This is a genomic window from Enterobacter cloacae complex sp. GF14B (assembly GCF_004136805.1).
In the GTDB taxonomy this organism is placed as follows: domain Bacteria; phylum Pseudomonadota; class Gammaproteobacteria; order Enterobacterales; family Enterobacteriaceae; genus Enterobacter; species Enterobacter hormaechei_C.
On the sequence record NZ_QFRV01000021.1, the window covers coordinates 1 to 57,671 of the forward strand.

Below are 57,671 nucleotides of genomic sequence, written 5' to 3' on the forward strand. Positions count from 1 at the left end.
CTATGGCCCTGGTACGAGCGCTGAACAAAATGACGAAAGCAGGTATGCCTGAAAGCGTGCGTATTGCCTGAAAACACAACCCGCTACGGGGGAGACTTACCCGAAATCTGATTTATTCAACAAAGCCCAGGTGCATCCAAAATTTCAAAAGAAAAGTCCATTTCCTCTGTGGTGCCAGTGCTAGAAAAAGTATCGGATGAAAATCAAACCGCCTCCATAAGCATAAAATCTAAAGCTAAGGCAAACAAGCGACTAGCGACTTTGGCAAGATAGGTGAGAGACAGTACAATCGACTTCTGAGTTCAACTTGTCTTACCAGGAAAGCCAGCATACTTGCTGGCCTTTTTTTTGTTATAATAAACTCAGGCTTCAGCTGAATCTGTAAAATTACTGTTAATGAAACGGTATTTTAGGTTAATTTGGATGCTGTTACAGGAAGTGCGGATTTTTCCTAAATTTGTAAAAAACCTAAGAATTATCTTAATAAATCTGGTACTTAATTATTATTTTACGTAAAAAGTCTTTGTGGTTTAATGGTTATGTAAGGATTTTTTGATACCCTTATACCCGATGGACCTAAGGTCACTGACAACGATGTTCATGTAGAATCTTCGTTTCTGTAATCCCTTTTGTCCTTGTCCCAAATGATTGATTATTATAATAAAGGCTGATCGAATGCTATCTCGCAACTCACTAATACATGGTTTACGCCGAGACCAGTTAATCGGAGTTCTGACTATTTCAGAGTTTCCGGTAGTTATGGTAGAAAGCCACTTCATTCAGTCTGAGGTTATGGGAATAAAACCCGTAATTTTTAATATTGATGAGCTTCTTGTTTCTATATCCCCAATTTCCTCTCTTAAGTTCGATTGGGAGTGGGCCCCAGTTGATACAATACTCATTGAAGTTATCATTCCACCTGTAGAGTCAGACCTTGTAAGTGCAGAAAATGACTTCCTCCGTGATTCTGGTATTGGCCATATCCAGTGCGAGCCTGGCGGAGCATCAATACGACGTACAGTTACCTTCGTTGGTGGAATAACCGCTGATAACTTACTGTATCAGTTGAGGCTTATGTGCGTAAGCGCGTTAAAACTTTTAGGAGAGGAACTGGGGGATGAAGTCTAAGATTAGATATGTTTTATCTGGTTTTGTTGTGTTATGTGCATTTGCTGGAGTTTATAAAATCCTAAACAATGTTCCGGTTAAACCTGACCTTTTGGACTTCACTGGAAACACATTTAAAAAGACATCACTCTTCCTGCCATGTGATAAAAGCTCGCCTTCTTTAAACATTAAAATTGCTGATAACGAGAAAATCGTGATCAACGGCATCGCTTCAAAAGTAACTTTTGTTGAAAAGGCTGACCCCGTCAAAAGCCCTGGTTTTTGTGATGATCTTGATCTAAACAATTCTCGCCTTGTACATACGGCATCTTACAGCCTGGTGATTTCTGAAACCAAAACAGGATTTACACTATCAAATTTCAAGCATCTTGCCGATGATGAATCATTAGGCGGTATGTGGTTTTATCAAAAGTGACTTTTTATATGGCAACTTCAGACTTCGCTCTTAAAAACCATAATGTTAAAGCATTTGGTCAGGATGCAGCCCTTGTCATTGAGATGAACAATGAAGATGTTAGCTCATCAAAACCTTCACCTTTTTCAAATGAGATTGATAATTATTATCTTACATTGCACGTCGCTCCAAGGAACGCAAAAAAAGATTATGACTGGGGCTCAAACCGTTCTGTACTTCTAAAATTGTCGACGAATGAAGTTATGCAGATGGCATCTGTATTTCTTAGAATCATGCATACTTTAAAGATTGATAAGAGGAAAACCTCACATCATGGCCACGTCGTATACAAAAATATAAGCGTTACCCCAAACGAGAGGGGCGGTTTGTTGTTATCCGCAGGGATAGTTCCAGTCGATAAAGATGGCTTAAAACCCTTCATGCACATGGTCCCTGTCTCACAAATGGATTGCGTTAAAATTGGCCTCTACATACTTGGATATCTTGCTCAAAAAACGCCCTGGGTAAGCTCCGAGTCTATAATTACCGCGCTTCGCTTATCTGAAGCCAAGAATTCAAAATAGCGCATTAACATACGGAATATACGGAAAAATACAGGTTTTTTTAAATGTTATACGAACGGATATTTCTGTTTTTCATCGTAAAGTGAGTTTAATTTTGCTCAGAAAAACAGGTATTCGTCATGAGAAAATCAGGTTTAGGTTTAGCCCTGTTGTTTTCTTTAATTGCTCCGATTAAAGCGGTCTATGCTGAAGCGATTATGATTTCAGGAAAGCTACAGGCTGATTTGCCAGCCGTATCCTTTGACCCGGGGCCGGGCGACTTTGTTGCATACGTTAATTCTAACACTATCACTGCCTCAGGTGCAGGCACAGCCTGTAATGTAACGGTTGATGATCGAGCGACTTCCTCTGTTGATAACCTCGTTTGTTTTTTTGAGTGGTTACCCAATACCTTGGGATTAACTTCTAACGGCTTCACTCTTTCAGGCGTTCCCAACACCACCGGTGATTTAAAACTACCTTACAAGATTTCTTACTTCTCTGGTTCTGAACGGAAAAAAGTTGAAATAGTAAAAGGTGAATATTCAATCAAAAGTGTGGCACCGGTAAAACCAACTATCACCGGTCTTAAATCATCCCTGAACGGATTAGTCTATGACGGCTTTTCTTTCAAATCGTATTTAAAGGATGAAGCGATCAAAGATATCGCTGTTTCTGTTGAACCCCGCAATTATATTCAATACATCTCAATAGGTTCAGGCTCCGCCTGTGAAGTACCTATTGGCGGAACTTCCTGTACCATTGAAGTTGGAAGCATTAAGGCCAGTGATACAGATGAACTTTTGGGTTCACGTGATATCACAATTACAGCAAACTCTAAGAATAATTATTTCGCACCTCCTGAATCCAAAAAGCTTGTTGTTAACTGGGATTATCGGCCTCCTGTAGTAGACCATACACTTTGGAATTTTACCGATGAGGCTAAAACAATCAAAGTAGGTGGCCAGGACATCTATACCGGAGCCAAAACCGTTGCTGTGGCCGTTAAGGTACCCCAGCAAGAAACAGAAGGTGAATGGTGGCTCCCAACAGCTATGTCGCTCACTATGACTCCGGATGGCGTGTTTAAGCCGACGACTAAAGTGACTTTAGATGATGGCACTGAGATTGATTTCAAACAGTCCTGGGCAACCCCTTTACGTAGAACTTTACAGCCGGTAAGTGGACCTCAAAAAGTCGGTGATGAGTACCTCTATATCTTTGACTTAACGGATCTTATAAACGGGTCCTACGCAGCGACTTTTACAGTAGAAAATACGAGCAAAAACTCTTCTACGTACACTGAGCCTGAAAGCAAACTGATGCTGTCTGATAACCCAACGCTTATGGTTCTCAAAGATGGGCAGGTATTAACTAAACGAGCACCCGTATACTTCCTGAACGAGATTATCGTTGCAGCTTTCCAGGGGCAGGCTGGGGTTGCTGACATAAAATCAGTAACAATAGACAACAAAGTAGTTTCGTTAACACCTACAAATTATAAAGGTATTTACTACCTGCCGGTTGGAGACGATTTAGCAGTTAATTCGGATCACGAGATTACTGTGGTGGCTGAAAACCTTTATGGAAAAAATGTAAATTTCAGTACCGTGTTCACTTATCAACCTACTGGATTCACTCTTAAGAATCTGGAAAAAAACGTAACTCTTTACTCGCGCGTACGTCAGTATACGGACCTGCTTAGTCAAACAGCTGGTGATAAATGCACTCTGTTTACCACAGAGGAAAATGCGAATGCTTACCTCGCCTGGTATGGGGAAAAATCAGATGTTACAGCATGCTACCCTCAGTGGAACAATGTCCCTGATGGGTTGGAGTTCTATTTTAAAGGACGTACCCCGGGTCTAACTGGATTCTTTAATAAAACAGGTGAGAATCTGCTCGACTATCAAGTCTATATGATTAACGGGAAGGGCTCTAAAGCGGTTTCCGCAAGGAATCGCCGTACTCTGACCACACAATTACCATACAACCCGATCATCTCTTACAAAAAGAATAAAGTCATAGCAGGCATCAATCCGAACACTGCTCTGGCTTATACGACCGGGGGGGAGGCCGCTCGAATATTAGCGAAGGTGGTACCAGCTGACGTTACGATGATCGTCTCTCAAAACGGCTCTGAGGCTGTCAAAACGTCATTTAAAAATCGTTCCTCAAACAACGATGCAACGACCTTTGTACAAAGGGTCAAGGTTGCTGCTGCACCATTGTGGACAAAGAACGTCTTTGACATAGCTGTAGAATACTCAAAGGATCCAGAATTAAGAACTACAGACACCCTCAACGTATATACGGTGCCTGATTTCAATATTCGAGCATCGATGGAAGTGGATGACAAAAAAACAGCCACATCTCTTGAAGTGCCCTTAAAGGTAACAGTGGGGCGTTATAACAACTCCACACGTAAAAGTGCATTTGACCGTAAAACAATGGGAGAATGGGACGTCACGATATACTCTCAAAAAAGTGTATACGGCAAAGATCCAGAAACAGGCCGTTATAAAACTACATACGAAAGAACTGCGCTGACTGAAGCATTGCCGGTCAATGATGCGGGCATTGTCGAAACCAAGATTAAAATTGAAAATATGGATCTGGGTAATATGCGTCTGGTTGGTGTGGCTAAGGTCAGATCGCCATTCTCTGATTTTGAAATGAAACGTGAGACCAGTGCTGTAGGCATTCGAATCTATAAAGGTGAGGAACTGGAGGGTAACCTGTCGAAAAGCCTTATTATCGGAAGGATCCCACTTAGTACTCTGGTAAGCTTCAAATCTGCCAGTACGGCTAACTCTGATGCACTCGCCCCCACCGAATGGCAGCAGTCCTCTGATAATGGTCAAACCTGGACCATGCTTTCCGACATGACCGGAAAGAGAAGTGTAAGTATCAAAAAGACAGAAGTAGGAAAGTGGCTTTATAGGGCAAAAATGACTAATAAATTCACATCCAAGATTTCCTACACAGATGCCTTAACGGTAGTTACCTACAAGCAGCCTAAGCTCAGTATAGATGTTACAGACATTCTTCAGGGCTCAGATATACCTGTAACCCTGCTTGATAACGATGAACCTATACCAGCAGGCACCGCTGAGGTTCTCTGGTCAGAGGATAAAGTCAACTGGGTGCAGGGAGATACAACTTACACTGTGGCTTCAGCTGATACCCTACCGTCTACGATTTATGCCCGGATGCGTTACCTTGATTCCGATGAACTGGCAGAGGAGTCTTCATGGAAGGAAACGTCTGCTCGGTTGGCAGCCGCAAAACCCAAGCGCCTTTCTGTCTCGGTAACGGGGGTTTCAAAGGTAGAGGTTGGTCAAAAAGTTACTTTGGAAGGTAAGTTCACGAACCCTAACAGTAAGTACCAGAATGGTAATAACGTAGTTGAAGAATGGAAAACACCGGATGGCCAGACATTTAAGGGCTCTTCACTGTCTGTTACCCTTACTGAGCAAATGTTGGATAAACAGGGATATGCTGCTTTTGAATACAGTGCATGGTTAGCGGACAATAAGGAGAATACGGTTTCTACCCGTAGAGTTTCTGTCAAATCGTGGGTTTATAAATTTCCCGAGATGAAAATAAGCTCCAAACTTAAATACGACATGGCACCGACCACCCTACGCGTTGCGTTGAGCGGTATTAAGGATGGAGACTATCCTGGTGTTACTTATTCCCGTGAATGGATCTACGACAAAGAGAATCTGGTAATCACTAAAGATGAAGGTGACACCAAAGAATTTACAATTGAAAATCCTGGCAAATATACATTGATGGTTGTTTTCAAAGATAACCGAAACAATGAACAGCGTATCGAAAATACCTTTGTTGTCGATGAACAAACGCCAATGAACGTTGAGATGACACCCAAGTTCTCTAACAAATATATGAGAGCTCCACTCGATGTAACCTTAAGGTCAAACATCAAGCTATCTCATTCGGCGGACTCGATAGATACGGTCACATACAAGGTGAACGGTGAAGTAATACCCAGCGGCAAAAATTATTGGGCTCAACTGATCTCGGGTTTAAAAGAAAAGAAATACGAGATTACAATTGATGTTGTTAGTAAACTTGGACAGAGAGGTTCAGCATCTGTTGAGTTTGATGTCGTTAAAAACGCAGTGCCTAATTGTACATTGAGCTACACGGAAACCAACCTAAGCTGGAGCTTTACCAATAAATGTGATGATACTGATGGAAAAATGGTTAGATATGAATGGTTCATCAACGGCGAATTAAGGAACGTTTTCGGTAGTACGGCTACACTTTCTAAAAACCTTAACCGTGGTAAGCAGGACATAAAAGTAATTGCTTATGATGATAGTGGAGACTTTGCAACACAGCACGTGACAGTTTTCGGACCGGCTGAAGAGGCAAGTAAGTCTGAAAACACTGTATCAATACCAAGCAGTGAGTAGTTAATTTTTAAATATAAAGCCGGGACATTATGTCCCGGCTTTTTTATACCCAATAATTGGACCTTTGAAAAATTAATGTCGGAAAGTAACTTTGCTCCAAAGGCATCTTTCATGGCCGCTAACAAAGCTGCGTATACATGCTGAGGAATTAACATTCTTATAGGTGAATATTAGGTTAGTTTGCAGACTTCCGAGCGTTGAAAAACATGGATAATAGTTACTTGGATAGAGGTGCATCTGCCTAGTAAAAATATTCTTCAGTGCCAGTGAGAAAAATATGAGCGACTACATACCTAAAAAGAGAGGGCTGCTTATACTGGATTGGTATGTCCCCCTTAATATTTTATTGCTGATTCTCGTTATGTGTGTCTTTTTCACCCGTTATACATTTGGATACGGTTTATTGAATGGGTGCCTGCCTGCTGATTTTTATATGATTGATCATTCGGATAAAAGTATTAAAACTGGTGAACTCATAGCATTTAACATGCCGAAATCGGTACGTTTTATCCCAGAAAATGAACGAGTCATAAAAATTGTTGCCGGTGTGGGCGGTGACAAACTTAAAGTAACAATGGATGGGGTTTATAACGGGGACAAATTTTTTGAAGCTAATGCACGTCGTATTTCGAAGAAATACAATATTCCGTCCATTTTGATTGAAAAAGAATTGATAATTCCTGAAGGCGAAGTTTTCCTAATTGGGCAAACCGATCACTCATGGGATTCCCGTTTTTGGGGAACAGTAAAGCTGAATTCAGTAATTGGGAAAACATATGCGATCTTTTAATGTAAATAAAAAATATTTACCAATACTTCCTGGACTTGCGTTATGTGCAGTTTTAAGTAATACAAATGCAAGCACTGAGTATCAACATGATGCTGACCTAATCGCTCAGCAAGCAAAAGGGCTTGGGGCACAGGCTAAAGGTGCACAGCAGCCAGATGGGGCTCTTAGCCTTGATGCTACGCTAAAATCACCAGATGTGCAGAAGTACATAGCGCAAGCTGAAGCACTCCAAAAAAACCAGGACCTGAGCAAGCAAATAAACCGTGGTTACGTCCCCGGTATGAATGCGGATAGTGTTCAAGCAGTTATAGACCATACCCAGGCTATCAGGGCCCAAAGTAATAACTCTGAAGCTGTCAACGATATAATTAGAAGACGTGATGAAATTCAAGAAAACGCCAGCCTTAATGAAGCGGCTCTGAAAGCTGCGGAAAATAAGCCGGAAGTCATGCGAGGACAATCTAAAAATATCGAAAAATTGTTTGGTTCCTCGGGCATCACAGCTGCTGACTTCGAAAGAAAAATGGATAGCACACGTGAAGAAGCACTATCAACTGAAAATGGAATAACGATCTTTGCTTCATTTAGCTTGCCGGATTATGTACTGGAAGACCTTCTACGTACGGCCTCAGAGCATAAAGCTCGTGTAGTTTTCAATGGTCTAAAGAAAGGAACTACTCGGCTACCAGAGACACAGGCAGCAATAAACCAAATGATTGTCAAAGGAAAATTTGAATCTCCTTTGATTACAATTGATCCTGATAGCTTCAGTCAGTATCAAGTAACTCAAGTACCGACAATTATTTCTAGGGAGCAAGCTCGTTTTGCAAAAATGGTAGGCTCCTTCAACGTTGAGTTTTTTCAGCGAGAACTTGCTAAAAAACCCGATCAGGATATTTTCCCGGTTGCTGGTACCACTTATCCCGTTGAAGAAAAGAGCATCATTAAAGAACTGGAAGAACGTGCACAAAAATATGACTGGGAAGGTGCAAAAAAAAGGGCCGTTTCTGACACATGGAAAAATCAATGGATGGTCGACCTCCCTCCTGCCCAGGAACACAAAGAATTTTTAATTGACCCTACAGTGAGGGTCACTCAGGACGTAAAAGATAAGCAGGGCCGTGTAATAGCTTCCGCCGGTGAGTTGATTAATCCACTTTCGAGATTTCCTCAAAACCTGACGATGATAATTTTCGATCCACTCAATCCGGGCCAGCTGGTATGGGCTGAGCAGCAGTATCGACAACGTCTGGGTAGTGGAAAAGTAATGCCAATGTTTACCCGTATCCAAAAAGATAATGGATGGGATCACCTAAATGATTTACGTGAAAAATTTAACGGTAAGGTGTTTAAAGTTAACGAACAGATCATCTCACGCTTTCAGATTAAAAACACACCTGCGCTTATAACTACTGACCAAGATAAATTCCGGATCACCCTGTTTAGCGAGGCAGAAGTCCGTGGTATCGGAGCCCCAAATCTTTCAGAGGAAAAATAAGATGAAACTCGGATTTATTATAGGCGCTCTCTTTGCAACATGGCTGACGCTAAATTATCCGGACCAGATGAGAAGTTATTTTACCAAAGCCGTCGACTATATCGAAAGTGTTGCAACATTTATTACATCCAAGTGAGCATGATGGTGAAAAAATTCAAAAAGTTACTTTTAGAGTTCATTGTAGCAGTTATGCTTTCGCTTTCTATACCGGGTATGGCTATGGCAGCAGATGCTGGAGTCCCTGGGGCTATGTGTCAGTCAGCTGGAGTGTGGCAGGGCTTGATTAAGAATATCTGTTGGAGCTGCATTTTTCCCATGAGGATAATGGGCATAGGGGCAGCTCCAGAAGGCGCTGCTCCTTCACGTCCGGGTTGCTACTGCACAGATCAGAACGGCGTACCGGAAATAGGTTGGCAATTGAGCTTCTTTCAGCCGGTGAAGATTGTTGAAGTTGTAAAGAGCCCCTGGTGCAGCCCCTTTCTTGAAGGCACGATGCTTCAAAAATCGCAGTTTGATATTGGTAAAAGCAACACAAATCAGCCAATGACAGCAACTGAAGCCGGATTTTACGATGTTCATCTTTGGGAGTTCCCAATCATGACAATGCTCAAATTACTGATTATTGGCGAGTGCACTGCTGAACCCTATATAGATGCCAGCCTGACCTATATAAGCGAAGTGGACCCTATGTGGGAAAGTGATCTGCTTACACTCGTCCTGAATCCAGAGGCAGTAGTTTTTGCAAACCCAATTGCCTCAATGGTGTGCGCTGCTGACTGTGTAGCAGTAACAGCAGGAAAGGATAATCTCGCTGCATACTTTTGTGCCGGATGCGATGGCAACCTTTATCCATTAACCGGCCACATTTACGCAAATGATGACGCTGTAAGGACGAGTTCACTGATAACCCAGCGTCTTCTGACTAAACTACATCGCCAGGGAATGCTGATGCGAACGATGGGAGCAGACGCAATGTGTGAGAAAACGTGGGAATACTTTACACCTCGTTCCCAGTATCGGCTTTCAATGCTTTTCCCAACTCCTGAGGCGAAAGGGCCGGATTGCTGTCATCGTCTTGGTGATTCGGTACATGACTGGTCAACCCTTAAAGGTGGGCGCAAAAAAATAGGCAATGATAATTATGTCTATATGTTGTGGCGTTACAATGACTGTTGCGTCAGATATATACCAGGCGCTTGATTTCTAAGGGTAAAAATAATGAAACTTAGAAAAACGATAGCTTCAACTATTATTGCATCAATGATTGCCAATACTATGAGTTGGGCTTTTTATATCTCTCTCATAAATATGGTAATGACTCCTCGTATTTATGCGGCAGACGCTATATTTGACCAGCTCGAAAGTAACTTTAATCTTGCTAATCCTAACGCAAATCGCAATGCGACAACCAGTGCTCAGGACATTGTTGAGAAGTACAAGAATGCGGATTCAGGCGAGAATGTCAGTGGGAAGATCACCGAGAAATACGTGGGTAAAGCCGAATCCGCTAATCTTAATCTCGGAAAGTATGGGGCAGGGAACTCAAATGAAAGTGTCATGAAAAATGCCGCATCCGATGGAAAGTCCATTGGTAGCGCCGTACAACTGCCGAGTATGTCTGGAGGGACAATCAATTCAAACTATACCAAGGAAGGGGCAAAGCTGCTCTCTCGGGATGCTAATGGCAACATTGGTATAAGCAGTAATCCCAATACTACTCCTGGAACCAAAACAAATACCGGAGAGATTTTCAGCTCAGAGCAAAAGCACAGCGATATTAAGTTCAATGCCGCAGATCGTTATGGGGATGAGGATGGCTTTGTAAACGATATAAAGAATCGGAAAAGCCAGTTATTTGATGCTCAAAGTTATGATGGCGTTGCCTACCGCACCCTCGTAAATGCTAACAAGGACAACCCGGCATCATCTATAAAGCCTAACGATCCCATGTTTACTGCGGGGAGAAATGAGATAACAAATGCTGTTGCTGGTACTGGAAACTGGCTTCAGAACTGTAATGTTGAGACCTCTAAAAAAACAGTAACCACACACTATCCTGATTACAAAGAGTTCTACTGTAACTCGCCTAAGCAAGATAACTTCAGCAGCTGCACGATAACCCGTGATTTTTCAGTCCCTGTTTACATTTCAGGCGGAAACGGAGACATGTCGATGTGCGGCGATAATTGTGTGCGTATATGGTTTGGTCGCCGTGATGACAACTACTGGAGTGACGGGGTATATGATAACGAACTGACATTAAAATTCCATCCGGATGCAAAATTGGCCTCAGCAAAGATTGTTAACGCGGAGTGGGATGACCACATGCGGGTAACACTTGATGGCACGCAGATTTTTGCTCACATAGATGGTGCATATCGAGAAAGTGACTATCCGGCTCCTAAGGGATCTTGGGAGTTAAAAAAATCGTGGAAACTCGACAAGGTTTACGATGTGACTGATAAGGTCAGAAAATCGGTGTATGAGGAGCCTGATCGAGAAGTGACAATGGCATCCAGAGTATGGGTTGGTGGGAAGGGTGAAGGGTATTTTGAGGTTGAGCTGACTTTTGAAAATATGAAGCTCGAAGATAAGCACGTCCAGGAACCAGCTGGTTGTTACGATGCTGTACAAGCTCCGAATACATTCTGCCGTTTCGATCGGTTTAAAGATATGGATGTTGGCACAAAACGGCTTCCGGAAAGCGTGCTTTCATTGGCAAAGCCTCTGTATGAAGGTGATAAAGGATTTCTTACCTGGAAGACAAACCTTGAAGGCTACTTTTGTGATCCATTGGCCAAAGACAAAATTTGCTCTTATGACGCTAGTGGAAAAATTATGAAAGACGCTAATGGAAAGGACCTCTGTTACAACTATGAAGAAATAAAGAGTATGCCTGATGCATGTAGTGCTTATAAAAATGATGCAGCATGTGTACTCGATAAACAAACATGTGCAGAGGGTTGGTTCGATGAGGGCACTAACAGTTGCTACATGTATGAACAGAAATACACCTGTGACAGAGGGAAGGATGTAGTTCGGGAGGTTGAATCTTCTACAAATGCCTGTGTTGGCATGATCCCATGTTCAGGTGGAACATGCGAAACTGGGCCAAAGGAAGAGAACAACGATTTTGGAAAAGTTGCGGCTTATTCAAACATGGTTCAGTACATGCAGGGCGAAGCCAAATGCGAAGACCCTAACGATGCCAATTCATGTTCCGTCTTTGAAGGAAAACCTGAATGGTGTGGTCGTTCAGTAGGCTTTGTAAATGGCCTGGCAAAGACGGACTGCTGCGAAGCACCACAGGGAACCGCAGGAGCACTTGAAGGTATCATGCTTGCCGGATCTATGATCAGAAACACAAACTGGACCAGAGTTAATGCTCAGCTAATAAAATGGACCGGCGGTGATACAGGTACATGGGCTTCTATGTCTAATGCGGTCGGAGAGTGGACTGCATCAGCTGGTAAAACAGTAGGGCAAATGTGGAACAACGTCACGAGCTCCTTAACGAGCGTATATGAAAACGTCGCTGGTAATCTAAGCAGGGCAGTTGGGTCTTCCGCAACTTCTGGAGGGGCAGGAGGTGCTGGCCAGTTGGCACAGGAAACAATGTCCAGCTTCGGTATAGGTCAGCTTAAGCAGATGGCAATGAAGAAAGCCTACGAATTGCTACCAGATACAGTTCGTGACTTTGTCTTTAAGAACGTTGCTACTACCGGAGGAGAGGTTGTCTTCTCGGCTGCGGTTCAAAACTTTATGCTTGCATTAAACGTGATCGGTTGGATTTATACAGCCTATCAGGTCACTAAAATGCTTTTAGAAATGTTGGTAGCATGCGACCAGAAAGAGATGGAAGCTTCTATTCATAAGAATCAAAAATCCTGTTTTACATTAGATACGGAACGATGCGTCAAATATCTGAATGTTGGTTTCACAAAGAAATGCGTTAAAAAAGCAACAGACATGTGCTGTTATAATTCCATGTTGTCACGCGTTATTATGCAACAAGCTTATCCGCAATTAGGAATAGACCCTGTCGCCTCTAATTGCGTGGGGCTATCAATAAAGCAAATACAGCAACTGGATTTCGATAAAATTGATCTGACGGAGTGGATTAATGATGCAGTTCAGGTAGGAGAAGTTCCTGATCAATATTCAAAATTCTCCGAAGAATCAATTGTGGAAAACTTACCATTCCAGAATGAGAACTATCAACTTCCATCAGAACGTACCAAGGAAGCAATGGGCGGTGAAGAAAATATGATAAAGGCCAGACAAGAAAATGCTCAGGCTATAAAAGAGGAAAATGTAGATTGTAGCTATTTACCTCGACCGGCCATATGTGAGGTAGGTTCAACTACGCTGGATCCGGTTACGGGCAAGCAGTTGCCGAAATATTGAAGAAGGGGCCGTTAGGCCCCTTTTTTAATTACTTGGCTTTCAATGTTTTTTCTGGGAAGCCTTTTTTACCGTATTCACCGGTAAAGAGGTAATAATCTTTTCCGTTGATGGAGGCTGCAACACCCCCTGGAGTTGTTGTATTTGGGCTATCAGAACGGAAAATGATACCCGAAAAATCAGCGCTTGTTTCGTTTCCTTTAAATGGGATGAACACATAACGAATTACAGCGTAATCACCAGCGGGAAGGTTTAGCTCAGGAATTTCGGTTCCTGTTGCGGGGCGAATCGCCTGAAAGCTGTACATTGAATCTGTAGGGAAAACATCAGCATCAGGCTTAGAGGGCAGATCACAGGTACTCCATTTATTGACGACTGCCATATCAATTTTACATGTGGCCAGAGCTGCTTTCTGTTTTTCAGGGTTGTATCCAAATGAGGCCTGAGTTGCTTTTGTATGCTCAAAAACATACTTAGCTCCCTCACGTACCAAACTTTCATCATTGTAAGGCAATTTTTTTGGATTGGGGACGAACACTAGGTATTGATTGACCTGGATGTATTCGGCGTCAGAAGAACTGTACAAAGAGCTGAGGCTCATGATCCCAAAACCTTTTAGACCGCCTGTTACGTAGCCCATCGAACTATTGATGAGATACTTAGAAAGAAAGTTGTCGGCATCCCCTCCAGGAGTAACCTCTTGCTCCTTAAAATTAACGTCGAAACCAGCAAACGAATAGGCATTCTTGGCGACAGAATCATTTGCATTAGCATGCCAGTACTGGCCGTGACTGTACGCATTCAGAGCGGTGCCTGGCGTAGTGCCGGTGTCACCGGCACAACCCGATAGGGAAAAACCAATGACGACAGAAGAGACCAGAGATACTAAACGTAAAAGTTTCATTTAAAGCCCTTTTTGTAATGTCTTTTGGAGATGGAACCATTATTCCATAGTCACGCGTTTCACAAACAACCTGATTGCATAAAAAAGGAAAAAAAGTGATTTCCAGTAGAACCAGCAGTACACAAGAAAAGCGCTTTTATAAAAATGTATAATTATTAAAACGAAGTAATGAGGTTGAAATGGGTAAGCCAACAGAAGAGCAAAGACCTGTTATCGAGAATGCTAGCGCAAACAATATGGTGATAGCAGCGCCTGGATCAGGCAAATCGTTCACCATGATAGAAGCGGTTATATCGATTCTCAAAAAGTATCCATATGCAAGAATCGGGATGGTGACCTTTACTCGCGCTGCAACAAACGCACTTGCAGCAAAGTTACAAAAGCGATTGAGCAAGAAGGATCTTGACCGGGTGCTGGTGGATACTTTTCACGGACTCGTTAAGAAGCAACTGGACATGATTCGCTGGCCGGGAAAGATGTTGATAGGGCCAGCACAGAGATCTGTCATTCACCGGGCTTTGAAAGAATCCGGTGTAACGATGAAGTTTGCTGAAGCTGAATTCGTTATTGATGCTATCGGCAGAGAAATGGATACGGATGTGATTTCAGTTCGGCATAACAGACAACAGATCCATTTGTTTAATACCTATCAGGCGTTATGCCAGAAAGACCATGTGGCGGACCTCAATGCTCTTTCAAAATTTGTTGTCGGTCAAATGCATTCGGGAAAAATGCGCACGTTAGATTTGACACATTTGATAGTAGACGAAGTTCAGGATACTGACTCTATACAATTCTCATGGATAGCATTGCATACAAGAGCTGGAGTCTATACGAGTATAGTTGGAGACGATGATCAGGCCATCTACTCCTTCAGATCCTCAGGAGGAGTCAAAATATTTCAACAGTTTGAAAAACACTTCAGACCTAACATATTTTACTTAAACACATGCTTTAGGTGTGAACCTGAAATTTTAGAGGTGGCCGGAGCACTGATAGGAAAGAATGTTTACCGTTATGCCAAAGAGTTACGCTCGGCAAAAAAGGGAGGGGGAAAGGTCACTTTTCGTTCATATGTAGATATGGAGGAACAGATACAGGGTATTTTAAGCCTTATAAATCAGGATCCACATGGATGGGCAATTCTAAGCCGCAATAATGCTCACTTGGATGAGCTAGAAAGTTTGATCGAACAGCCAGTAATTCGTTACGGAGGTAAATCATTCTGGGATGAAAAAGAAACAAGCGATGTGTTAAGCCTTATGGCCTTTTTCCGACAATCAAATGATCCTCGCTTAATGAAGAGAGTATTGGCATTGTTTGGAGAACAGGAATCAGTTTTGGATGAAGTGGCATTGAGTATGAGAGGAAGAAAAGTTACTTTTGGCGACCTTGCCATCCCGGAGGACAGTTCTCTCGAAACAAAAACATTACATTCAAACTTCGTGCGCTTTACCCAGGAAAGTTCTGATAAAGTTGAGATAGCAAAACGTTTCGCCAACCTTACGAAATGGATGGAATCGTCGTCAATCAAGATGAGGAGTAATAAAGGTACAGCAACCTTAACAAAAATTGCTTTAGACACTTGTAAACAGTGGGCAGAAAAGACTGGTTGGATGAATATGATAAATCGTGCTGCTGCAATGTCATTAGGCCCTAGGAAGAAGGACGAGGAATACAGCCCAGAGAAAGTAGTCCTATCAACCTTGCATGGTTCAAAGGGTCTTGAGTGGAATAAAGTAATAATAATGAGTTGTAATGCGGATCAGATACCAAGTAAAAGATCAGTTGGGGAGGAGGCAATAGAAGAAGAAAGACGTTTGCTTTATGTTGGATTTACGCGTGCAGAAAAGCAACTTTTTGTAATGTGGTATGGTGATCCTTCTTTCTTTTTAAGAGAATGCAGTGAAGAAAAGATAAAAGAAGCAGCTAATATTCGAATTTCTCCACTTTATACAGAATAATTCGATATGGGCATTTACTTATGCTTAAAGCTATAGTATAAAAACAATGAGCTTAAATATCAGCTCCCAAATTTGAGTAACTTTGCTTAAAGTTACTTTCGCGTTAAGCGTTGATTTAGCCGTGAAAAGCGGCCAGCTTAAACAAGCTGTAAGACACCACCGGCAAAATGTCACCTTTGTCGCTGGTGCACTTCCCATGCCTGCAAAAGGCAATCTGAATTTACCAAACCGTAACTAATTTAGCTCCTCCTGGGGCTATTTTTGTTGCGTACTTCTAATGCCAGATAGTATAAATCAGGCGGTTCATAGCTTACGGGAGATGAATGACAGGCTTTGCCTTCGTGTTGAAACAAAAATTTGTTTCTTCCTTCTTACTATATATAGGTGACCCCAAATGTCTAAAAATAAAGCTCGCAGTAAAGCCCTTCATCAAACCTTTAGTGAAATTATTCCAGAGATGGATAAGGCGCTAAACAAATAGCTCTTAGAAGTTCTGATGAAATATACAGAACGTGATAATGAACTGATTGTTATTTTGAATGAGGACGGCCCAAATATCATTGAACTTAAGTCTCTTAAGCCTGTGTCTTTGTTGGCCGAAAAGCTTTCTGCTTATTCAAGCTATTATCATGTGGATGTTGTGGAGCTCGTGGTCAAGAAAATTGATTTCGAAGGAGCTTATAAGCTTCTTAAAGCTTCCCCAGATGTACCACTTTTTAAAAGCTTAACTGAACTGGATAAATATCTTGTTGAGGAGTTTGAAAAATACGGATTAAATTCATTTCTTGACGTGGATAATCTGGATTACTCACTTGAAAAAGCCAGTGAACTCAAAAATGAGCAGTTAATAAATTGGGTTTCGGACATCATTTGCAAACGTGAAAAATTAACTTTACGTAAGCGTTTTGATGTCGCAGTAAAGGCCCACTACGAAAATGTAGAAAAAATGTATGATACCATTCGTCCGTTAATGAAAAAACTGGGTTTCCCAGAAGATCTCATGACGCACACCTTTAGTGAGTTAAGCGTTTTTGAAACTAAAGGATGGGACCATGCAATAAAATCGAAAATTGAGACTCTCGCTAAGCGTGAAACTCAATATTTAGATGATGCGGCTAAAGCAGAGAATCGACGTCTTGTAACAGAGAAGTTGGAGAACTCTTTAGCGATTGCACCAACTAAACCAACAAGAAATTGGTTACATATTGCCGGAATTGCCTGTTTGGTAGTCTGCACGTTCATGTATGTAACTAATAAATTTATTTAATCCTGTTAAGGGGGAACCCTAACGGGGCTTCTCTTTGAACAAATCGAGGAGCGGAAAATGTCATATCTTGAATATATCAATGAAGTAAAAGTGTCCGGGATAGTTATCAGTGCTGTGGAGAAAAAAATGACTGACCAGAGTATAGGTTTGTTAATAAAGCTCAAAAATAGGATGAAGACAGAAGTTGATGGTGAAATCACTGAGAGAGAATTTTCAGTTCAAATCAAGGTGTCGCCTGAAATGTATTCAACCTGTTTCACTGGTATAAATCAGGGTGATGAGTTGATGGTCTCCGGTTATATTGTTGTCGATACTATTATGATTGAAGGGAGAGAACATCCTCTTGACTACATGAGAGTGGTAGCAACAAGTAAGTTGGCTCACATACCTAAACCTCTAAAAGGTTTTGGACAAAGTAGCTTTAATCAGATCTGACATTAAACCCACCCTAAAGGGGAGAAATCCCTTCATGGGATTTCTCCTTTTGGAGTCCCCATGAAACAAAAATTTAGGGCTACTGCAATAAGTAGTAATCAACTTAGTTTTTTTTCTATATTCGATATAGATGAAGATGAAATAACGCAAATAGTTGATTCACCCAAAGAGCATTTAAATGATGCATACACGTCCGGATTAAACTTTAAATCAGATGAAAGTAACATTTCTGAGATAAATTATGATTCTGAAAGGCGTGAAAATCACCTTTATGAAAAATCCAAATTACTTAAAAATCAGATTTTGCATACAATTAATTTTGCAGCAGAAACAGATTATCTATATTCGGTTGAAGAATATAACCCAGATTTGGGTGGTCTGGTAATAGAATGGACCCCTGAGGATGTGTATGTTGTTTTTCTATCCGCTATGGAAGAGTCTTTGGAAATCATTAAAGAACTAGTGTTGAGGAGAAAGTTATTCTTCAAAGATGACAATGGTAATATCACAGTGAATCCACTTTTAGAAGCTGAAACACGGTGGTATATGTCAAAATCATTTGAATACACTTGTTTATCTCATGGACTTGATGCATGTGAATTTAGAGCGGAATTAAAATCATGGCTCTATTATCATTCGCATCGTTCGATTAGTGAAAACACGAAATTAGCTGAATGCAGGAATGATGATGAAATCATTTTGCATGATTGCAATGACGATATGGGCTGGGACATCTTCTTTGATCAGGATTATTTAATGTCAGAAAAAAAACTGGCTGTTAAATGGACTGACAGGGAAATTATGGATGTTTACATAAAAGCTTTTAAATCCACATTAGAGTTGTTTGACGAGCTTGTTTCATGTGATCTGTTAACTAAACGAAACGCTTTTGGCAAGTTAGAAATAAATCCAATATTCGAAAATCATTTTGAATGGATCATGTCTGAAGCTTTTGAAATAGTGGGAAATCATCTTGGTTATAATGTGCCTCAAATCAGGAAACTGATGGCAACTATTTGCCAAATGAATCTCAAATAAAATGCCACTGGCAAACATCTGCCAGAGGGCGGTGTTTGCATTTTACCGGAGTTAAAAATGTCTAATGCCGCTATGAAGTTAAATGAAACATCTTCTGATGCTTATGAAAAATTAGAAGCTCTTCTTTCCCCGGATGTTATAAAGTTAAAACATTATGTGGATAAAGGTGAGTATCTTTTAGTTCTAGCAAAGGACCTTTTTGGTATTCCAGAAATGGATCCAAAGATGGCTGTGCCTGTTTTCAAAACTAAAACCTCGTATCGAGCTCCGCTGAACAAAGACTACATACCAAATCCCCGAATACTTGAACAAGTGGTTAAACTGCTTATCAGTCCGGATATAGATTTAAGTGTGTGTCTTAAAGGTGAGTCCGGTTCTGGCAAGACTGAAATGGTAATGTACATTAGCCACATGATGAATTGGCCGCTGACAATTAAGCAGATCAACAGCAATATTCGAGTTGATGAGCTTGAAGGTGAGCGCAGTCTTAATGGTGGTAATACAGGTTTTGTACACAGCGATTTGGTAACGGGATTTCGTAATGGTCACCTCATTCTTCTGGATGAAGTGGACAAAATCGATCCTGATACGGCAGCAAAACTTCACATGCCCATTGAACGTAAGCCCTGGTCACTCAGTGCTAATGGTGGTGAGGTTATAACTGCTAATGGCTACACGCGATTTATTGGTACTGCAAACACAAACATGAGTGGAGGCGCTCGCCGGTTCGTTTCTTCTCAACGTCAAGATGCAGCTTTTATAAAGCGGTTCTTGATAGTTGAAATGGAGAAGCCCGACAAAGTTGCTTTAACCAATGTGCTTACTAAACGATATAGCTCTTTGCCTTTTCAGGTCATTGAGAAGTTCGTAAGAGTAGCGATTGCAGTAAATGACTCTGGTACAGAAGACAGTGTGATGGATATTCGTCAATTAGTAGCTTGGGTTGGCACGTCGATGACGTTAAAAACCTTTAGTCTTCTTGACACTTTCAAAATAGCTTTTGCTTCTGCTTTACCTTTACATGTGGTCGATCTTGTTCTTCAAGCTATAGATCTTTCTCTTGGCGAAGACAAGGATAAATCGCTGGAGTATTTCACAGCAAAAAAGTCGAGTTAGATGGGATTTGTTATGAAACCTCTGATATTTGTATCTCAGAGTTATCCCATCTTGAATTTAGTGCGTTTTTAAGTACGGATGGTGCTGCTACCATTGCTATAGCAAAAAACGGAACTAATTTTACTGGACTTATGCAACTGAATAACGACTATTCTTTATTGTTTTATCATGATGGTAAAATAAATATGGAAGGTCTAATTAAAGAAATGGAATTAAAAGGTTATATGTATCAGGGAGCAATGGGCAATGATGATGTTGCCGCTGAGTTTCCCGGTATTCTTTTAATTGCACCAGAGAAGCTTTAATATCAACCCTATCGGGAAATCTTTCCCGTTGGGGAGGGTTTCCCCTTTTTTTTGGAGAAACCCATGACTTTAAATACTTCAATGCTTAACAAAGTATCTGCAAAACAAATCTCTGAGAATTTTGCAAAATCATATCCAGATTTACTGGAAGGTGCAGTTATAACAAAAATTGAAATAAGTGGCTGTCAAGGATCGCGTCGAACCGATAAAATCGATTTGTCTTATGATGGAGATGATATTACGGATCAAAAAAGCGTATCTAAAAGCGAAGTACGTTGGATTGACATAAAAGCCCTTAGCTTCAAAAGTACGATTACCAGCAGAATATCAACCCTTTGCTCACGCTTGTGCATCCGCTATAGCAATATGTGGATTTTACCAGTTTCCAGTATGGAAGAGTTTCTGGAAGGGGCCCAAGAGATTGAACGAGAGTTTCAGGCAGGTATTCAAAACGTTGTAGACAATTATGAGATGCATATTGAGGCTGAAAAAAATAGAAGCCCAAGAATGTCTTCTTTGATTGATCAGTTGAAATTAACTAAAGATGATTTCATAAAATCCTTTAGATTTAATATTGCTCACTTTATTCCTTTTACGCCTATTAGCGTTGAAGGTGATGAAACCCAGGACTACTATCAGGAACAATTGATAACAGATCTGGCAGAAGAAGCAATGAGGGTTTATGAAAAAATTAGTAAAAATAATAATTTGCGCTCAAGTACTATTGACCGACTGAAGCAAATGCAAAATAAGATCATTAGCTTCATGTTTATACATAAAGAGGCGGCAGTACTTGCAGAAGCTATAAAACACATAATGAATAATTTACCTAAAGGTGCCATTTCTGAACCTCGCGACGTTGCGGTGTTACAGCAGTGGTTTTATTTCATGAGTGATGCTTCAATGTTAAAGCGTATTATTTCAGGAGAGCAAAAGGTTACTGACTGGTTGGAATCTATTACCAGATCATTTAATCAAAGCTCACAAACAGAACCGAACGCGCTACAGAACACAGGTATTGAAGCTATTTTAGATTCAACAAATGTGTTTCAGGTTGAACCTGTCGTAGAGAACGATATAAAAAACAGCACGTTTTCAAACACTGATTCTGTAGCTGAACCTGAGAAATCAGTTTCGCAACAGGAAGACAATGCTGAAAATGGTTTTGATATCGAGCTCAAAGGCTGGTAACTGTTTGCTTTATTAAAAACCCCAGATGGGTACTTCACCATCTGGGTGAGTACCCCTTTTTTATAAAGAGGTATTCTATGAAATTAGATCTTAAATCATCGCCGCGCCATATTAAGCGTTTACAGAATATAGCAAAAGTCATTAGCGGCTTAGGCGATGTAAGAGTTGTAATAGACGACAATACCAAAGGACCGTATTTTGATCCTGTCAATAAAGTTTGTGTTTTACCAAACGGCGATTATAGCGATGATGACTTTGTCAGTCTGATTGAAGGTTTTACCTGTCATGAAGCTGGTCATGGTCGCTATACCGTCAGTGAGGTTTACAGTGACGCCTTTAATAGTGTTCTCATGTCATCTGAAGGGTTTACACGCTTCGATGACGGAATGAATGCAGAGTTTGAGAGCCTCGCTGAGAAACGTAAAGCTTATAGCAGGGCAAAACGTCTTACCGGGCTTATAAATCTGTTCGATGATGTACAGATGGAAGAGAAGGTTGGTAACGATTATCCGGATGCAAAGCGGCGGCTTGCAGCCACTTACGCACTGATGGTTAAAGCCGGAAGGATGACTCCTGATATATCTTCTCGTCCGGAAAATCCTGTCCTATTTATTGAGTGGTATCTGCTTAACTCATTGCGAGTAAAAGTCCTTCAGCAGGTAGGTCACAAAGAAACCCTCGATCCGTTTTTTGACTATGCCCAAAAGATACTTTCTCCAGTAATTTCTGATGTTGAGGAAATTTTTCATGATGCTCTTGGTTGTGAAAATACTCAGGGCTGTGAATCCCTTGCTCGTAAGACCCTGGCTCTTTTAGAGAGACTGCGGGATGAGGCAAAGGAACAACAGCAGCAGACAGAGCAGGAGGAGCAGGAGGCATATGATGAATCCGAGACCGATACCGATACCGAATCAGAAGATAAATCGCTTACGTCGACTGATAGTCGTGAGGATGATTCTGAGGACGATAGTGAAGGTCAGGCAGATACTTCCGATAACGCTGATCTTGCTCAAGAGGGATGTTCTGAGCCTTCAGAACTTGCTGAAGATAACGAGGGAAATAATGAACCCACCGGTGGCAATCCCACGGGTGATAACATTATTGAAGACGATACTGATGCGATTAACCCTTCCGAGAGTGAATCAGATGAAGCCAGTTCGACTAACGTTGAAGATGAAAGTAACTTTTCATCGGCTCAATGGGAGATACTGGCAGATTTGTTGGATGCCTTTCTTAGCAGTGATGAGGATAGCGAAGATTATCACGATGCTTTGGCTAAAGAGATTGAAGGTATTGCATCAAAAGTATCCGATGACGTGAAAGCCGAATTCGGTGCTTCTGAATGGGATATCCCTGATCTCCTTATCGATTTGAATGTTTACAATGAGGCTTTGTCTCTGAGTCATTCAATCGGTAGCGACTTGTCTGTTTTACAGCAGGTTAAAATGCGTGGCCGAAACAAAACTCATGAGCGTGGAATTACCTTCGATGGAAATCGATTAATTCTGTCACAAATGGGAGTTCGTGATGTCTTCAGAGCTCAAAGCGAATCTAAAAATAGAGGGCATGTTGGCCTCGTATTAGTTCGTGATATTTCAGCGTCAATGGCTAATGATGAAAGATATATTCATGCCATTAAGTCAGATCTTGCTTTATCGATGGCCGCTGAAAGTTTGTCAAAAATGCATGTCTCCAATATAGTTTTTCCCTTCAAGGAAAGTGAATTTGAGATTATCAAAACGTTTGATCAAAGCGTTGAGGAATCTCTATCGAAATTCACTCTTGGATGTAAGGGTTATTATACCCCTACGGGATCTGCTTTAATGGCAGCTGTTGATCTGTTACTTGACAGCCAATTCGATAGGAAAATAATTTTTCTTATAACTGATGGTTATCCGAATAAATCGGAATTTACTATCGTCGAAGTTATGGAAAAGGCTAAATGTAATGGAATAGAAATCGTTGGTGTTGGTATTAAGACTGATGAAATAATTGGTTTTGAAACGGACACTTTCGTAACAGTTGATGATACTTCTTTATTGTCTATTGAAGTCAGTAAGCTAGTTCATCAAATACTTTCTTAATAAACTCTACCCAATCGGGGCAAAAAGGCCCCGGTGGGTCTTTTTGCTCCATGAAGGAATAAGGAGCAAAATATGACTCAGATAAAAACTTACCGTGTAGAACATGAAAAAGTCGGTGCGATGCATAAAGTCCGTATTTTCGGACGTGTTGGTGAAGTTATAAGCAATGATAGCCCTCAGGAAAGAATCTTCCGCGAAGTCACTATAGCGGAGGGTAATAGCCAGCAGGCTGCGTTACTTGTAGATAACTACATACAGCGTCTTGAGAATAATGGCTTCACGACTGAAGCATAAATGTTGAGGGCCCCCGGGCCCTCTTTCTTAAATTCTGCGTTGTGGGTTTCTCCCTGTCTTCTGCACCGCAGAAGGCATTGAGAAACTCACAATGCCAGATAAGAGAGATCATCATGACTTATGCATCCCCGGCTCTTCGTCGTAAACCACAGGAAGTATCTGAACACTTTATTAAACTCGTTCATGCTCGAATTGCTGAAGTGTCTGGCTGGAAGTATATATTCGAAAGAATACCTGCTTTCAAAGACGCTTGTGCAAAAGCCCCGAGCCAGGTTCCTTGCCCGTTTACTGGCGCAGGGAAATCGAAGTTTCGTTTCCGGCAAAAAGACCTTTATACCGGATGTGCGATCCATAATGACTTTCCGGTAAATGAGTTTTGCGACGGAATTGATGTTCTGGCGAAATATTATGAATTAAGTAAAACGCAGACTTGCAAAAAGATTCTCTCAGATTTTTTCGGGATGGATCTGCATGCTCCGTTAACTGACGCCGACATTGAAAATGAACGACGCTATAAATCAGCAGTTCGTGCCACAGAAACTCTTGACCGAGAGGAAGTGGCAAAGCGAATGCGAAAACTTGATGTGATGTATCACTATACCGGTGAAATAAAGCCTAATACTCCTGTTGCTTTGTACCTCCGTAATCGTGGGATCTCCCGCTTACTGAGTCACTTACCAAAGGATTTAGGCTTTAATAACCGGATCTACTATTGGGATAAAGATAAGCAGAAATCGATTATCTATCCGGGAATGATTGCAATCTATCGTGACACCCGAGGTCGGCCTCTGACTATCCATAGAACATACGTAGACAAAAACGGTGATAAGGCACCTGTAGAAAATCCAAAGCTGATGATGAAGCCTCCTGCCGATATGACAGGTGGCTCAATTCAGTTGTTTGACCCTCACTATGATTCAGGTAGTTCGACCTGGACACTGGGAGTGGCTGAAGGGATCGAGAATGCGCTTTCTGTTGTAGAAGCGACTTCAACACCATGCTGGGCAGCCAGCTCCGCATGGTGCCTTGAAAACGTTACTGTTCCTGATTTTTTACTGCCTCCGCCGGATGTAAAATATATAAACTTTTATATCTGGGCGGATAAGGATATTGCTAACTCACAAGGCACTCGTGCCGGTATCGAAGCTGCTCAGCGACTTCAAAGCCGCATGGTTGAGTTTTTGGCTAAACGATATCCCGCATCAAAGCTGACAATTGAAGTCTTCGAACCAGCACAAGATATTCCTGATGGGAAAAAGGGTATCGACTGGAACGATGTTCTCCAGTTAACAGGGCAGGATGGATTCCCGATTCACTGGGCTCCTGAATGTCTTAATCAGCTGTAACAACGATAACTCCCCCGCATTTTGCGGGGGGGGTTATCTTATCAATATTATTTTTTAAATTGTATTGATAAGATAACCGCTTTCCTTCGTGATAATTACCTGCCTTTAAGGTCTTTTCACGGCTGAGATGCTTGCTCAGTTAAATAAATGTGCGGTACTACTGGCTATGGTCGGTTGTATGACATGGTTATTCCATAAACTATTAAAACCCATAACGGGAGTATTACCGTTATGGTGATGCTCGTCGTTTTACATCGGAGAGCATTTTAATGAATTTTCAAACTAACGAAGTTTTTAATAAATTTGCTGCTGTTATAAAATCGCGCATCGTCAATGAACCATCGTCATGCTATTTGCTGCATGATAATGAGATAGATATAACGATTTTGAAACATGGCATATTAGAAAATGACAGAAACCTGTTGTACGTAGTTCGTCCTTCAGGAACGTGTTTGTTGCGTTGTGACAAATATTTCTATCCGAAATATTATCTTCGTTGCCGTGGAGATTATAAGTCATTCATATATGTCCATCTTGATCTACATAGTGGTGAAGCTAAAGAAATCACATGGGAGCAAGCAGACGATATGCTGTCTAGTCCAGGAAAACCCCCATTAAAAGGAAATCTTGGACGATTTGAGTATATAAAAGTTGTGGTTGAGGACCTTCGTATTCGAGGTTACGCTGATTATCTTCCTGCGTATAATCTTGATGACCTTCGCCGTTTTGCCTTACAGGACGACCGCCCATCCCTTGTCAGATACATTGACAATGTAATGGCAACGGTCTGATTGGTTGCTAATTGATTTACATATTTTCCCTGATGGCCAACCTGCATCAGGGAGGCCTCAATAACGACTGGAGGCTGTATGAAGTTAGCTACGGACCTGGTAAAAGCTATTTTGATTAGAAATGGTGTTGAACCAGTAAATATAAGCGAATCATCTAAATTATCTTTGAAACAACCACTGACAGAACTTAAATTCAGTTTATATTTGCGAACTGAGCATTTATCTCACTTCCTACCCGGTTATGTTTATTCTATAAAAGAATGTCCACTGTCATATGACATCGGGATCGAAATTCAGAAAATCTTCGAAAGTTTACATTTGTTAAACGAAGAATTTGAATCCCTCGGTTTTGTTTCTGTATGGATAGAAATGCATCAAAGCATTTTTGAACAAAGTCGGTTTAAGAAAAGTAACTTTACTTTTCGGGAGGAAGAGGTCGAGCTTGCTAAAGGGCTTGTTTGTTCTCACAATTCACAAATAAGTAATGCGGCTTATTTCTGGCTTCAGCACTTTGAGGAGTTTATGATTTATGTTCGTAATAAGCTTATCGACCTCTTTCGAGAGGCCTATGACCTGATCCTTGGAATGCAGCAAGTATTTTTCATTCGGGAAAAGGAAGAGCTGTTGAAAACTATAAGTTATGGGGATGACCTGTATGAGGTGAAATTAATGGCGGCTGAGCTTTACTCTATCGAACAGAACTTAAAGTGTTCTGAATCGATAAGTACAAAATCTCAAGCTTCGGCATATATTAACCGCATCCGTGAGTTTGTGCGTTCGGGGTGGAGGCAGGGCTATATAGTCTGCCATCATAAGCGAAGTAATCAAATCTCATCATTGTCATTACCGATGTACTTGAAAGATACGTCAGGCCGAAGTGCTCGAAAGCGAGTAAAACGTCTTATATCTTCTACAGTTTGTGGTAGAAATAAAGATTTAGGTCTTACAGATTTTTAATTAAATTATACCCATGTGGGGATCACACCCCATATGGGAGTGATCCCTTTTTTATTGAGAGAGGATCACATGAAAATTATCGAAAAAATCATTAATGCCTTTTTGGTTGTTCAACATAAAAAAATACAGGTTAAAAACATTACATTTTTAGACAATGGGCAGGGCATGTTCTCTGGTATGTCTTTTGATGCTGATGTTTCACTGGAGTTTATGTATGAATCAGCAAAAGCATATAGTTCTTGTTTCTGTGATATTCCCTTTCCAGGTTTTGAAGATGCAAATCTGGAGGAAATTACGAAATTTCAATTAGATGCTTTGAAGCAAAGAAAGAATCATTCTTTCATTGTTAACCATTTGAGGTTTCCTATAGTTTTAAGGGAAGGGTGCAAAATCGAAAGAGGAGAAGTCTATTCAATTTCGAATTGCACTTATAATAAAGAAAGATTGCAGTATCTTTTTTCTCAGGATATTTACGGTAAGTTGTATAATTCCTTAGAGAAAGAATTAAGCTCGTTTTTCTCATTTATCAATGTTGAGGTGCACGAGTTGTTAAAAGATGCTGTATGCTTTGCATTAAAAATCCTGAATAAGATATCTTTGGATACACCTGAAAGACTTATTAAAGCTTTTAATTATCGTGACTGGTATTGTAGTTACGATGTTGAGCTTTTTAGGAAAGGCTTACCTGGTCATATTCTGGAAGAGCTCATTGCTCCAGATATCTTACTTTCAGACCTTAACGGTTGTAGAAAAATACTTAGAAATGCAAAACGATTTCTAAATGGACATACAAAAACCAATTGTGTTTATATTAAATATGAATGGTGGTTGGGGCCTGTGGATACCTCACACTCAGCTAAGTTGATGTCTGACAAAGAAATTAACAACCGAAGTGACTTGAAGAATTTTTCAAAGGTCTTTTTCAAAGAGTGTTTAAGTTCTGGTAAGTCGGAATATGAAAACCATCTTAGTGAAAAAGAACATGCGCTTCGCTACAATTATTAATTAAAATTATTTTCTCCCATAGGGATTTCTCCCTTTGGGAGAAATCCCTCTATTAAGAGGGTATTTAAATGAATGCGATACAAAAGTTAGTTGAATCTATTCTTGTTAAAATGGGTTTTGTTGGCGCTGTAGTGGAAAATATATATTTGGATTCAAAACCATTTCGGCATATTCGATTTGTGGCTGATATTCCAGTAATATCTTTTCTACCTCATTTGGTGAAATATCTTAAGGGCGCAGACCATCTTTACTGTGGTAACGATGATTTGCATCCTCTTTTCATTTATTTTTCCGAAGCGGCTACATTAAAAGCAGGCCCTGTAAATCTCGCGAACTTTCGTTTTGAAGTTTCTATAGCTTCAACTCATTTACGACTGGTCTCAGAGCAGCCTGATTTGCTTATCAAAGGATTTAACCGGGATAATCTAGAATACGTTTATTACCGCTCAGATTTGGCCTCTAAGGATCTTATACTAGGCCTTGTTGAACACGGTTCTCCTTTCATAAAACATCTACATGGACTTATACAAAAGCGAATTTTAAACGAGTTCTCTCTGATTTTTTCTGTTCTTGAAAAGATTTTAGAAAGCGCGAAGCCACAAATTCTTGCTTGCTTCCATAGTGTTGATTATGAAATGAACGTAAAAATAATAGCCGAAGCTATACCTGAAACTGTATCTAATCAGATAGTCACATCTGATTATATAGTTAATTCTATATCAGATGCGGACAAGTTTATAAATCATGTTCGTCGCTATTTAGCAGGCAGGGTAATGAAGAGGCGGATATACGCTGAATTAGATGTTTGTGAAGAAACATCAAATATTTCACTAGTGAACTTAGGATGCTTTACGTCTCCTCTGCTCGTTACGGAATATCAAATGTTTAAGCCACACTCTTCAGGGTTATATCGAAAAGCTATAAACAACTCCTTAAAACAGTTCAAACCAGAAATGCATGTACCTTCTGAAGAACTCTTTTATAATTAATCTAACCCATCCGGGAACTTGCTTCCCGGTGGGAAGCACTTCCTTTTTAGTCATGAGGTAGTGTAAATGTTTAAAGAATCTGACCACGTGGAATTTGTTAGTGCCTTTCTTTATCAAAATTTAGGCCTTAATGTTCCCGCTGACGATATAACCGTTCAATTATCTGATACTTCGTTCGACAAAGTAACCTTTGATTACGATGTAGATATCGATAATTTAAATTGTATGTTGGATCTCTACATATCTGAACTAATAAAGCACAACGCATCTTACTCCGATTCTATTCTTTTGAAACAAAAAATAATTTATTTTCTTGGAGTATTTAAGAATTTCGGATTTTTTACGTTTGATATTCGCGGATATAGTAATACTTTAAGCCCAGTTAAAGTTATTGATATTGTTTCAATGATTATTAATGACTGTGAAGAGTTATCTAAAGCTAATTCTTCTACTGATGCTATAAGAAATCTTTATCTCGATAAAATGAAGGTGGATGGGAAAGTGTTAGTTGCGAAATTTGCACTTAAACAGTTTTTTCATTCCGACTTTGGTGACTTTATCTCATTTGTCGAGAAAAGAATTACAGATTGTCTTAATGAAACTTTAAGGATTATCAAAGCTGTTGAACATGGCTTTGTACGTGTTGGGCAGCATAAGATTAATCGCCGTATTAATGATGACTTAAAGTTATGCATTGATTTCAATACTGATGATTATCCGGCAAATATGCCAGATATATATATTAAGTTTAACGATACATTTGATGGGAACGGGGCGTTATATTGTGACAATGATGCCCTCATATCCCTCTATACCGATGTTGCTTCAATTATCAATGTGCCGGTGATGATGGAAGTAAGATTGATCAATAAAAGAGGGCGTGTTGTCTGTGATTCTTCGCATTCAACTTACGTATCTCTCGAAAGTAATGACCGATACAGAGTAACTGATCGCACATTACTAATAACTGAAGCTTTTGACGATTTTCGTAACGCGTCTCAATGATCCTTTTGCTTCAGTCCAAAAAAGTAACTTTGGTTGGCTGAAGACACTTGTCTATGACAATGTAAAATCTGTCGCTGGCATCTTCTTTTAACTTAACCAAACTTTTATCTAACCCAGTGGGGAAGTCGCTTCCCTTCTGGGGCACTTCCTCTCAAATTTGAGGTAGTGTATATGACACATTCATCTGATGATAAAAACTATGTCCGAGCAGTTCTGAGCTATCTTGGCATAGATTTTGATGAGGCGGATATAGTATTAAGTGTTTGCCATTGTCAAAGTGACGAGCTTTCTTTTACCTGTAATATCAAAGCTATTGAACTCAAGAATGCTGTTGATTTATATGTCGATAGTATCTCTGAGAATGAAATAGAAGCTTTAAACAGAGAATCTTTAAAATCTCGACTCTGTTACTTTCTTGAGGTGTTTGACGCAGTCTCTGGTCAGTACCTTGAGATTTCAGGAAAACACTTTGCAACTAGCCGTTTTGAATATGATGATGTTTGTAGTGAAGTTCTTAGCATGTCTAATGATGTTTCTCAGTCGAAAGGTTATGACCGGGATGAATATAACAGACTGATGCAGGTTGATGGTCAGGTTATGATTGCCCGTTTTGCTTTGCAACAGTTCTGGGATACTCATTTTATTGGACTAATAACATTTGTATCTGAGTCTATAACATCGAGCCTCTATAAAGCTTATGAAACTTTTAGTGATATAAGTTTGGCTTGCTATAAACTGAGTGAATATTCTTATTCACGCTCTATCAACAGTGAATTGACCCTTAATATTTCACTTAAAGAAAATGACTTCTGTGAGGACCTATCTGATTGCTATATGGAAGATGAGGCTTTACCTTCTGGTAGGGTAATTTCTCGACGCAACAATGACTCCATAATAAGTATTTATGAGAGCTATGCTGCGGCTTCTTATATTCCGATGATTGCATCTTTGGAAGTCGTTGCTGAATACGGCGAAGTGGTTACTGACCTCTGCCATACCGTTTATGTTTCAGAGTTAACCGGTGGGCGGATTAAAATCCACGACCGTAATGACTTAGTATCTGAAGTTTTCGATAACCTAAGAAATTTAAATCTTGCAGTTGGAGATTCAGTTTCACAAGCTGCTTGATTCTTTCCCTGATTTTGATTTTTTCTCACATACTCTTATGGCACGGTTTCCGTGCCTTTTTTTTGCCTCGCTTACAAGCGTCTACTCCTCTTCTACCTATCCCACCTTACATCACCACTTAAAATCTATCTTTCTAATTCCATTATCCTTTTCGTAGCCTCTAATGCTCTGGTATGAACATACTCTTTAAACTCAAAAAAGTGCTATTAACGAAAAAAAATCCCTAAAGAGATTTGTATACTGTTCTCAACCAAGGAGAGCTCATGAATGAACTAAAATCCAAAAACGAGAACAGTACCAAAAGCAACTTTCCCCCGGTTGATAATCAGTTTTGCTTTTACCATGTTGATTTCAGCATAGAACGACTACTTTCAACGGCCGAGGATCTCCAGCTTGAGTACATCTTCCAGAAACCTGGAAGTGAAGTAAGAAAGGATTTGGTTGAGCGATTCGAACGTGGAGAGCGCTTTGTTACAGCTTCACACTGTGACAATTTCTGTGAAATCCTTGGTTGTCAAGGCCATCAGGAAAATGCATAAACCCATAAACCTACATTTCCACTTTTAAGGATGTTCACTAAAGAATGATTGGAGAAAGTATTTTTGACTGGGTAATTTACGGAATATCCATTTTGATATTTGCCTCAGCACTAATTGAAGGAAAGACAACTCGCTACCCAGCACTTTTTTTCTATGGGAGTTTAATTTTAATGTTAATCCTGATAGTTGCTGGAGGCCTTAACTGGTGGTTCTACAGGTCAAAATATGGCGCAGTAATCGTTATCTTCACAGTGGTCTCTTTACTGATGACTCGATTCCGCCTGGTCATATATAAATTAAGATTAAGAAAGTTAGTTTCAGAAATCAGATTTCGTATAAAAACGGGTTTTCGTATAATTCTTGTTTTGTCGGATAATGAGGATGAGCGTAATGTTCTGCTGTCTATGCTTAGCAACGTATTGCCAGAGCAAACGCTTATTCACACGCGTGATGCTCTCGGACCTCATTCAGAGCCTATCCTAAAAGCTCTTGAGCTACATCATCAACAGGGAACAGGTTACATACTCGTCTGTGAACAACAAATCTCAGCGCGTACGTGGTTGAGTATCGTAGAAAATGGGAAACCTGATACATCTATAGCTGTTAATTTTCATTCGATCCCAGAAATGGAGTGATTTTTCAATGAGTAGAACCGTTTCACAAAGTGTCACAGAAGATTGTCTTTTTGATACCCGCACACAAGTCAGATTACAACTAAGTCGAAGCGTTCATAAAACGCTGGCATCTGCTAAAGAAATTTTACAGGGAAGGGGGGTTGATTCGGTCTCTATTGAAGATCTTGTGCGAGCCTGTCTTGAAGAGAACCAGCCAATTGATCTAGCCTCACTTTACCTTGAAAATCTCTTAAAACAGAAAGGTACCAGCATTTGCGATTTTTAGTGTTTTCAAACCTATTAGATAAAATGCCGGTTGTGTTTATATAACATCAATAATTTCATGCAACAGGTAAAACATGAGTACTCAAAAGCAACTTTCCAGAACTACCGGCACTGAACGTATGTTTAAGGAAGAGCTGGCGTTATCCTTAATTTGTTGGGTTTTCACCAGTCCTTTTACCAACTGGACCGATAAAGTCTTCAGTGGTATTGAAGTTCCGTCTGAAGGACCGTCATCATTACGGGGTGAGACAGAAAAATTCTTTCGTTTTGTCGTTAATGAAGAAGGCTACGACGCAGGAAGGGCTGCTATTGGTCTTGACCTATGTTGTTTTTCACTTCCGTTGTGTTTGTTCCCGGACGCTGCCCTGTCTGAGGAAGAGGTTATGAGTAAGTTAACCGGAGAAGTTATCCATGGAATTCTTCTTTCCTTACCTGAGTTTATTGATATGCCAGAAGTGCTCGCTTACCAGGTCAGGGATGAAATTCTTGCTTTTAACACTCGCTGTGGAGACGGGATCTTTCATGGTTGGAACACGGCTTCAGAATTGTGGAAGTTTGAAATCTTTCCCCGCACCACCATCATGATGCAGCATACTTCGGCAATACATTAAAATTAGGCGGGGCAGAATGCATAAAAAACTTTTTCTTCTCGAATGGAAACCCTGTCAGAGCCGCGTATGGGCCGGTTGGATGGCCCTGTGGTTGACTATCAGTTTTCTGATGTTATCTGCCTTGCTTATGACAGATCATCTCCTGAACAAAGTCATCCTGCCGCCAACATGGTTGTTGATCTGGTTTTCGCCAATGCTGGGGTTTTTGATAAAAGTTCGCGTCGTCGAAACTCAACATTTCCTGGAGCATGACCTCTGTGTTGCAGGTTTCTCTTTTTACCGCTGGAAGAGGTTAGTTTCTCCCGGGCTTTGGTCAGTTGACTGTATAAATGGTCGTTTTCGCCTCAATCGGATCACCCAGGTGGGTAAGACTATCCACTATCCATGGCGTCTCCATTATCATCCTTTGTTCATGAGCCCTATCGAACATAAATCGCATGCTGTGAAAGCTGTTTCAAAATGACTTCTTTAGAGGTTTACATGACATTTATGTTCTGCAAGGTCAGCCTGGGCAGCAAAATTGATTGGAAATAACATGAGCCTGGAGAAACGTATGAGTTATGACGATTTGCCCTATTTTCGTGACCAGATTCTGGAACGCATCGACTCGCTCAAGTGTTTTCTTTCGAACACCCCCCCGATGATGGCAAACCTGATGACTGTCTCCACCGTATCTAGAACAGAAGAGCGCTTGAAGCAGGTTAAACCCATCAGGGTTAGTATTAAAGACGATGCTTCGGTTGAGGAAATTATTCAGGCACTTACTGACATCTGTGTGGATGACATAGAGTCATTAAGTCATGATTCCACCAAAGTAACCACTAAATACCCGGGTCTAATCATTGTCCCCGAAAGAGCAGATCTTCTCGAAAGCTTGATCACTTCTATAAACGAAGCAAAAAATGATTTTGCTGCGGCAATGAGGCGTATCGATAATAAAAAGAATGTCCGTTTTGATAAAGTGCACAAGAAGCTCCCGGGCCTTGTCGCTATGCACTCAACAAGAAATATCCTTTTCATCAAGTCCCAGCTTAAAAAAGTTACTTTTTCATGGCGGCTAAACCGAAACCAGGAAGTTAAAACAGCAGAGCAACTTGTGAGTTTGTTGGAGCGCAGGAGAGCCTCAGAAGTAAAAAATGTAGCAACTACCAATTTGAATGTCGTGTCTAATATCGATAAGGCTTTACACCGTCTTGAATTTCACCCACTGAAGCAGGGCGAATCTTATCGCCTTTGTCGAACTAACTCTTTCCCTGTTCCGATTGCTCACATTTTTGCATTTAGGCCTGAAGGGCAGGAACGAAACGGGAATAAATATGCTGAGACTGATTATTCAGTAGTAAAAGCATCCTTGCCCATTTTCGCAGCAGGCAACATACCTCAATTAAAAACGCTCTCTGACTGGGCTCCTGAAAACAGCCAGGGTCCGTCCAACCAACGGAAGCTGAGCCTGAAATATACAGAACTCGTGCCGGGGGCTGAGCTGGGCATTTTCATTGTCAGCCCCGAAAATTAAGGAACAACAATGCAATGGATTTCCACAGCCAGCCAGAAAATCGATGAGCGTCTCTATCGTGTCTGCGTCTGGGTAAAAAAATATCACGCTGATGCGATTAACCGCGTTGTGCTAACCGTTGATCTAAGTAAAGCCCGACATGACCCTGACGAGGACCAGGTAAGAGCAGAGCTGCTGTGCGGCCATTATTTTTTGCTTCGTAAGGAAAACGCTTCGAACTCTGCGCCTGACGATCAAAAGTTTGCTTTCCTGCCTGACGGGCGCAATCTGTGTTGGCAGACCGCAACCCCGGTGCTTCAGCATCTCCTACTCAATAAAAACGTTCCTGAGTCGCTGAGGTTGCTTACGGACTACATACATATGCGTCTGGCCAGGCTGACAATGGTACCTATGTCCGGAACCATCATGAACGAGGCTCTGCTGGACAGCATCAGCTGGGTTAAGGTGGATTTGACCTACTTCTGGCAGTACGAACAGCTCAGCTCTCATCTGGGACCCATCCAGATAACCCACAAGGCACTTGTACGCTTCGGGCACCTGGCAAAGAATGATGAAAACTCCAGTGCCATAAGAATTCTGCGTCAGCGTCTGTCTTCAGAATTCTTACAAGAATTTCAGATGGCTGAGGATGAGCTAAAGCGCAAACAGTCGTTGATGGGCACCATGGACGTGAAAATGCTGTTTCATGCTCATTACCCCAGCCAGAAGATGCTGGTGGCTCGATATAAAAATGGTTGGGTAATGGTGGATTGTTTTCTGTTTCACCATACCAAACCTAAGAAAAAAGCAAAAAACAAAACTACTGTGGCTAAGCCTCAACTTAAACAGACTAAAAGAGAAGGGAGTGAAAATGGAACTGGGCATTATGGTGTGCATCGTGTTGTTACTCTCAGTGGCGGCGGCGTGGATCAGTAATAAGACAGTTGATTTGCTCGAAAGATTCTATTTCAAGCGTCCGCTGAGCATGGAGTACGCGGCATGGCTACGTGTAATGTGTGCAGGCTTGTTATTAGTTTTTATTCAGGTTGCTCCCCAATTTACACTCCTGTATACCCTTAAACTTGTCACGCTTATTAATCTTGGAATCCAGACAATGAAATTAAATGGCGTGTACAAATATAAAAGGACGGGAATTTTGCCTCCGGGAGGGGCACTCTCTAATCTCACCAGACTTAACCCGTTCAAGAAAAAATAAAGTTATGCGCCCGTGAGGGCGCTATTCATCAAAGGCATTTCGCATAAGCTTGATCATGGCTTTTTTACCAGCTTCAATATTGCGAATGTAGCGCATAACCATTTCTTCATTCGACCAGTTCCCCATTTCCATAATCTGTGGTAGCGAGTAACCTTCAATATCCAGCTGTATCGCACCGCCTACACGAACGCTGTGCCCTGTCCAGTAACGGGTTTTAGTCTCATTTGGATAAAGCTCATTCCACATTTCTTTAAATGCCCGTAAAAGGGAATTTTTGCTGAGCATACCGGCATCGTCCACAGTGTCTTCCTCATCTTCATCGTTCAGAAGACTTTGTTTAGCACGGTAGGGCAGGTTATGCCGTTTAAGAAGCTCAGATAGCTCATTCCCTTTACTCCGAAGCTTCCAGCCGGGTGGCATATAGCCTGTATCATGGAAATTTACGGCCTGGAAAAGGTATTCATCCGGATGACTGTGCTGATCCATTTTCACAAGGTTCATCAATCTCAAGAGGCAGTTAGTTAACTGACGTGTCAGCCGGTAGGTAAGAAGTGTACTGATGTTCGTTTTTGTACGGTATACCGTCAGGTTAAATTCACCGGTCATACTATCCAGAGACAGATCTTTCAGACGTATACGGCGAATTTCGGATGAACGGAGCAGTGTTTCAAAGCCTGTCCAGATCAGGCACAGGTCACGAAGCTTACGAACTGAGTTTGTAGTACTGCGTAACTTTATCAGAGCCTTGAGATCGCCAATAAGAAAGGGAGTTGCCTGTTTAGTCGTCTTTCGCTTCCGGGCTTCCGATTGTTTTAAGGCTTCCAGCATGTACCATGCTTCAGACGTAATAATCCCGGGCAGGTTAAGCCCTTTTTTATGGATACTGTTTAAGGCCTGAAGACAGCTGTTTATGCTGCTTCGTGACAATTTGCCTTCAAGATGCCCCATAAACGCCAGCAGAGCTTCCTCAGACACGGGGAGCGAACTTACTGGCCAGTCTGTATGCAACCGGGCATTCGCCTGATACCATTCGTTCCATACTCGTAGCCAGTGCAGATAGGTTTTAGCTGTGTTGTATCTCAGATGGGAAAAGTAACGGATCAAGCGTGAAAGCTGTTTATCATGGTTGCCGAACGTTTCCAGCTGCTGATGCAATTCGCTTTCCGAAAACTGTCTGATCACTGATTGATTCTTCATCCTGCTCACCGGGATACACTGGTTTTATTTACAGTCATTTTAGCACTCATGTACCTGGTTATGAACAGGGTGGAAACAACGAAAAAGGTTGTGAAATCGTTAGGCTTAAGTGAAAAATGATATTAAGATTATCCCTGGCCAGTTGAGGCCTGTCTAAAGAAGGTTGATTATGTCTGACACAAAGCAGTCTTATTTAATGAAATTCCGTAAGTGTAGTTCGTTCGAAACGCTCGAAAAAGTATTTGAAAGGTTATGTGAAAAAAACTCGGGTGTCGCCTCTCTTGAAATTTCTGGTGCTTATGATCATCGTAAAGCTGAACTGACAATGAAAAAGTTATATGACAAAGTTCCTGCGAGTGTGTGGACCTTTGTTCGCGAGTAATTATTGATATTGGCACAACAAAAAGACTGTGTCTGGATTTGAAAATAGTTTATGCCCCTTTCGGGGCTAAAGGCACTGTAATAGCCTGTCTTTTTAACTTTCTTATTAAGTTCGGAGAAAGACTTTAATCATAAGCCAAGCCCACTGCTAAATACATCCGATATTCTCCTTAATTTTAGAAGTTGTGATAAAAGTTACTTTACCTAAACTTCTCTCTCCATATTTGTAAGGCTCTCATTTGATTCTTGTCAAACATTAATCTGGAAAACTAAAAAATCATTTCTTTTAATTCGTTTTACAGAAATCCTCCTCCGTTATTTCGGATATAGTTTGAATAATTATCAAAAACGGGGTGCAGCCATGCGTAAGAGTTACACATTTGGTATTCCATTTGGACTCCAGAGAGAATCAGGACTCTTTTTAGATATTACAGAGGTCAGCCGGGGTATCGACTGTAACTGCATCTGCCCCGCTTGCAAAACTGATCTGTTAGCAAAGCAGGGGGAGGTCAAGCTTTGGCATTTCTCACACAGTACTGCTGTAGCCGGTGACTGTGATGGTCTGATGGAAGCCATCCGGGGAAAAATTATTGAAGTCATCAACGAGCACCAGGTTCTTGGTTTCCCAAATCTTCTCGCTGGCGACGATGGTGGGCCGGTTTCACTGAATGAGGTTATTGGAAGCGGCAGTATGTTCGGAGGCACAGCTGATCTGTTCGTAAAGGTTAATGATTTATGTGTGGCCGTCTTTCTGGACAGGGATCGTAGCATTTCTGCGAAGTTAACCTTTGACCACCTTCATCCTTCCGAAAGAGTTGCCGCATTGCGTATCGATCTTCCAGATATTGAATATGAAATCAGTCAGGTGCAGCTCGGGCGACGTAAAACAACATACAGTGAGTGCATTGAAAGCCTGATCATTGATGAGACCAGTTCCCGGGAATGGCTATATCATCCATTAATGCATGAACTTGAATCTGAACCTCTTCAGGAGTATCGGGGACGGGAGCCTTCAGAGGAAGGGCCTCTTCTTCAGCGCCTTGCTGACTGTAAGATGAAATTGCCTGATATCCTTCCGGGCAGTCATAACGCGTTAGTCAGGTTACAGCAGGATACGATTGTATGTCTGTGTCGGTTAACGGTTCGGGCTTATGACATCGCTCAGACCGATGAATTTCCTTTGTTCCTTCGCTATTTCAGGTTGCACTGCCTGGAAAACAGCGAACATGTCAGTTACGAAAGACTGATCTGCTGGCAGGAAATGATTTCAAAAACCCAGGAAGGCCAGTCCTTGACACAAAACGAACTTGAATATCTTCATGAGATTGTCCGCATCGCCTTATACAATCACCGGCTTAACAATGTCAGTATTTCAGATGTTAAAAACCATGACACAGGAAAGGAGAGCGGCAGGGTAGAGCCACAAAACTATTCACTCTTATAAATAAATTGGGCTTTGCGCATTAAACCCTTGCCGCAGGAGGTGTACCGCATATCCGGCACAGACAGTCAGTTTTTCTGGCAGCTTAAATTTGACACAGCTTAATATAGTGATTCATTAAACAGGTTCAGTATGCTGCCAGAACGTTTTAGTCGTTATGGGCGTCCGTTAGTTTTCTACTAACTGAACGACGACCAGCCTGCCGCCTTCCTCCTTTGACAGAACAAACTGAGCGTTATTCGTCAGTTCAATTTTTTCCCCAATGGCAATCTGTCGTTTATCCGGTAATGACATAAGCCCATTTATGCCTTCATTTACTAACCACCACTGATCGTTATGGAAAACAAAATACCCAACTCGTTTCCTTTGCAAATCGGTTGTACGCTCATTTGGCGCAATGAGGCGATTCACATGCCACGCATAGATTGACTGCCCGCTCCACACCATCAACCGGTGGTCGTCAGGACGATAACTGCCTTCCTTTCGGGAAGAATATAAATTTAGAACCGGTAATTTACCCTTGTATGGCGTACCGCAGTAGGGACAAACCGGCTTTGTCTTACCCGAGAAAACGTACCATTTCTGTTCACACGCCTTGTTCTGGCAGGGCTGTATCAGATCGACTGTTTTAACCAGGGCGCTTTCCCACTCATCGGCGGTCGGGCGTTTAGTGGCATCGTGTAAGCCATCTATAAAGGCGCGCTCAAACAAAGGTGTCAGATAAGGGCCCATGATGGTGTAAGGAATTTTCTCCGGGTCAGCCCAGGGCAGTGAAAAGGACGATAGCTGACTGACTTTGACTGCATTGCTTTTGTCTGTCGGATGTTCAATGAAGAGTGCCTTCTCACCCATAGATAAGGTCTCATCACGTACTTCATCCGACATGTCATGTATTTTTCCGCCACGTAGCGGATGACGGAAGAACAGATACATGTAGATAAGCACCGACAGCGCATGACGGTCAGTAGTAATGCTTGGCAATACGCGGTTCGGATCCTCTTTGGAAAGATGACTGGTTTTCACCACTTCCGGAGCGATAAAATCCGGGGTGCCCACCACGTCGGGAGGATACTTTCCAGGGACAACCAGGCCGTCTACGTCAATGATGCAGGCATGTCCCATTTCTGGATCGATAAGCACGTTTTTATAGCTTAGATCGCTGTGACAGAGACCTGCCGCATGCATCCTTCTGACGGCTCTTGTCAGCAGCAGACAGACCTTGAGATAGGTAAGCGTATTGCCTCGTTCACGTGGGTCGAGAAATTTGTTCTGGTTGCTGGCGCTGGCAAACCATTTGCCTTCCTTTTCACGACCTTTTATGCCAAGAAAATCATCGTTTTTAGAGCCGTATTTAAAGAAAAAGTAGCTTTTGTAGGTTGGAACCACGATGCCGATTTTATGCCCATGCTCAACAACATGGGTCGGCCAGCAAAACAGGTCCTTCCAGTATTCACCTCCGGACTGGCCAAAAATGTTTTGCCTGTAGCGTCCGGTGATCATATCAATCCGATCCCGGGCCTGCTCGTTCTGCGGTTTATGATAAAAAGCGACGACGTATGATTTATCAGGCGAAAAGTAAACATCCTTCATCGAGCCCGAACCAATTACCTCGTCAACATACTGGACTGTTTCGCCGTCCTTTGTTTTGCACGTAACGATATTTGCCATATTGATCACCGAAAAAGCGTATCCCTTACCACAACACCGCAATAGTGCGGTCATCATGGTTCCCTGTGGAGAAAAAGTTAAGCCAGTCGCCTAACCTCTCAGGCGCAATACTGGCGTCTGTAAGGACAGGGTTGAGCTCATCAACGAGACGGGTCCATTTTTCGTCACTGCGAAGCCCATTATCCGTCTCAAACAGAGGGTCTGAGACGCCGTCTGTCATGAGGATCAAGTGAGATACATCATTCCATTTACCCACGCTGATGCGGCCGCTAAACGAGGGGTCTGCGATAATGCTCTGGTCAAGGAAACGGGTTTGTCCTGCGTATTCTCCGCTATCGGGATTTCCCAGTATCCTGACTTTACCGGAAGGGCTGTATGCACCTATCGCACCATCACCAAGCCAGAATGCAGTCGCAAACAGCTCGTTATCAGTTCGTAGCGCTACAGTTGCCAGAAGGGTTGTTGAATAGGATTTCACAGGTTGTTCTGCACAAATGGCTTCGTTCTGGATACTGTTGACCGCGAGCGTAGCTGCCTGTTTAAAATGATGAAGCATGGCGTTTATTGTTGCCTGCTGATCGCTCCCTTCCCACGCCGTGATGTGCTGCTTTAAATGGACGCCTTTCACACCACTGAGCTGATTTAAAAGGTAATCGCCAGCCGTTTTGACTGCAATCCGGGAGCCTTCCCGGGAATTTACCGCACTACCGGCTCCGTCTGCGACCAGCATGACAGACCATCCTGTTTCCTGGCAGTGGTTGATGTAGAAGTCGTCATCTCTGAAGCTTCCGGCATGCTCATGAGAGCGTCCCCGGCGACTGGCGGCAGCAATACGTATATCACCCCTGACCAGGCCAGCAGCGTCCAGATGGGACTTAGGGTAGGGAGCGTCTGCTGGTGGCTCTACCACCTTCCACAGGCTTCTCGGATCGGGATTGATTATAAATAGCTGTTTTGTTTCACATTCGTCGTGCGACGTGCATGACCAGATTACTGAAAGCTCTATATCGCCGCTTTCGGTGGGAGTACCTGTCAGCAACTCCTGTTCTTTGTCAAAAGACAGGCCAATGTTCCGGGGAAAGACAACGTCCCTGACAGTAGCCTGCTGGCCCTCACCCAGAACGATAGCAACCGGCGAAGAGAAACGTTCGCCTGCGCGGGCGTTGGGGATCGTTATTTTAGCTCTCGGGGGAACGGCAGGTGGCACAGCTAAGCTGGCCCGCTGCTGGCCTGTCGGTATCTGCCCGGGTTTTAATACCAGGGAAGACAGGTTTTCGTCTTCCCTCTGTGCTGGTTTATCAAATTCGTAATAAGGCATCAGCTTCCAGAACGGAGGATGAGGCTCATTTTCTGGCAGGGGTTGCAGTGCTGATGTATCGGTAGCGTCAATGCCCGGGTTATCAGCAACACTTACGACCGTTTGTTGCTGATCGGAAAGACTGGATGCTGACGAGGCGGCAATCTCTGCGTCGTTATCACCTTCGCTAACCCGCGCAGATAAACCCTGTGCAAGGCTCTCAATCCGCTCTTTAAGCCGCATAATTTCTTCGGTAAGGGATGGGTCCTGCGATAGAAGTAAAAGCCGCTCACCTTCAACAGGGTGGCCCAGCTCAGACAGAACTAAGCGGATAATCTTCTCTTCAAGTAAAGCATTTTGCGACATCAACCTCTCCCTCTGTTTACGTCGAAGTTAGTGTTTCCGCCATCATTGCTGAATGACAGGCCTGTTTCACACCACGGGCAGATCACGTCATCCGGGCCGTCAATACACAGCAACTTTCCGCATGAGCACAGGGCAAACGCACTGGCATTACCGCAGTGGGGGCAACCCGGTACGCCATGCAGTTCGCTGGTATTTACCTGCAAACCGGTAGCGGTGGCATCTGACCACGCAAAATAGTCCTCATCGATGGGATAGCATCCGGCAATATTAAAGCTGTTCAGGTTCAGACTGAAATCGAGCCCGGAAACCCTTGCTGGTGGCCGTTCATACTTCATCAGGTACGGACGACGGGTCTTGCTGCAACGGCCGGTAAGCGTAACGCAGTTTTCGTCGTACGCTTTTACTGGCTCGTCCTTGGCCAGCCGGACTATGTATTCAGTCTGGCTGAGCTCAGGTTGTTTGTCGTCCCCGACGCTGCGGCTGTGCGCCGTAACCGAGGCCGTGATCCATTTGATGAAGCGGGTAAAGTCCCCTTCCTGAGATTCGGTGAACAGCATGACATTCTCTGTCAGTTGCCGCAGGATATTCAGGTCCGCTGACGGCCCCAGGCCAACGGCAATGAGATTCACTTTACTCGCGTAGTGATCCTTCCAGCGCTTCACTTCTGCGGTTGTGTCGTCAGTCGGACGTCCGTCGGTAAGGAGATACACGACGGGTTTCCAGTCGCCTTTAGCCTCATGAGTGGTTTTTCTGACCTGGGTATCAATTTGCACGGTCAGCTCACGCAATGCAGCTCCAAGGCTCGTACCGCCGCCAACGGGAAGGCGGGGAGGGTAGAACGAGGCAATTTCGTGAAGAGGTACAATCGTACGGGCTACACCGGCAAATGCGATTACCGAGACCCAGGCTGTTTCAAGTGCGTGTGGATCCTTTCTTAAATCTCCGACGATCATTTGCAGACCATCAGTCATTTTTTTCAGGTTTTCACCAATCATGGACTCTGAACAGTCCAGGACAAAAAACACGGGAAGGCGTCTCATAATTTTCCTCGTACGGCTGGTACGGCCAGCAGAAAACGTTGCTGTACAGAAAGGTGCTGCCCGGAAACAGCACCTTTCTGTCTGTCAGAGCACCAGCTGGATTTCTGGTGGAGGAGGGGGAAGGGTATCAGTTCCGTTATTAATCCCCGCGCTTGTGCTGCCGGAAGACACGCTGGCCGATACCCATTTAAAGAAACCTGCAAACGCGGTTGAATCTAGCGTCTCCAGAGACACAACCTTATCGGTGAGCTGTTTTAAGTGCTCATGGCCTGCTTTAGGACCAACGGCGCAGGCAATGATGGATCCGAATCCCCGGCCGCGAATCGCTTTTACCGCTTCACCGTACGCCAGGGCATCAGAAGGGGTTCCATCAGTCATCAGGAATACCAGAGGACGCCAGTCTCCTTTGGTATCACCATCTGAGCGACGTACATCCCGTTCAACACACTGCATCAGACATTCAAGGGCAGCACCGGTGAACGTCCCGCCTGCGCTTGGCACAACGATGTCAGAAAACTGGAAGTCTTCCAGCGGCGTGAGAGGAATGAACTCACGCGCCTCATTGTCATAGGTGATAATGGAGATATGAACGCTTTCGAGGGCGTAGGGATCCTGGCGAAGAGCGCTAAGCATCGCCTGAATTCCAACGTTAACGGAATGGATTGACTCACCGCGCATCGAGCCGGATGTGTCGATAACAAGGTAAACAGGCAGGCGGCGCATCACATGTAATTCCTCAGGTGCGAGACAAACGAATCTGATTCTGAAGGCTCACCAATTGCCCTGAGTTTCCAGCCTGTAGCCTCGCGTATCAGCTCGGCAAAGACCATGGAGCGCTGGCTGGCGAAGGCGGGTCCGCCAGAAAGATCGAATCGTGCCATTTCAATATTACGGGCATCTACTGCCCGGATGAAGGCATTCTGAACTTTACCAAAGTGCTGCTGGAGCTTTTCACCATTGTAGATCTGAACGATGAACACAATTTTCTCGTACTGAGCGTCAAGGGAATTCAGGCGCACAATAATTTGCTCATCGTCACCGTCACCGGCTCCGGTTCGGTTATCGCCCGTCAGCCAGATATTGCCTGACTTATGGCGAAGGCTGTTGAAAAAGATGATATCGCCATTCACAAGCGTTGGTTTACCATTTTCCACATTGCCGAGATCGGTCACCTTTCCGGCTGAATTACACAGGAAAGCGATCACATCAAGGTCGTATTCTTCTTCTTTTTTACCAAAGATCCCGCCGAGAAAACCTTTCTTTTCCTCATTAATATCCCAACCGAGGCCGATAGTAACGGACGAGAGATCGTATTCATTTTTTTTCAGGCTTACGCCCTGGCCTTTGCTCAGACTGACAGACATGATATCCCCTTAATCAATAAAATTATAAGACCACATTTACTTCTGGCGGCGGCGGTGGCAGGTCTTCAAGACCGATCACTTCTTTTTTGCTGGACTCCACTTTCTGACTGCCTACCGAAATGCTCGCACTGACCCATTTAAAGAAAGCTTTAATCGTCGAACTGTCAGCTGTATCGAGCTGAACCACGATTTCAGTGATTTCTTTGAGGACGCTGGTATCGGCATCATGCCCGGCTGCACATGCCACAACAACGCCGGTTCTGGCCGCTTTAAAGTCATTCAGGCCTTTACGCCAGTCATCATTCGGACTTCCATCCGTCATCAGGAATACAAGGGGACGCCAGTCACCTTTAGTGTCAGCCGTCGTTTTCTGTACTTCTTTGGCAATGGAGCTGGCCGTGAGGGAAAGCGCTTCGCCAAGAGACGTGGTGCCGCTGGCTGTTAGTGCTGGCATCTGGAAACTCAGGAGGTCTGTCAGGGGGACTGCCTGTCGGGCTGAAGAATCAAAGGTGATCACTGACACGTGAGCCGTTTCGAGTGCATACGGATCCTGTTTCAGCGTGGTAAGCAGCGTCTGAACGCCATTTTTAACCGCTTCGATAGGCTCTCCGTGCATAGAGCCGGACGTGTCGAGTAGCAGATATACGGGTAAGCGTCTCAAATGTAATTCCTTCTTAAGAGATCGGAAGAGGAGAGTAGTTTCAGGAAGAGGCCAGGGTTTGTTGATTTGATAAAACGGCACGACATCTGTCGGGTGGAGATTAAATACTCAGAAGCGGCATTAAAGAAATAAGTTAACCACCATAGAATTACCGACATGTGAATGGCCTCTTATCAACAGAAAAATAATTCAGACCGGACTGGAATATAAGATTTCTGAAAAAACTCGGACAAATAAACTGTCTTATGTATGAAATTCATCATACATCACAGATCTGCATGAATGGAGTGTAAAACGCCCAAAGATTGATGTGTAGCACAAGAGGATGTCAAGACACCAGGTTTTGTAGTCAGTAAGGCGCTGCTGGCATTGCGGGAGGAGAATAGATCAAAACTACGTCACGCCAATACAGAGGTAAAATATGACAAAACCGGGGTTTTCACCCCGGTCTGAGATTTAGCGTCAGGACTTTTTAGCGCTGTATTCTTTTATCAGTTCGTCAACGGAGTGCAGAGCCAGCTTCTCTACCGCTTCACTTCGGGTCGAGCCACTCAGCGCAGCCAGACGGTCAATTTTTCTTAAGATCCGCATGCGTAGCGATAAGGACACGGCTGTTTTTTTATCCTTATCGAGTACGACCTTCCCTGTAGACTCACCGGTTTTCAGTTCAGCATTCTGTGCGAGCGCTTCATTCATCCGGCGAAGGGTCTTTTTATCCAGCTGGCCCGGATTAACGAGATGGTAGGAATGACCTGCCTTGCTGTATTTGATCTCCGCAGAATATGACTCGCGTAGCTCTTTGAGGGCCCGGGTTAATGTCGGCTCTGAGCATTCCAGACTGGTTATAATGTCGGCAGCGGAAACGGGCTTGCCGGTGCCCAGTAAGTTGGCAAGCTTAAAAATCCGGGCCTGTCTGGTATTTAATTGCATCGTAAGATTTAGCCTGCTTAAAGGGTTAGTGGTTCAATAGGCTGAAAAATGAAGGTACTGCTCATCTTTCGAATAACCGGGTGATCGCCTAACGCTTCAACCGGATCAATGTGTTCTATGCCTGCAAAATTTACTGACGACATCTGGCTGCGAGTGCATTTGCAGGACAGGATATACTCATCCTCCAGATAGCCGGTCCGCTTACTGACCCGTTGCGTAAAGCCTGACACAATCACGTTGTCGAAAGGTAGCGTATGTAAAACGATACCGACCAGGCGGAACAAGCAGCCATGGACGTGGCGGGCATAGTTTTCGCGTACGGCTTTTTGCGTCATGGCTTTTTCCGTCAGCTCCGTGCCCCGGGCATTAACGCCGTAAATCTTATCAGGGAAATCTTCAATCTCAGCTAAATCAACGTCCAGCAGGACTGCTGATAGCTCCGGCTTTACTTCAAATGCAACAATCGTTTCACGCGGCCATTCAGTTTCTGCCAGCACACCCGCCAGGTATGATTCGAAAAACGCGGCGTCTGTCCGGAACTGCTGCCGGGCATCTGCCTGAGCCGTGGCGAGCCGTTTTTCATGTTCTTCTGCTTCAAACTTCCAGTTTGCATACTGTTCGGCCCAGGCCGTCCGTTGTTGCTGGTACCGGTGCTGTCGAAGGGTATTCTCACGCTCCACATCAATCAGCTCCTGCTGCCACCGGCGAAGATTTTCGGCGTGGCGCTCAGCTTTAGCTGATTCCGATTCAAACCATTTACCCAGAAAACTAATGCCTTCGCTCTCGGCAGGCTTTTCCGGCAATGCAAGGTAGTCTGGCTTTTCTGGACGCACCGGTGCCGGAACCTGAAAAGGCGACGTTCTGTTATGCAGGTATACTGCTTCCAGCTCTGCCCAGCTGATGCCTGTTTTTGGATCCGGCGTCAGCTCGTGAATATTACGGATTGCGGTTACCGCTGACATGAGTTCAGCGGCTTCCTGCTCAAGCGCCTGTCTGAGCCCCGGGTCGGTTGCCGTCCGGTTTCCACCTCCGGAACGCGCGGCCCGGTCAAGCCGGGTACGGTAACTCAGCCCGGTACCGGGCAAGCCCAGATTGGCATAGGTCCCCCGGCTACCAAAAGAAACGGAAGCACCTCTCGGCCCGACACTCAGGCTCGGTGCACCGTTACTCAGGTTGAGGCGAACGCCAGGAATAATGTTGATCGACTTTCTGAACCTGAACCCCATTATGATTTCCTTAATGATGCTGGGTCACGGTAAGTAATCTGATTCCATCAGCGCTTTGCTCGTTCTGTAACCCATAAAAACGAGCTCTGTCCAGAATGCCAGCCGCCCAGCGGCGATGTGTGGCGGGTTCACACATTGCTCCCTGCGACTTAAACACGGCCTGGGTAGAGTTCAGGATCCGCAGAGCGTCAGAATACTCACCCTGAGTGACCATCAGCGCGTTTTGAATGACCTCTATCTGACCCGGGTGAATGGCCGTTTTCCCAACAAGCCCATGTGCCATATCAAGAGCCAGCTCTCTGGCCATAACGGCATGATCGTCAATATGCTCACATACGGGCGCGGTCAGGGCAAAATCACGCGGGCCGAAGACTGAAACGAGCATTTTGATGACGTAGCCCATCGGGCTGTCATACAGCGTCAGGTCCCGGGGGCGGCGAAGCGACACAACGTTCATAAGATCGTTGCCGCCGATTCGAAGCGCAATAATGCGGTCGTGGCAGGGATGTTCCACCAGGCGAGTGGCCAGCTCGCGCATCTGAACCACGTCAAAGACGTCTTCTGTTTCCAGCGTTGGCATCATGCACAGGTGAGTCCCGCCCATGATATCCCACCATTCAGCTAACGAACTGAGGGTAAATTTCGGCAACACAAACCCATCGACAGCGGAAAGATCATAATGCGCTTTTAACCATCTGCCCATTTCGGCATGCCGAGGGCGAATGAACACCAGAGGCCAGTCATTTTTACCCAGGCTACGCATGCTGTTACTGAGCTCGTGCAGCAGGTGCTCCAGATTTTTGAGGGCGATGGGGATGTCTGCTTCACTGACAGCATCCTCCAGGCAAATCACCAGAGAGCGCAAACCCGGGATTTTCCCGTGCAGGACGGCATCAGCAATATCTTCCCGTGTTGCAGGCATGTATAGCGTGGCTCCCAGATTCCAGGGAGAAAGACGATTTTTCATCAGAGTACCTTCTTGATAATGGTTACAGCCCGATACTGGCCGAGGGTTCCCCCCATTTCTGTAACAACTATTCCCTTTTCACGAGCAAGCCCTACAAGCAAGGCAACGTCCGGGTCGTCAATAGAACGCACAAATACATGGTCCGGTACCCGACGTAATACAGCCCGGGTTGCTTCAGCAATACCGGGTTTAATACGATTGACGCTGTCCACTTTAAATTCATCGGCCAGGAACGCGATAACGTCGCGACTTGTCTGCCATAAGACCCGGGCTGACTCCATATTCCAGCTCAGGGTAGCGAGGGATGACGGGGTTAACTTCTTACGGAAATGGGCGACGGTATCGACAAGCATCCGGCTGCATTCGAATTCACTGAGATGCTCGCAAACCATGCACCCATGTAATCCTTCAGAGGACCATACTGACCGGGAGATCAGGCCTGATACCGGCGCACCCATGATGCCAAAAGGAATGAGCCAGTCATCATCACTGGCTGCAAGCCAGGAGCAGCCACAGGGATCGGCCAGGACAACCAGTCGCGGCTGCTCAGGATAGCCCGGGCGATCTTTCAGTGCGCGTACAAGCTCTCCGGTAATTGCGCCTTTACCTGTCCATCCGTCAACAAAGACAATACCGCTGGTACCATGGCGCTCTTCAATGACGTCGAGGGCTGCACCGTCAATTCCACGATCCCGGATAATGCTGATACCGTAATGCCATGAGGTTTTCCCCATGTCACGCAGGGCCTGGTGCAGCATAACGCCGAGCGGCACGCCAGCTCTGACGAGACTGGCCAGTACAATGGGCTCATCACCGAAGCGTTCGGCCAGAGCAATAGCGAGCTGTGTGACTTCTTTTGCAAGTCTCTCTGCGCCCCGATCCAGCGCCCGGTGAAACAAATCAAGATGCCATTGTGTTGGCGCTGGCTCCTGACTGAGCATGTCCGAATAATGTTTCTTCCCTGACTGAATCAGCTCTTCTTTTTGCTCAACCGGCGTCATCTCAATGACTACCGGCTTTAGCAGAAATTCCACGTCACCGGGCTGGTATGAGCCGGTAAATGTGTCATGTGGCTGCATTTTAATTTTCTCCAAAAATTCGCTGTGAAATGGCATCTGCAAACTGACTCTGACGCGGGATGCCAAACCAGCTGCACAGTTTCATAAAACGATGATCGCTCAGGCTGTCGCCCAGACCAATTACGGGGAAGACTCCGCGTTCAGCCCGAAGTTTTTCAAGAAGCCATCTGACTGCCAGCCCTTTCTCAACCGCGGTGGGAAGCCAGGCCACGTTATTACTGTTGCGGTGGATGTAGAAGCCCTCGGTCGGAAACACCGTTTCTATCTCATCTGCAATGGCATTGAGCTCGTCAAGGCGGGTGCTGTCGCGGTGCTTCATCACCATATAAACCGCCGTTTCACCGTATTCGAAGTTCAGCCTTGCCCAGGCATTGATCCCTTTTGCGTCCATCATTTCAGTGATCAGACGCTGCATCGATGTCAGCTTTTCCTGATAGGGAGCCAGCTGGCCGAGCATATGGGCCTTCCACTCCTCGTCGGGTTTGCCTTCTGGCGTGAGAATGACGGCCCCGTGAGTGGTGATTGCCCAGGAGTGGAAAGTGATCCGTACGCGGCTGATTTCTTCAGTTCCCCGTGCGGTAACGGGTATGAGTTCAGCCTGCTCCAGGAGCCAGTCCACCAACATGGACTGTTCTTCCGTCATAAAGCTTCGTGGATTCAGGGTGCGATCAACGGCACCGGTACGGAATGGCTCCAGGGCCAGCTCGTCCACCATTTTACGACGGGTCTGAAAGAGCGTGTCGTCAAGGTCGCTCAGAACAACGGGTTTATTCATAGGTAACAATCTCCACGACGGCCGCAACCTCAGCCAGCGCCTTAAGAAGCTGCGTGTCAATACTTTCTGCGGGTGTCTCAGTACACACAAGAATGCGGTCAAACTGCTGGTGGGCGACGTTATAGACAAAATTGGGGATGCCCAGCCCGTAGTTATCCGTAAAGGAAATGGCGGACTCAATGGCATAACCAACGGCGATAGGGGAGCGGGTGGTCGATCCATAAAATGCCTGTGCTCCGGCAGCTTCGAGCCGTTCAGCAAGCAGGAACGGCTCCCAGACGAATTCCCCGGTCCCGAGAACCAGAATACGTTCCCCCTTGTGGACGGAGACCTCATGGCCGAGATCGGCCGCAGGTGCGAGCATCCCCAGTCGGCCCCAGGACTGTTTTCCCTGGATGTCCCATTCTCCTCGTGAAGTTACGTTGACTTTCGGCATGTCCGGGACAGGTGCATCAGGTAATGGGGTCCATCCCCACTTACCGCTTACAAGAGAAACCGAAGTGACTGGTAAGGTGCTGCGCTCGGACAAGGCTTTGCCACTCCAGTCGGTAAGCGTAACGGCTATAACCTGTTCAATATGTTGAAGCTTGCCGGTATTACGCAGGGCTGAAAGCAGGTTAATAAAGGTATTACCGGTGGTTGCCTCGTCATCAATCAAAACCAGCGTTCGTGCGTTGGTAACACGACGTCTTTTCTCTTCATCATCTGGCAGATAGATCAGATGATCGGTGGCGTGGCTGTGTTCTTCCTTGAACTCGCAAAGCAACGTGCCATCAACCGGGTGACGGGTAGAGGTCAGATAGACAGATTCAGGATGCTGGTGGCGCACTTCATCAAATACACCGGCCCCAAGCCCAACGGCGGTTTCAGCCATACCGATAAACAGTACGGGTCCTGTCAGTGTCGAGGGGAACTGGCTGGCAAGCTGTCTGTAGGCCTGCCGCATGACTGAGGGTGGCACGGGAATGTGCCTGCCGAGTACTTTGCTGACAAACAGAAAGGCGCGTTTCGGGTTACGTCTTTCAGCGATGTCAAACAGGTCATCGAGCGAAACTTCACCCTGGTCGCGGGTTACCTGAATCGTACCGCATGAGAGGGTACGGCGATAAATCATATCTTCGAGGATATCAGACATAAATACGCCTTAATTCAGAAGGTTAGAGAGTGATTCCGGGTATGCAATTACATCCGTAATGGATCTCACCGCAACCGGAGAAAAGGTGTTTTTAGCGCTCTGGCGCACCATATCTTCAGACATCAGACCGAGCTTAAAGGCAGCAAATAACCCAGGAAGGTTCACCCCGCTGTGAAGGGTATAACCCACCCCCCCTGACGGACGCATGTTGGTTTCAAGCAGCACCGGGTTGCCATTCACATCGTTTCGCGTCTGAACATTCACCAGCCCGTCGGCCTTCATAACCCTGGCGCAGTCACACGCCAGTTCCCAGGCGCTTCCTTCGTTTACCAGATACTGGATAACCCCTTCCTTACGGCGTCCCACGGCTGCGAGTATTTCGCCCTTATCCGCGAGGATATCGACGGAAAATTCCGGGCCTGGCAGGTACGGCATCAAAACAAGGGGTTTAAACGACTCAGCAGCTGATGCTGCTGCAATATACTGTTGCGGACTGACCAGACGATGTTCGGGATGATTAAAGACGGCCATAGGCGAAGCACTGTCATCAAAGCGCCAGAATCCCATGCCATAGATACCCGTCACCGGCTTCACGCATACCGGGCTGTCAGTGAACGGCGGGGCCGCGAGGTGTGTTTTTAATTCTGCCAGCGTATTCACCCGCCAGGATGGTACGACCGGGAGACCCTTTTGCTCCATAAACTGAGCAAAAGTAACTTTTTCGTCAGCCAGAGTTAACCAGTCGACGCCCGTTGCACCGGTAGTAAGGGTGGCACCGGTCGATTCAATGGCTGAACGGTGTTCTTCAAACCACTGGCTGTTACGGCCAGTATGAATATGGTGGATGCCGTAGGACTGAATGGTTTCCTGGATAAACTGAAGACGTTTTTGAGGATCTTCAGGTTCAGTCAAAGAATAGTCGGCAACGGAAAGGATTTCATTTCTTTCGTTACGGTGGGAGGCAAAAACGGTAATGGCAAAATTATTTTTTTTTGCAAATGATTTTACCCCCTGAATAATATCTCGCTGGGAGGATAAACCTTCCATAAACCAAATTTTCTTGTTCATTTTTTTTAATTATCCGGAACGCCATGCAAATTTATGATTGAGAAGTGAGTCTATGAGTGTCTAAGCTACATGTCAATCATAATATGATTTATAACTCCTGTGGTTATGGAGTGCGTCAGGTTTTTTGGATTCCTGATAACACATTGATATTTAAATTAAACTTAGAAAATTAACACCCTGAAAAGGATTTCTTTTTGTGTTTTTACAGAAAACTACCAAAATTTCCCTTGTCAGAGAACTTCATCATGATATGATTTTCTTCGTCAGTTACTAAATATACCTTTGATTGTCTCGGTCATTACCATTTTAAGGAATAAAACATGGTTTCATTAGTTAAGAACCAGACGGTATCACTCAGCAAAGAATCATCTGCATTAAGCCAGCTTCATTTCGGTCTCGGTTGGGATCCGGTTAAGAAAAAAGGTCTTCTTGGAGGATTGTTTGGAGGCAACGACTCAATCGATCTCGATGCTGGCTGCGTATTAATGGACAGCACCGGTAAAACAATTGACACCATCTGGTTCCGCAAACTGGAATCCACCTGCGGCGCTGTTGTGCACAGTGGCGATAACCTGACCGGTGAAGGTGACGGTGACGATGAGGTGATTAATGTCAACCTCTCCCGACTGCCTGCAAACGTTGAATACCTGGCGTTTACGGTAAACAGCTTCCGTGGTCAGTCGTTCAATGACGTCGAAAACGCGTTCTGCCGCGTTGTCGATCAAACCGGCAAAGAGCTGGCTCGCTACAAGCTGACTGAGCAGGGCTCACATACCGGGATCGTTATTTCTTCGCTGCGCCGTAATAACGGCAACTGGGACTTTACCGCCCTTGGCCATGCCTGTCGCGGCCGCACAATTGACGATATGCACTCCGATATCGTTTCAGCGGTTATTCGCTAATGAACCTGACGCCGGGGGGCAATGCCCCCGTTCCAGCCCAGGAGTTGCGGGTCCGGATCACCTCGGGCGGCCAGGTGGATGCTTCGGCGTTTCGCCTGTATGCCGACGGGAAGGTGCAGGGTGATGCGGACATGGTGTTTTATGGTCAGCCACGTAACGATGATGGTACCGTCAGCCTGGTCAGTGAAGGCCAGTACTCAACCTTTACTGTCGCGCTCAACCGGCTGAAACCTGATGTCCAGAAAATTGCGTTCACCGTGACCTGTGACGGTGGGCAGACGGTGTCCGGTCTTCGTAATCTTTCCATCGACGTGGAGCAAGGGGCTACCGGCCTGGTTAGCGGCAGTGTCGAACTGAGCGGCCGTCAGGAAGCAGCCTTAATTCTGGGTGAATTTTACCGTCGTAATAATGACTGGAAATTCCGCTTCGTTGCGCAGGGGTTCAACGGTGGACTTAAACCGCTGGCAGAGCATTTCGGCGTAAATATTGCCGACGAACCGGCTCCCGCAGCCCCGACTCCTCCGGTTGTAACCCCTCCGCCAGTTGAGACAAAAATCAGCCTGAGCAAGGTATCGCTGACAAAAGAGAAGCCTGCAATCAGCCTGACCAAACGGGATAACTTCGGTGAAATCCGGATCAACCTGAACTGGCACCGGGGCAGCGGCAAATCAGGCTTTGCAGGCATGTTCGGCTCCAAAGGAATCGACCTGGATCTGGGGGCCTTTGTTGAGCTTCAGGACGGGTATAAATCGGTCATTCAGGCGCTCGGTAATGCATTCGGTGATTATCGCGATGAACCGTATGTTCAGCTCAAGGGCGATGACCGGACGGGTGATGTATCAGACGGCGAGTGGCTGCATATCAATGGACGTGAATGGAAGCATATCCGCGAAGTGCTGATTTACGCCTTTATTTATGAAGGTGTTCCCAGCTGGGACAAGACTGATGGTGTGGTCACCATTCATGTGCCGGATCAACCGCCCATTGAGACCCGCCTGACCGAAGGTGAAAACCGTCGCACATTGTGCGCCATTGCCAGACTCGTAAACGAAAACGGCGCAATTAAAGTCGAGCGAATTAACCAGTACTTCAAAGGCCAGGACGAAATGGACCGGGCATTTGGCTGGGGATTTCGCTGGAGCGCCGGTTCTAAATAACACAGCAACAAAGGAAACAGGTATGAGCTTTTTCGACAAAGTTAAAGGTGCCATTAACTCAGGCCGTGACGAACTGACCCGCCAGGTTGGCCGTTTCAAAAACAAAAAATTCATGCAGGGCACCGTTGCTGTATGTGCCCGTATTGCCGTATCGAGTGACGGCGTAAGTTCGGAAGAAAAGCAGAAAATGATGGGCTTTCTGCGCTCTTCAGAAGAGCTGAAGGTCTTCGATACCAATGAGGTGATTGAGTTCTTCAATAAACTGGTTTCAAGCTTCGATTTCGATGTTGAAATCGGCAAGGGCGAAACCATGAAATACATCCTGGCGCTGAAAGATCAGCCTGAGGCCGCTCAGCTGGCCTTACGTGTTGGTATTGCCGTTGCGAAAAGTGACGGTAACTTCGATCAGGACGAGAAACTGGCCTCCCGCGAGATCGCTATCGCGTTGGGCTTCGACCCGGCTGAATTTGGCCTCTGATCCACATCCCTAAGGGTAAAATATGGTTTCCACACACATCGGCTTCCCGACTGAAACGGTCATTGTTTTTATTGCGCTTTCAGTCGGTGCCATCTTTATTGACCTGTTTATGCACCGTGATGACAAGCCTATTTCGCTGAAGAGTGCGGCGCTCTGGTCCGTATTCTGGGTTGTGGTTGCGATGGCATTTGCCGGTTTCCTCTATATCCACCACGGTGCTGAGGTTGCCAGTCTGTTTGTCACGGGTTATGCGCTGGAGAAAGTGCTGTCGGTCGATAACCTGTTCGTCATGATGGCCATCTTCTCCTGGTTCGCCGTTCCGGATCGTTATCGCCACCGTGTTCTCTACTGGGGGATCATTGGTGCCATTGTCTTCAGGGGCATCTTTGTCGCCATCGGTACGAGCCTGCTGAGTCTGGGGCCGTATGTTGAAGTTGTCTTCGCTATTATCGTTGCCTGGACAGCGGTCATGATGCTTAAAAGCGGTGATGACGATGATGAAATTGAGGATTACTCCCAGCATCTGGCTTACCGCATGGTTAAACGCTTCTTCCCTATCTGGCCGAAGCTCAGAGGGCATGCCTTCCTGCTTAACCAGAAGGAAGTGGATGCTGAACTGGCGAAACCAGAAAACAGCGATGTCACCATTGGCCGTGGTAAAAAAGCGGCGCTGTATGCGACCCCGCTGTTCCTGTGTGTGGCTGTGGTTGAACTCTCGGACGTAATGTTCGCGTTTGACTCGGTACCGGCAATCATTGCCGTCAGTCGTGAACCGCTTATCGTCTATAGTGCCATGATGTTTGCTATCCTGGGCCTGCGTACTCTGTACTTTGTCCTTGAGGCACTGAAACAGTACCTGGTTCATCTGGAGAAGGCCGTTATCGTGCTGCTGTTCTTCATCGCGGCAAAACTCGGCCTGAATGCGACCGATCACATCTGGCATCATGGTTACAGCATCGCGGCAACAACCAGCCTGTATGTTGTACTGGGTGTACTGGCGCTGGGCATTCTCGCAAGCGTCATGTTCCCGGGCAAACCTGAATCTGAGGAAAAGGGGAGTTAATCCCCTTAAGTGTTAACCTGAACAATTACTAATCGAAGAGGTTATTTTATGAGTGTTTCTCTTTCCAAAGGCGGGAACGTCTCCCTAAGTAAAGCAGCTCCGTCAATGAAAAACGTCCTGGTGGGCCTTGGCTGGGATGCGCGTTCAACAGACGGTCAGGACTTTGACCTGGATGCTTCAGCATTCCTGCTGGCCTCAAACGGCAAAGTGCGCGGCGATTCAGATTTCATCTTCTATAACAACCTGACGTCATCCGACGGTTCCGTAACGCACACCGGCGATAACCGCACCGGTGAGGGCGATGGTGATGATGAATCGCTGAAAATTAAACTGGACGCCGTCCCGTCTGAAGTTGACAAGATCATCTTCGTTGTGACCATCCACGATGCTCAGGCTCGTCGCCAGAGCTTTGGTCAGGTATCCGGTGCGTTTATTCGTCTGGTTAATGACGATAACCAGACTGAAGTTGCTCGCTACGATCTGACCGAAGATGCGTCCACTGAGACTGCCATGCTGTTCGGCGAGCTGTATCGCCACAATGGTGAGTGGAAATTCCGCGCAGTAGGTCAGGGTTATGCTGGTGGTCTGGCATCTGTATGTGCTCAGTACGGCATTAACGCGTCCTGATCAAAAAGTAACTTTTCTACCCGGGGCTGTTAATGCAGCCCTCATTCAACTGTTTGCAGGAGCTAAAAATGGCAGTTTCTCTCGTAAAAGGCGGCAATGTATCTCTGACCAAAGAAGCACCAACCATGAATGTTGCTATGGTTGGCCTAGGCTGGGATGCCCGTGTAACCGATGGTCAGGGTTTTGACCTGGACGCTTCCGTGTTCGCAGTAGGCGAAGACGGTAAAGTGTTGTCAGATGCGCATTTCATTTTCTTCAATAACAAAACCAGCCCTGATGGCGCGGTAGAGCACCAGGGCGACAACCGTACCGGTGAAGGCGACGGCGACGATGAGCAGGTCAAAATCGATCTGACCAAAGTCTCAGCAGATATCAAAAAACTGGTGTTTGCCGTTACCATCTATGATGCAGAAGCGCGTAAACAAAACTTCGGCATGGTGAGCAACAGCTTCATGCGCGTTTACAACAACGACAACGGCACGGAAATTGCCCGTTTCGATCTGTCTGAAGATGCCTCAACCGAAACCGCTATGGTCTTCGGTGAACTGTATCGTCATGGCGCTGAGTGGAAGTTTAAAGCTGTCGGTCAGGGCTTTGCCGGTGGCCTGGCGGCTCTTGCCTCCCAGCACGGCGTTAACATCTAAAATAACGCTGAATCATACCCCGGCAATGCCGGGGTTTTTTTTGGTTGCGATCCGCTATCAGGAGGGGGGGGGCAGAAAGGGTTCGGGAATCTCAGAAAGCAGAGAGATGTTAATTCTGACGTGAGCCTTTTAAAGGCAGGAAACGGATTTTTCTCTGGTTGCTGGTTAAAGCCTGTATTCCGTGCCTTATATCAACAGCATGCCCCTCTGATATATGTTACGTTTGCGACTTATGAAGGCACGGGTTCTGGAAGATAAAATACCCGACCAATGGAAATTCCAATTCAACAGGTATAGAAACTTCAACGTGATGAAATATGGTGTCACACCATATATACGCCTCACCAGAAATCCAGCGTCCTGAACTAAGCCAGGGGAACCTATATAAACGCTGCGCTTTAAAA

General features: G+C 44.4%; 55 protein-coding genes. 40 read left to right on the plus strand and 15 right to left on the minus strand.

The window, feature by feature from the left end; genetic code table 11:
- The 9 genes from DD606_RS26425 to trhN form a co-directional block, all read left to right on the plus strand.
- On the plus strand, positions 1–71 hold a 71-nt coding region (locus DD606_RS26425), incomplete at its 5' end, for a hypothetical protein (RefSeq protein WP_223349232.1).
- 604 nt (positions 72–675) lie between these two features.
- Complete coding sequence (hdtA, locus tag DD606_RS09475) at positions 676–1,128, plus strand: H transfer determinant A (protein WP_000952689.1); 453 nt, start codon at positions 676–678, stop codon at positions 1,126–1,128.
- Positions 1,118–1,543: a hypothetical protein gene (locus DD606_RS09480; RefSeq protein ID WP_000836981.1), complete on the plus strand. Its 426-nt coding sequence runs from the start codon at positions 1,118–1,120 to the stop codon at positions 1,541–1,543. Before hdtA ends, DD606_RS09480 begins: the two co-directional genes overlap by 11 nt.
- 8 nt (positions 1,544–1,551) lie before the next feature.
- Positions 1,552–2,106 carry a plasmid transfer protein gene (locus tag DD606_RS09485; RefSeq protein ID WP_000235773.1) on the plus strand — a complete coding sequence of 185 codons (555 nt, stop codon included), beginning with the start codon at positions 1,552–1,554 and terminating at the stop codon, positions 2,104–2,106.
- Between the two features lie 119 nt (positions 2,107–2,225).
- Entirely contained in the window at positions 2,226–6,530 is a 4,305-nt protein-coding gene (rsp, locus tag DD606_RS09490) for an IncHI-type conjugal transfer protein RSP (RefSeq protein WP_001232109.1), read from the plus strand.
- A gap of 277 nt (positions 6,531–6,807) precedes the next feature.
- The gene (gene trhF, locus DD606_RS09495) at positions 6,808–7,320 is read left to right on the plus strand and encodes an IncHI-type conjugal transfer protein TrhF (RefSeq protein ID WP_001286760.1); all 513 of its coding nucleotides are present in this window, start codon (positions 6,808–6,810) and stop codon (positions 7,318–7,320) included.
- A complete protein-coding gene (locus DD606_RS09500) occupies positions 7,307–8,818 on the plus strand; it encodes a TrbC family F-type conjugative pilus assembly protein (protein ID WP_058685157.1) in 1,512 nt (503 codons plus the stop codon). The genes trhF and DD606_RS09500 overlap by 14 nt, the downstream gene beginning before the upstream one ends.
- Before the next feature lie 144 nt (positions 8,819–8,962).
- Positions 8,963–10,018 carry an IncHI-type conjugal transfer protein TrhU gene (trhU, locus tag DD606_RS09505; protein ID WP_181231580.1) on the plus strand — a complete coding sequence of 352 codons (1,056 nt, stop codon included), beginning with the start codon at positions 8,963–8,965 and terminating at the stop codon, positions 10,016–10,018.
- 18 nt (positions 10,019–10,036) lie between these two features.
- A complete protein-coding gene (trhN, locus tag DD606_RS09510) occupies positions 10,037–13,225 on the plus strand; it encodes an IncHI-type conjugal transfer protein TrhN (RefSeq protein ID WP_000776701.1) in 3,189 nt (1,062 codons plus the stop codon).
- A 28-nt stretch (positions 13,226–13,253) separates the two neighbouring features.
- On the opposite strand, the gene DD606_RS09515 is transcribed toward trhN, so the two are convergent.
- Positions 13,254–14,126, minus strand: a complete 873-nt coding sequence (locus DD606_RS09515; RefSeq protein WP_000771834.1) for a hypothetical protein — start codon at positions 14,124–14,126, stop codon at positions 13,254–13,256.
- Positions 14,127–14,305: 179 nt separating this feature from the next.
- Here DD606_RS09515 and trhI point away from each other — a divergent pair, with 179 nt between their 5' ends.
- From trhI to DD606_RS09625, 23 genes are all read left to right on the plus strand, one after another.
- Positions 14,306–16,090, plus strand: coding sequence for an IncHI-type conjugal transfer helicase TrhI (gene trhI, locus DD606_RS09520; RefSeq protein ID WP_000517885.1), 1,785 nt, complete (start codon positions 14,306–14,308; stop codon positions 16,088–16,090).
- Between the two features lie 496 nt (positions 16,091–16,586).
- Entirely contained in the window at positions 16,587–17,357 is a 771-nt protein-coding gene (locus DD606_RS09525; RefSeq protein ID WP_180266969.1) for a hypothetical protein, read from the plus strand.
- Positions 17,358–17,414: 57 nt separating this feature from the next.
- The gene (locus DD606_RS09530; RefSeq protein ID WP_000120822.1) at positions 17,415–17,792 is read left to right on the plus strand and encodes a hypothetical protein; all 378 of its coding nucleotides are present in this window, start codon (positions 17,415–17,417) and stop codon (positions 17,790–17,792) included.
- A 60-nt stretch (positions 17,793–17,852) separates the two neighbouring features.
- The gene (locus DD606_RS09535; protein ID WP_000810361.1) at positions 17,853–18,830 is read left to right on the plus strand and encodes a hypothetical protein; all 978 of its coding nucleotides are present in this window, start codon (positions 17,853–17,855) and stop codon (positions 18,828–18,830) included.
- A 57-nt stretch (positions 18,831–18,887) separates the two neighbouring features.
- The gene (locus tag DD606_RS09540; protein WP_000063335.1) at positions 18,888–19,946 is read left to right on the plus strand and encodes an AAA family ATPase; all 1,059 of its coding nucleotides are present in this window, start codon (positions 18,888–18,890) and stop codon (positions 19,944–19,946) included.
- A 131-nt stretch (positions 19,947–20,077) separates the two neighbouring features.
- The gene (locus DD606_RS25930) at positions 20,078–20,251 is read left to right on the plus strand and encodes a hypothetical protein (protein ID WP_001176645.1); all 174 of its coding nucleotides are present in this window, start codon (positions 20,078–20,080) and stop codon (positions 20,249–20,251) included.
- A 63-nt stretch (positions 20,252–20,314) separates the two neighbouring features.
- A complete protein-coding gene (locus DD606_RS09545; RefSeq protein WP_000174396.1) occupies positions 20,315–21,442 on the plus strand; it encodes a DUF3150 domain-containing protein in 1,128 nt (375 codons plus the stop codon).
- A gap of 77 nt (positions 21,443–21,519) precedes the next feature.
- Positions 21,520–23,526, plus strand: a complete 2,007-nt coding sequence (locus DD606_RS09550; protein ID WP_000762700.1) for a VWA domain-containing protein — start codon at positions 21,520–21,522, stop codon at positions 23,524–23,526.
- 72 nt (positions 23,527–23,598) lie between these two features.
- On the plus strand, positions 23,599–23,820 hold the full coding sequence (locus DD606_RS09555) for a hypothetical protein (RefSeq protein ID WP_000192120.1): 222 nt from the start codon (positions 23,599–23,601) through the stop codon (positions 23,818–23,820).
- Between the two features lie 113 nt (positions 23,821–23,933).
- Entirely contained in the window at positions 23,934–25,166 is a 1,233-nt protein-coding gene (locus DD606_RS09560; RefSeq protein WP_000220379.1) for a toprim domain-containing protein, read from the plus strand.
- Between the two features lie 269 nt (positions 25,167–25,435).
- Positions 25,436–25,957, plus strand: a complete 522-nt coding sequence (locus DD606_RS09565) for a hypothetical protein (protein ID WP_001011130.1) — start codon at positions 25,436–25,438, stop codon at positions 25,955–25,957.
- Positions 25,958–26,035: 78 nt separating this feature from the next.
- A complete protein-coding gene (locus tag DD606_RS09570; RefSeq protein WP_000762003.1) occupies positions 26,036–26,914 on the plus strand; it encodes a hypothetical protein in 879 nt (292 codons plus the stop codon).
- Between the two features lie 69 nt (positions 26,915–26,983).
- Entirely contained in the window at positions 26,984–27,919 is a 936-nt protein-coding gene (locus tag DD606_RS09575) for a hypothetical protein (RefSeq protein WP_000691119.1), read from the plus strand.
- A 68-nt stretch (positions 27,920–27,987) separates the two neighbouring features.
- A complete protein-coding gene (locus DD606_RS09580) occupies positions 27,988–28,908 on the plus strand; it encodes a hypothetical protein (RefSeq protein ID WP_000991697.1) in 921 nt (306 codons plus the stop codon).
- A gap of 66 nt (positions 28,909–28,974) precedes the next feature.
- Positions 28,975–29,913: a hypothetical protein gene (locus tag DD606_RS09585; protein ID WP_000472041.1), complete on the plus strand. Its 939-nt coding sequence runs from the start codon at positions 28,975–28,977 to the stop codon at positions 29,911–29,913.
- Positions 29,914–30,084: 171 nt separating this feature from the next.
- Positions 30,085–31,041 carry a hypothetical protein gene (locus DD606_RS09590; protein WP_129258556.1) on the plus strand — a complete coding sequence of 319 codons (957 nt, stop codon included), beginning with the start codon at positions 30,085–30,087 and terminating at the stop codon, positions 31,039–31,041.
- A gap of 263 nt (positions 31,042–31,304) precedes the next feature.
- The gene (locus DD606_RS09595; protein WP_001004201.1) at positions 31,305–31,580 is read left to right on the plus strand and encodes a hypothetical protein; all 276 of its coding nucleotides are present in this window, start codon (positions 31,305–31,307) and stop codon (positions 31,578–31,580) included.
- A gap of 44 nt (positions 31,581–31,624) precedes the next feature.
- Complete coding sequence (locus DD606_RS09600; RefSeq protein ID WP_000578891.1) at positions 31,625–32,215, plus strand: hypothetical protein; 591 nt, start codon at positions 31,625–31,627, stop codon at positions 32,213–32,215.
- A gap of 7 nt (positions 32,216–32,222) precedes the next feature.
- On the plus strand, positions 32,223–32,480 hold the full coding sequence (locus DD606_RS26190) for a hypothetical protein (RefSeq protein WP_001371933.1): 258 nt from the start codon (positions 32,223–32,225) through the stop codon (positions 32,478–32,480).
- 73 nt (positions 32,481–32,553) lie between these two features.
- Positions 32,554–33,090 (plus strand): hypothetical protein, encoded by a 537-nt coding sequence (locus DD606_RS09610; protein WP_000107167.1) that lies wholly within the window; start codon positions 32,554–32,556, stop codon positions 33,088–33,090.
- Between the two features lie 16 nt (positions 33,091–33,106).
- The gene (locus DD606_RS09615) at positions 33,107–33,553 is read left to right on the plus strand and encodes a hypothetical protein (RefSeq protein WP_000549069.1); all 447 of its coding nucleotides are present in this window, start codon (positions 33,107–33,109) and stop codon (positions 33,551–33,553) included.
- A 90-nt stretch (positions 33,554–33,643) separates the two neighbouring features.
- The gene (locus DD606_RS09620) at positions 33,644–34,606 is read left to right on the plus strand and encodes a DNA replication terminus site-binding protein (protein WP_000119428.1); all 963 of its coding nucleotides are present in this window, start codon (positions 33,644–33,646) and stop codon (positions 34,604–34,606) included.
- Positions 34,607–34,615: 9 nt separating this feature from the next.
- Entirely contained in the window at positions 34,616–35,521 is a 906-nt protein-coding gene (locus tag DD606_RS09625; protein WP_001198595.1) for a hypothetical protein, read from the plus strand.
- Positions 35,522–35,822: 301 nt separating this feature from the next.
- On the opposite strand, the gene DD606_RS09635 is transcribed toward DD606_RS09625, so the two are convergent.
- Complete coding sequence (locus DD606_RS09635) at positions 35,823–36,998, minus strand: tyrosine-type recombinase/integrase (RefSeq protein WP_000795949.1); 1,176 nt, start codon at positions 36,996–36,998, stop codon at positions 35,823–35,825.
- Positions 36,999–37,167: 169 nt separating this feature from the next.
- Between DD606_RS09635 and DD606_RS09640 the strand changes: the two genes are divergently transcribed.
- Both DD606_RS09640 and DD606_RS09645 read left to right on the plus strand, forming a co-directional pair.
- Entirely contained in the window at positions 37,168–37,380 is a 213-nt protein-coding gene (locus tag DD606_RS09640; RefSeq protein WP_001285422.1) for an Hha/YmoA family nucleoid-associated regulatory protein, read from the plus strand.
- Between the two features lie 360 nt (positions 37,381–37,740).
- Complete coding sequence (locus tag DD606_RS09645; protein WP_001232447.1) at positions 37,741–38,823, plus strand: hypothetical protein; 1,083 nt, start codon at positions 37,741–37,743, stop codon at positions 38,821–38,823.
- Between the two features lie 165 nt (positions 38,824–38,988).
- Here the strand turns inward: DD606_RS09645 and DD606_RS09650 are convergent, their stop codons facing one another.
- From DD606_RS09650 to DD606_RS09710, 13 genes are all read right to left on the minus strand, one after another.
- On the minus strand, positions 38,989–40,488 hold the full coding sequence (locus tag DD606_RS09650) for a helix-hairpin-helix domain-containing protein (RefSeq protein ID WP_001284318.1): 1,500 nt from the start codon (positions 40,486–40,488) through the stop codon (positions 38,989–38,991).
- Positions 40,489–40,513: 25 nt separating this feature from the next.
- Positions 40,514–42,151, minus strand: a complete 1,638-nt coding sequence (locus DD606_RS09655) for a PP2C family serine/threonine-protein phosphatase (protein ID WP_000081060.1) — start codon at positions 42,149–42,151, stop codon at positions 40,514–40,516.
- Complete coding sequence (locus tag DD606_RS09660) at positions 42,151–43,191, minus strand: TerY-C metal binding domain-containing protein (protein ID WP_001253656.1); 1,041 nt, start codon at positions 43,189–43,191, stop codon at positions 42,151–42,153. The genes DD606_RS09655 and DD606_RS09660 overlap by 1 nt, the downstream gene beginning before the upstream one ends.
- 84 nt (positions 43,192–43,275) lie before the next feature.
- Entirely contained in the window at positions 43,276–43,914 is a 639-nt protein-coding gene (locus DD606_RS09665; protein ID WP_001253658.1) for a VWA domain-containing protein, read from the minus strand.
- Positions 43,914–44,555 carry a TerD family protein gene (locus DD606_RS09670; RefSeq protein WP_000116681.1) on the minus strand — a complete coding sequence of 214 codons (642 nt, stop codon included), beginning with the start codon at positions 44,553–44,555 and terminating at the stop codon, positions 43,914–43,916. The genes DD606_RS09665 and DD606_RS09670 overlap by 1 nt, the downstream gene beginning before the upstream one ends.
- A 22-nt stretch (positions 44,556–44,577) precedes the next feature.
- Positions 44,578–45,216 carry a VWA domain-containing protein gene (locus DD606_RS09675; protein WP_001253657.1) on the minus strand — a complete coding sequence of 213 codons (639 nt, stop codon included), beginning with the start codon at positions 45,214–45,216 and terminating at the stop codon, positions 44,578–44,580.
- Positions 45,217–45,678: 462 nt separating this feature from the next.
- Positions 45,679–46,146 (minus strand): tellurium resistance protein TerW, encoded by a 468-nt coding sequence (terW, locus tag DD606_RS09680; RefSeq protein ID WP_001176767.1) that lies wholly within the window; start codon positions 46,144–46,146, stop codon positions 45,679–45,681.
- A gap of 17 nt (positions 46,147–46,163) precedes the next feature.
- Complete coding sequence (locus DD606_RS09685; protein WP_011152964.1) at positions 46,164–47,372, minus strand: DUF4236 domain-containing protein; 1,209 nt, start codon at positions 47,370–47,372, stop codon at positions 46,164–46,166.
- 10 nt (positions 47,373–47,382) lie between these two features.
- Entirely contained in the window at positions 47,383–48,339 is a 957-nt protein-coding gene (locus DD606_RS09690) for an HpcH/HpaI aldolase/citrate lyase family protein (protein ID WP_011152965.1), read from the minus strand.
- Complete coding sequence (locus DD606_RS09695; protein ID WP_001585166.1) at positions 48,339–49,418, minus strand: cysteine protease StiP family protein; 1,080 nt, start codon at positions 49,416–49,418, stop codon at positions 48,339–48,341. The genes DD606_RS09690 and DD606_RS09695 overlap by 1 nt, the downstream gene beginning before the upstream one ends.
- Position 49,419: 1 nt before the next feature.
- Positions 49,420–50,193: a hypothetical protein gene (locus DD606_RS09700; RefSeq protein ID WP_129258558.1), complete on the minus strand. Its 774-nt coding sequence runs from the start codon at positions 50,191–50,193 to the stop codon at positions 49,420–49,422.
- Complete coding sequence (locus DD606_RS09705; RefSeq protein ID WP_001280115.1) at positions 50,186–51,328, minus strand: phosphoribosyltransferase domain-containing protein; 1,143 nt, start codon at positions 51,326–51,328, stop codon at positions 50,186–50,188. Before DD606_RS09705 ends, DD606_RS09700 begins: the two co-directional genes overlap by 8 nt.
- A gap of 9 nt (positions 51,329–51,337) precedes the next feature.
- Positions 51,338–52,396, minus strand: coding sequence for an ATP-grasp domain-containing protein (locus DD606_RS09710; RefSeq protein WP_012695441.1), 1,059 nt, complete (start codon positions 52,394–52,396; stop codon positions 51,338–51,340).
- 320 nt (positions 52,397–52,716) lie between these two features.
- On the opposite strand from DD606_RS09710, the gene DD606_RS09715 reads away from it, so the two are divergent.
- From DD606_RS09715 to DD606_RS09740, 6 genes are all read left to right on the plus strand, one after another.
- On the plus strand, positions 52,717–53,298 hold the full coding sequence (locus DD606_RS09715; RefSeq protein ID WP_000254137.1) for a tellurium resistance-associated protein TerZ: 582 nt from the start codon (positions 52,717–52,719) through the stop codon (positions 53,296–53,298).
- Positions 53,298–54,455 (plus strand): TerD family protein, encoded by a 1,158-nt coding sequence (locus DD606_RS09720; protein WP_001054786.1) that lies wholly within the window; start codon positions 53,298–53,300, stop codon positions 54,453–54,455. The genes DD606_RS09715 and DD606_RS09720 overlap by 1 nt, the downstream gene beginning before the upstream one ends.
- A gap of 22 nt (positions 54,456–54,477) precedes the next feature.
- Entirely contained in the window at positions 54,478–54,933 is a 456-nt protein-coding gene (locus DD606_RS09725; protein WP_000007449.1) for a tellurite resistance TerB family protein, read from the plus strand.
- A 22-nt stretch (positions 54,934–54,955) separates the two neighbouring features.
- Positions 54,956–55,996, plus strand: coding sequence for a tellurium resistance membrane protein TerC (terC, locus tag DD606_RS09730; protein ID WP_000255079.1), 1,041 nt, complete (start codon positions 54,956–54,958; stop codon positions 55,994–55,996).
- Between the two features lie 48 nt (positions 55,997–56,044).
- A complete protein-coding gene (gene terD / locus DD606_RS09735; protein WP_000116680.1) occupies positions 56,045–56,623 on the plus strand; it encodes a tellurium resistance membrane protein TerD in 579 nt (192 codons plus the stop codon).
- 68 nt (positions 56,624–56,691) lie between these two features.
- Positions 56,692–57,267 (plus strand): TerD family protein, encoded by a 576-nt coding sequence (locus DD606_RS09740; RefSeq protein ID WP_000301247.1) that lies wholly within the window; start codon positions 56,692–56,694, stop codon positions 57,265–57,267.
- Positions 57,268–57,671: the final 404 nt, after the last annotated feature.

Bases quoted from the DNA above. Each gene is read 5' to 3' on its own strand.
- hdtA (WP_000952689.1), top strand. From the start codon at position 676: ATGCTATCTCGCAACTCACTAATACATGGTTTACGCCGAGACCAGTTA.
- DD606_RS09480 (WP_000836981.1), top strand. From the start codon at position 1,118: ATGAAGTCTAAGATTAGATATGTTTTATCTGGTTTTGTTGTGTTATGT.
- DD606_RS09485 (WP_000235773.1), top strand. From the start codon at position 1,552: ATGGCAACTTCAGACTTCGCTCTTAAAAACCATAATGTTAAAGCATTT.
- rsp (WP_001232109.1), top strand. From the start codon at position 2,226: ATGAGAAAATCAGGTTTAGGTTTAGCCCTGTTGTTTTCTTTAATTGCT.
- trhF (WP_001286760.1), top strand. From the start codon at position 6,808: ATGAGCGACTACATACCTAAAAAGAGAGGGCTGCTTATACTGGATTGG.
- DD606_RS09500 (WP_058685157.1), top strand. From the start codon at position 7,307: ATGCGATCTTTTAATGTAAATAAAAAATATTTACCAATACTTCCTGGA.
- trhN (WP_000776701.1), top strand. From the start codon at position 10,037: ATGAAACTTAGAAAAACGATAGCTTCAACTATTATTGCATCAATGATT.
- DD606_RS09515 (WP_000771834.1), bottom strand. From the start codon at position 14,126: ATGAAACTTTTACGTTTAGTATCTCTGGTCTCTTCTGTCGTCATTGGT.
- trhI (WP_000517885.1), top strand. From the start codon at position 14,306: ATGGGTAAGCCAACAGAAGAGCAAAGACCTGTTATCGAGAATGCTAGC.
- DD606_RS09525 (WP_180266969.1), top strand. From the start codon at position 16,587: ATGAAATATACAGAACGTGATAATGAACTGATTGTTATTTTGAATGAG.
- DD606_RS09530 (WP_000120822.1), top strand. From the start codon at position 17,415: ATGTCATATCTTGAATATATCAATGAAGTAAAAGTGTCCGGGATAGTT.
- DD606_RS09535 (WP_000810361.1), top strand. From the start codon at position 17,853: ATGAAACAAAAATTTAGGGCTACTGCAATAAGTAGTAATCAACTTAGT.
- DD606_RS09540 (WP_000063335.1), top strand. From the start codon at position 18,888: ATGTCTAATGCCGCTATGAAGTTAAATGAAACATCTTCTGATGCTTAT.
- DD606_RS25930 (WP_001176645.1), top strand. From the start codon at position 20,078: ATGCAACTGAATAACGACTATTCTTTATTGTTTTATCATGATGGTAAA.
- DD606_RS09545 (WP_000174396.1), top strand. From the start codon at position 20,315: ATGACTTTAAATACTTCAATGCTTAACAAAGTATCTGCAAAACAAATC.
- DD606_RS09550 (WP_000762700.1), top strand. From the start codon at position 21,520: ATGAAATTAGATCTTAAATCATCGCCGCGCCATATTAAGCGTTTACAG.
- DD606_RS09555 (WP_000192120.1), top strand. From the start codon at position 23,599: ATGACTCAGATAAAAACTTACCGTGTAGAACATGAAAAAGTCGGTGCG.
- DD606_RS09560 (WP_000220379.1), top strand. From the start codon at position 23,934: ATGACTTATGCATCCCCGGCTCTTCGTCGTAAACCACAGGAAGTATCT.
- DD606_RS09565 (WP_001011130.1), top strand. From the start codon at position 25,436: ATGAATTTTCAAACTAACGAAGTTTTTAATAAATTTGCTGCTGTTATA.
- DD606_RS09570 (WP_000762003.1), top strand. From the start codon at position 26,036: ATGAAGTTAGCTACGGACCTGGTAAAAGCTATTTTGATTAGAAATGGT.
- DD606_RS09575 (WP_000691119.1), top strand. From the start codon at position 26,984: ATGAAAATTATCGAAAAAATCATTAATGCCTTTTTGGTTGTTCAACAT.
- DD606_RS09580 (WP_000991697.1), top strand. From the start codon at position 27,988: ATGAATGCGATACAAAAGTTAGTTGAATCTATTCTTGTTAAAATGGGT.
- DD606_RS09585 (WP_000472041.1), top strand. From the start codon at position 28,975: ATGTTTAAAGAATCTGACCACGTGGAATTTGTTAGTGCCTTTCTTTAT.
- DD606_RS09590 (WP_129258556.1), top strand. From the start codon at position 30,085: ATGACACATTCATCTGATGATAAAAACTATGTCCGAGCAGTTCTGAGC.
- DD606_RS09595 (WP_001004201.1), top strand. From the start codon at position 31,305: ATGAATGAACTAAAATCCAAAAACGAGAACAGTACCAAAAGCAACTTT.
- DD606_RS09600 (WP_000578891.1), top strand. From the start codon at position 31,625: ATGATTGGAGAAAGTATTTTTGACTGGGTAATTTACGGAATATCCATT.
- DD606_RS26190 (WP_001371933.1), top strand. From the start codon at position 32,223: ATGAGTAGAACCGTTTCACAAAGTGTCACAGAAGATTGTCTTTTTGAT.
- DD606_RS09610 (WP_000107167.1), top strand. From the start codon at position 32,554: ATGAGTACTCAAAAGCAACTTTCCAGAACTACCGGCACTGAACGTATG.
- DD606_RS09615 (WP_000549069.1), top strand. From the start codon at position 33,107: ATGCATAAAAAACTTTTTCTTCTCGAATGGAAACCCTGTCAGAGCCGC.
- DD606_RS09620 (WP_000119428.1), top strand. From the start codon at position 33,644: ATGAGTTATGACGATTTGCCCTATTTTCGTGACCAGATTCTGGAACGC.
- DD606_RS09625 (WP_001198595.1), top strand. From the start codon at position 34,616: ATGCAATGGATTTCCACAGCCAGCCAGAAAATCGATGAGCGTCTCTAT.
- DD606_RS09635 (WP_000795949.1), bottom strand. From the start codon at position 36,998: ATGAAGAATCAATCAGTGATCAGACAGTTTTCGGAAAGCGAATTGCAT.
- DD606_RS09640 (WP_001285422.1), top strand. From the start codon at position 37,168: ATGTCTGACACAAAGCAGTCTTATTTAATGAAATTCCGTAAGTGTAGT.
- DD606_RS09645 (WP_001232447.1), top strand. From the start codon at position 37,741: ATGCGTAAGAGTTACACATTTGGTATTCCATTTGGACTCCAGAGAGAA.
- DD606_RS09650 (WP_001284318.1), bottom strand. From the start codon at position 40,488: ATGGCAAATATCGTTACGTGCAAAACAAAGGACGGCGAAACAGTCCAG.
- DD606_RS09655 (WP_000081060.1), bottom strand. From the start codon at position 42,151: ATGTCGCAAAATGCTTTACTTGAAGAGAAGATTATCCGCTTAGTTCTG.
- DD606_RS09660 (WP_001253656.1), bottom strand. From the start codon at position 43,191: ATGAGACGCCTTCCCGTGTTTTTTGTCCTGGACTGTTCAGAGTCCATG.
- DD606_RS09665 (WP_001253658.1), bottom strand. From the start codon at position 43,914: ATGCGCCGCCTGCCTGTTTACCTTGTTATCGACACATCCGGCTCGATG.
- DD606_RS09670 (WP_000116681.1), bottom strand. From the start codon at position 44,555: ATGTCTGTCAGTCTGAGCAAAGGCCAGGGCGTAAGCCTGAAAAAAAAT.
- terW (WP_001176767.1), bottom strand. From the start codon at position 46,146: ATGCAATTAAATACCAGACAGGCCCGGATTTTTAAGCTTGCCAACTTA.
- DD606_RS09685 (WP_011152964.1), bottom strand. From the start codon at position 47,372: ATGGGGTTCAGGTTCAGAAAGTCGATCAACATTATTCCTGGCGTTCGC.
- DD606_RS09690 (WP_011152965.1), bottom strand. From the start codon at position 48,339: ATGAAAAATCGTCTTTCTCCCTGGAATCTGGGAGCCACGCTATACATG.
- DD606_RS09695 (WP_001585166.1), bottom strand. From the start codon at position 49,418: ATGCAGCCACATGACACATTTACCGGCTCATACCAGCCCGGTGACGTG.
- DD606_RS09700 (WP_129258558.1), bottom strand. From the start codon at position 50,193: ATGAATAAACCCGTTGTTCTGAGCGACCTTGACGACACGCTCTTTCAG.
- DD606_RS09705 (WP_001280115.1), bottom strand. From the start codon at position 51,328: ATGTCTGATATCCTCGAAGATATGATTTATCGCCGTACCCTCTCATGC.
- DD606_RS09710 (WP_012695441.1), bottom strand. From the start codon at position 52,396: ATGAACAAGAAAATTTGGTTTATGGAAGGTTTATCCTCCCAGCGAGAT.
- DD606_RS09715 (WP_000254137.1), top strand. From the start codon at position 52,717: ATGGTTTCATTAGTTAAGAACCAGACGGTATCACTCAGCAAAGAATCA.
- DD606_RS09720 (WP_001054786.1), top strand. From the start codon at position 53,298: ATGAACCTGACGCCGGGGGGCAATGCCCCCGTTCCAGCCCAGGAGTTG.
- DD606_RS09725 (WP_000007449.1), top strand. From the start codon at position 54,478: ATGAGCTTTTTCGACAAAGTTAAAGGTGCCATTAACTCAGGCCGTGAC.
- terC (WP_000255079.1), top strand. From the start codon at position 54,956: ATGGTTTCCACACACATCGGCTTCCCGACTGAAACGGTCATTGTTTTT.
- terD (WP_000116680.1), top strand. From the start codon at position 56,045: ATGAGTGTTTCTCTTTCCAAAGGCGGGAACGTCTCCCTAAGTAAAGCA.
- DD606_RS09740 (WP_000301247.1), top strand. From the start codon at position 56,692: ATGGCAGTTTCTCTCGTAAAAGGCGGCAATGTATCTCTGACCAAAGAA.